Here is a 56487-nt window from a genome sequence, read left to right as displayed (position 1 = left end):
TCCCGCAGGAGGACGGCCTCGGCCAGGGTCTTGGCCCCGTAGGCGTACTCGGTGAGGCCGGGGATGTCGAAGGCCCGGGTGTGGGCGCCGGGCGCGAGCACCAGTCGGTCGTAGCGCACCGGGGTGAACTCACCGGTGGGCCGGCGCACCACCACGACGCGGTCGTCGGTGTCGACGCCGACGGCGTGGCCGGGGATGAGCCGGGTCTCGCGGGTCAGCCGGTGCACGGACATCGCCACCGACTGCGGGGTGAGCAGCCCGGAGGCCACCTGTGGCAGCAGCGGGCTGTAGAGCATGTAGTCGTGGGGGGCGATCAGGGCGAGGTCCGCCGCCCCCGTCGGAATGCGGCGTTCGAGGTGGCGCAGGGTGTGGATGCCGCCGAACCCCGCGCCGACCACCACGATTCGAGGCCGAGCCATGTGTTGCTCCTTCTCCGTGTCGGTCGCCGTCGGAAGCGGGCGTACCCGATGAGCCGAACCTAAGCCCGGACCGGGCGGGACACACGCCCGCGGGGCCGCACCGTTCCCACCTCTTGGCGACCTCTTTGTCGGCTTTCGCCTCTGCGGTCGGGGGAGGGAACGGACCGGAACGCGGTCCATCCCTTACGGGTGCGGCGGATCGGCCGTCGTCGGGCTTCGCGGCGATGCGCTCGCCCGTCCCGGAAGCGCGGTCGCGCCGGTACCCCACGGCGCGCCCGGGTACCACGTCGTCGGTGGCCCCGATGTGCGCCCGGGGTCACCGTCGATCGACACGCGCCGTCCCCTCGGGTGGGCCCCTACCCACGGAACGGTCCGTTCACGACCGACGGCGAACGGCGGATCCGCCCGCGGTACCCGCGGCCGGTCCCCCTACTCCGAGGGCACCACGGCCCGCTCGGGGTGGGCCTCGTTGTGCGCGGAGACCTCCACCGGCCGGTCCGGGAGGAGGGCGGCGGTGCCCATCCGCAGTAGCAGGGCCGCCATCTCCCCCCGGGGCAGCACGTGGCTGTGGGGAGTGGAGTTGAGCAGACCGAACGCGGCCTGCGTCGAGGCGAGCAGGACCTCGCGGGGTTCGTCGGGGCGGAGTTCGGCCAGGACGGTCACCCACTCCTCCACGTAACGGCGCTGGATCCGGCGGACCCGGCGGTTGTCCTCGTCGGTGAGGTGGTGCAGTTCCCGGTCGTGGACGACGATGAGCGACGGCTCGTCCAGGGCGAAGGAGATGTGACCGCGCAGCAGCAGGTCCAAGGCGTCACGGGGCTCGGTGGAGCGGGCCAGCAGCACCGAGCCGCGGCGGGACAGGCGTCGGCTGATGTCCAGGAGCACTTCGCCGAGCAGCGCCCGCTTACCGGGGAAATGCCGGTACAGGGCGGGGCCGGTGGTGCCGATCGCCCGGCCGATGTCGTCGATCGACACGCCGCGATAACCGCGCTCGGCGAACAGGCCCGCCGCGGCGGCGAGGATCTCCCGACGACGCTCGCCGATCGGTCTCTGTTCCACCGGTCTGGGGCGCATCCGGCCTCCGCTCGCCGTCCTCCGGACGGGTCCTTCCCGGCCCGGCTGTGGACACCCATGTTAATGGTCACTAACATCACGAATGTTAGTGACCATTAACACCCCTCCACGAGAGGACAGCATGAGCAGGGCATCCGTACTCGGCTCGGCGGTGGACACCGCCGGGCCCGCGTTCGCCGCCAACGACGCGGCGAACCGCGCCCTCGCCTCGGAGCTGCGCGAGCGGATCGCCACCGCGGCCCTCGGCGGACCCGAGAAGGCCCGCGCGCGCCACGTGGAACGCGGCAAACTCCTGCCGCGCGACCGTGTCGACCACCTCCTCGACCCCGGTTCACCCTTCCTGGAGATCGCACCCCTGGCCGCCCACGGTCTCTACGGGGCCGACGGGCGGGACGCGCCCGGGGCCGGGATGATCGCCGGGGTGGGGCGGGTGGCCGGCCGCCCCACGGTGGTGATCGCCAACGACGCCACGGTCAAGGGCGGCAGCTACTACCCCATGACCGTCAAGAAGCACCTGCGCGCCCAGGAGATCGCCCTCCAGAACCGCCTGCCGTGCGTGTACCTGGCCGACTCCGGCGGTGCCTTCCTGCCCCTCCAGGACGAGGTGTTCCCCGACCGCGAGCACTTCGGACGGATCTTCTACAACCAGGCGACCATGTCACGGCTGGGCGTCCCGCAGATCGCGGCGGTGCTCGGTTCGTGCACCGCCGGCGGCGCCTACGTCCCGGCGATGAGCGACGAGGCCGTCATCGTCCGCGAGCAGGGCACGATCTTCCTGGGCGGTCCGCCACTGGTGAAGGCCGCCACCGGCGAGGTGGTCACCGCCGAGGAACTGGGCGGGGGCGACCTGCACTCCCGGGTGTCGGGGGTGACCGACCACCTGGCCGACGACGACGCCCACGCGCTCGCCATCGTGCGGCGCATCGCCGACACCTTCGGGCCGCTCGATCCGCCCGCCTGGGAGACCCGCGACCCGCGCCCGCCCGCGCTGGACCCGCACGAGCTGTACGGCGTGGTGCCCGCCGACACGCGCACCCCCTACGACGTGCGCGAGGTCATCGGCCGGGTCGTGGACGGCAGCGAGTTCACCGAGTTCAAGGCCGAGTACGGGACGACCCTGGTCACCGGGTTCGCGCACATCCACGGGCACCCGGTGGGGATCATCGCCAACAACGGCATCCTGTTCGCCGAGTCGGCGCTCAAGGGGGCCCACTTCATCGAACTGTGCGACCGGCGGAGCATCCCGCTGGTCTTCCTCCAGAACATCTCCGGGTTCATGGTGGGCCGCGACTACGAGGCCGGGGGCATCGCCAAACACGGCGCGAAGATGGTCACCGCCGTGGCCTGCGCCCGGGTCCCCAAGTTCACCGTGGTCATCGGCGGTTCGTTCGGCGCCGGCAACTACTCCATGTGCGGTCGGGCCTACTCGCCCCGCTTCCTGTGGATGTGGCCCAACGCCCGCATCTCGGTGATGGGCGGAGAGCAGGCCGCTTCTGTGCTGTCCACGGTCCGCCGCGACCAGATGAACGCGCGCGGCGAGGAGTGGTCGGCCGAGGCAGAGGAGGAGTTCAAGGCCCCCATCCGGGACACCTACGAGGCGCAGGGCAGCCCGTACCACTCCACCGCCCGACTGTGGGACGACGGCGTCATCGACCCCGTCGACACCCGCGACGTGCTCGCCATGGCCCTGTCCGCCGCCCGCCACGCCCCGCTGGAGCCCGTGGGCTACGGCGTCTTCCGGATGTGAGGAACCCTTGACCACGACCGTACTCATCGCCAACCGGGGCGAGATCGCCCTTCGGGTGATGCGCACCCTGCGCCGGATGGGCCTGGGGTCGGTGGCCGTCCACACGGACGCCGACGCCGACGCCCCGCACGTGTCGGCCGCCGACCGGGCGGTGCGCGTGCCCGCCTACCTGGACGCCGACGCCATCGTCACGGCCGCCGTGGAGACGGGGGCGACCCTGGTCCACCCCGGCTACGGTTTCCTGTCGGAGAACGCCGCGTTCGCCCGCGCCTGCGCCGAGGCGGGGCTGACGTTCGTCGGACCGCCGCCCGCCGCCATCGACGCGATGGGCGACAAGATCCGGGCCAAGGAGACCGTGGCCGCCGCCGGTGTGCCCGTGTTGGGCGGGTTCACCGAGGAACCCGGGGCGCCGCTGCCCGACGACGTCCTGCTGAAGCGGGCCGCCGCCACCGGTTATCCGCTGCTCATCAAGCCCTCCGCCGGGGGAGGCGGCAAGGGCATGCGCGCCGTGCACTCCCCCGACGACCTGGCCGCGTCGGCCGCCGCCGCCCGACGCGAGGCGCTGGCCGCCTTCGGCGACTCCACCCTGCTGGTGGAGCGGCTGGTGCGCCGGCCCCGGCACATCGAGGTGCAGGTCCTCGCCGACGCCCACGGGAACGTGGTCCACCTGGGCGAACGCGAGTGCAGCCTGCAACGCCGACACCAGAAGGTGGTGGAGGAGGCGCCCTCCCCCCTGCTCAACGACGAGCAGCGCGCCGCCATGGGCGAGGCCGCCGTGGCCGCCGCCCGCTCCTGCGGATACGTGGGTGCCGGCACCGTCGAGTTCATCGCCGAGGCCGGCGCGGACGGCGACCTGGTGTTCTCGTTCCTGGAGATGAACACCCGTCTCCAGGTGGAGCACCCGGTCACCGAGGAGGTCGTCGCGATCCGCGGCGAACGTGGCCTGGACCTGGTGGAACTCCAGGTCCGGGTGGCGTCGGGCGCCCCGTTGCCGTTCGGCCAGGAGGACGTGTCCTGGGTCGGGCACTCCGTGGAGGCCCGGATCTACGCCGAGGACGCCGACCGCGGGTTCCTGCCCAGCGGCGGACCGATCCTGGCCCTGGCGGAGCCCACCGGCGAGGGGGTGCGGGTCGACTCCGGTGTCGCCGCCGGGGGCGAGGTGACCTCCTCGTTCGACCCGATGCTCGCCAAGGTCATCGTGTGGGGCCCGGACCGGGCCGAGGCGCTGCGCCGCGCCGACGCCGCCCTGGCCGGGTACCTGCTCCTGGGGTGCGTCACCAACACCGCGTTCCTGCGCAGGTTGCTGCGCCACCCCAGGGTCGCCTCGGGGGATCTGAGCACCGACCTCATCGAGTCGACACCGCCCGAGGCCGCCCCCGAACACGTCCCGGAGGAGGTGTACGCGGCGGTGGCCCTGGACCACACGCTGGACCTGGAGCCGCCCGCGCCCACCGCCGACCGGTTCGCCGTCCCGGACGGGTGGCGGATCGGGGGAGCCGCCTGGACACCGTGGCGGCTGCGCGCCCCCGGCCATGACTCCGCCGTGGTGCGGGTGCGCCGCTCCGACACCGGATTCTCGGTGAGCGTGGACGGCTCCGAGCCCGTGGCAGCCCGTGCCCGCCGCGACGGCGGTCGGCTCACCGTCACCTACGCCGGACGCACCCGCACCTACCTGCGGGCCGATGACCCCGTCACGGCGCACCGCTGGCTGGGCGCCGACGGCACCGCCTGGACGTTGCACGAGGAGCCCGTCGACGCCGCGCTGCGCAGCGACGAGGCCGCCGCCGACGGCACCGTGCGCAGCCCGATGCCCGGCACGGTGCTCGCCGTGCCGGTGGCGGTCGGCGACACGGTCACCGCGGGGCAGGCGCTGGCCGTCGTGGAGGCCATGAAGATGGAGCACTCCGTCACCTCACCCATCGACGGGACCGTGACCACCGTCGCGGTCCGATCCGGCGCGTCCGTCCCGATGGACGCCGTGCTGGTCGTCGTCGAACCTTCCGGGGCCCCGGACACCGCCGAGGTCCCGTCCACCCCCGCCACCAGCGAGGAGAACCAGCGATGAACAGCCACCGGTTGTCGACCGAGCACGCCGACCTGCGGGCCGCCGTGGAGGAGTTCGCCCGGACCGAGGTCGCCCCGGTCATCGGCGAGCACTACGAGAACGGGACCTTCCCCTACGAGGTCATCGCCAAGATGGGGCGGATGGGCCTGTTCGGGCTGCCCTTCCCCGAGGAGTACGGGGGCATGGGCGGCGACTACTTCGCGCTGTGCCTGGCCCTGGAGGAGCTGGCCCGGATCGACTCGTCGGTGGCGATCACCCTGGAGGCGGGGGTGTCGCTGGGCGCGATGCCGCTGTACCGGTTCGGCACCGAGGACCAGAAGAAGACCTACCTTCCCCGGCTGACCGCCGGCGAGGCGCTCGGCGCCTTCGGGCTGACCGAGCCCGACGGGGGTTCCGACGCGGGGGCCACCCGCACCACCGCCCGGCTGGAGGACGGGGAGTGGGTGATCAACGGGACCAAGTCGTTCATCACCAACTCCGGGACCGACATCACCGCGTTGGTCACCGTCACGGCCGTCACCGGGCGCCGGGAGGACGGCCGGCCGGAGATCTCCTCGATCCTGGTGCCCAAGGGGACGCCGGGCTTCTCGGTCGGGCAGAAGTACTCGAAGGTCGGCTGGAACGCCTCCGACACCAACGAGCTGGTGTTCGAGGACTGCCGAGTGCCCGAGGCCAACCTGGTGGGCGAGCGCGGGCGCGGGTACGCCCAGTTCCTGCGGATCCTCGACGAGGGGCGCATCGCCATCGCGGCGCTGTCGGTGGGTCTGGCCCAGGGCTGTGTGGACGAGAGCGTGCGCTACGCCCACGAGCGGCACGCGTTCGGCCACGCGATCGGTCACTACCAGGCGATCCAGTTCAAGATCGCCGAGATGGAGGCCCGCGCGCACACCGCCCGACTGGCCTACTACGACGCCGCCTCGCGCATGCTCGCCGGCGAGCCGTTCAAGAAGGAGGCGGCGATCGCCAAACTGATCGCCTCCAACGCCGCGATGGACAACGCCCGCGACGCCACCCAGGTGTTCGGCGGGTACGGGTTCATGAACGACTACGCGGTGGGCCGCTTCTACCGGGATGCCAAGATCCTGGAGATCGGTGAGGGCACCAGCGAGGTCCAGAAGATGCTCATCGCCCGCGAGCTGGGCCTTCCCGCCTAGGGCCTGTTCTTCGCGTGCTTCTCAGGGTGCGAGGGCGCCCACGGGGTTCCGGAGACCCGGAGCGCGGGACCGGGGGTCCCGTTCTCCGGGCGCGCCGGGCACGGACCGAAGCCGAGCGCGGGTTCGAAGGAACACGGCCTGGAGATGGATCGGGGCGGTCCCCGGGAGCGGTGTTCTCGGGGGTCCGCCCCGTGGGATCGCCCGGGCGAGAGGGGGCGATCGTCGGCGGCGGGACGGCTCCGGCCCTCGGATCCGTCCGGGAGGCACCCGTACGCGGAGCCGGGGTGGCGCCCCGGGTGTACCCGACCAGAGCGGTCGGTACACCGCTCCCCCGGGGCCGTGTCCGATCGGGCGCGGCCCTTTCCGGACAGCCTCTCAGCGGTTCCAAGGGGTGACAAGTCCCCATAATCGTCACAGAATGGACTCCACGCGGCCAGTGCGGGTCCCTTGTGTTCCGGACCCGGCGACCCGGTCCGCCCACGAAGCGGGCCCCGCCTCGGGTCCACTGCCGACCCTGTCCCCGGCCGGAGGAGTCACCGGATGGAAGGCGCCCTTCCCGTCCTCGCCGTGGTCGTCGTCGTGGTGACGGCCGGCGCGGTCGTGGTCTCCGCGCACTTTCGCAAGGAACGCGTCGTCGAGCTCCGACGTTGGGCGCGCGCGCACGCGTGGACCTACGACGAACACCACCCCGCACCCTTGGGCGACACCGCGCTCCCGCGTCCCCTGGGAGGCAGATCCCCCCGTTTCCACCACGTGCTGACCGGACGGCACCGCGCCCACGAGGTCGTCTTCTTCGAGCACACCCCTCGCCCGACCGCTCCCGTGGCGCGGGGCGAGGCCCAGCACACCTACCGGATCGTGGCCGTGCGCATCCCCGGTGCCGGATCCGACCTGGAGATCCGCCGCCGCGACGACGCGTCGACCGCCGTTCCCACCGAGACCGCCTTCGACCGGGCCTTCCAGGTATCGGGGGCCGACGGATTCGCCCGCGCGGCCCTGGACCGGGAGACGGTGGCATGGCTGCTGTCGGACCCCCGCTCACGTTCCTTCCCCGTCCGTTTCAGCGGGGATCACGTGCTCACCTGGGCCGTCATGCGACTGGACCCGGATCGGGCCCTCACCGCGGCGGACTACCTCATCGACCTGATCGCCCGCATCCCCGCGCGGGCCTGGCGGCACGACGACGCGCTCCGAGCCGGTGGAACGTCACCCCGCTCACCGGGGAGAACGCTACAATCCGGCTTGCCCCAACGCAGCAAGGAGTGACATCCGTCTTGAGCGACCCCAACGCCACGGCGCGCATCTCCCGCGCGGACCTCTTCCGCGACGACGAGACGCCCGACCCCAATTCGACGGCCCGCATCTCCCGCGCGGACCTCTTCCGCGACGACGAGACGCCCGACCCCGACTCGACGGCCCGCATCACGCGCGCGGACCTCTTCCGCGACGACGAGACGCCCGACCCCGACTCGACGGCCCGCATCTCCCGCGCGGACCTCTTCCGCGACGGCGACTGACCCTCCGCCCCACGAACGAGCGCCCGCCCGGCGATGCCGGACGGGCGCTGCGCTTTCTCAGGTGTCAGCGACGCTCGCGGACGGTCGCGATGATCTCGGCGACCGCATCGTCGACCGGCACACCGTTGTTCTGGGAGCCGTCGCGGTAGCGGAAGGAGACCGCGCCCTTGCTGATGTCCTCGTCACCGGCCAGCAGCATGAAGGGCACCTTCTGCTTCTGGGCGTTGCGGATCTTCTTCTGCATGCGGTCGTCGCCGGCGTCGACCTCGACCCGGATGCCCTCGGCGCGCAGCTTCGCCGCCACCTCCTGGAGGTAGGGCACGTGCTCGTCGGCGATCGGGATGCCCACCGCCTGCACCGGGGCGAGCCAGGCCGGGAAGGCGCCCGCGTAGTGCTCCAACAGCACCGCGAAGAACCGCTCGATGGAGCCGAACAGGGCACGGTGGATCATCACCGGCCGTTGGCGGGAACCGTCGGCGGCGGTGTACTCCAGGTCGAAGCGCTCGGGCAGGTTGAAGTCCACCTGGATGGTGGACATCTGCCAGGTGCGACCGATGGCGTCCTTGGCCTGGACGGAGATCTTGGGTCCGTAGAAGGCGGCGCCGCCCGGGTCCATGACCAGTTCCAGCCCCTGCTTCTCGGCGGCCTGGCGGAGGGTGTCGGTGGCCTCCTCCCAGACCTCGTCCGAGCCGATGGACTTCTCCGGGTCCTTGGTGGACAGCTCCAGGTAGAAGTCGTCCAGACCGTAGTCGCGCAGCAGGTCCAGCACGAAGGTGAGCAACGAGTCGAGCTCGTCGGCCATCTGCTCCTTGGTGCAGTAGATGTGCGCGTCGTCCTGGGTGAAGCCGCGGGCGCGGGTGAGGCCGTGGACCACACCGGACTTCTCGTACCGGTACACGGTGCCGAACTCGAACAGGCGCAGCGGCAGCTCACGGTAGGAGCGCCCGCGCGCGTCGAAGATCAGGTTGTGCATCGGGCAGTTCATCGGCTTCAGGTAGTAGTCCTGACCGCCGTCGAGCTGCATGGGGGGGTACATGCCCTCCGCGTACCAGTCCAGGTGCCCCGACTTCTCGAACAGGGCGCCCTTGGTGGCGTGCGGGGTGTAGACGAACTGGTAGCCGCCCTCTTCGTGGCGCTTGCGCGAGTAGTCCTCCATGACCCGGCGCACGATGCCGCCCTTGGGGTGGAAGACGGCCAGACCCGAGCCGATCTCCTCGGGGATCGAGAACAGGTCGAGCTCGGAGCCGAGCTTGCGGTGGTCGCGCTTCTCGGCCTCCTCCAGGAAGGTCAGGTACGCCTTGAGGGCGTCCTTGGTCTCCCAGGCGGTGCCGTAGACGCGCTGCAACTGCGGGTTGGTCTCCTTGCCGCGCCAGTAGGCGGCGGCGGTGCGCATGAGCTTGAACGCCGGGACGACCCTGGTGGTGGGCAGGTGCGGACCCCGGCACAGGTCCTTCCAGCACTGCTCGCCGCTGCGCGGGTCGATGTTGTCGTAGATGGTCAGCTCACCGGCGCCGACTTCGGCGGAGGCGCCCTCGGCGGCCTCGGCCGCGCCGCCCTTGAGGCCGATCAGCTCCAGCTTGTAGGGCTCGGTGGCCAGCTCGGCGCGGGCCTCCTCGTCGGTGACGACCCGGCGGTCGAAGCGCTGCCCCTGCTTGATGATCTGCTGCATCTTCTTCTCGATGCTCTTGAGATCGGCGGGGGTGAAGGGCTCGGCGACGTCGAAGTCGTAGTAGAAGCCGTTCTCGACGGGCGGTCCGATGCCCAGCTTGGCCTCGGGGAACAGCTCCTGGACGGCCTGCGCGAGGACGTGCGCGGTGGAGTGGCGCAGGATCGCCCGCCCGTGCTCGGAGTCGATGGCGATGGGCTCGACGGTGTCGCCGTCGCGCAACTCGCGGAAGAGGTCCCGGGGCTCTCCGTTGATCAAGGCGGCGATGACGGTCCTGCCGTCGGCCTCCAGCGCCTGCCCCGCCGTGGTGGTGGCCGCCACCACACGCGGTGATCCGGCGATGGTGATGTGCAGCTCGGGCGCGGCGGACACGGTGACTCCTCGTAAGACGCGAACAGATCGTGGGACGTCCGGCGGCACACCCGAGGCGGGCGGCGCCATGTCTGGACCGATGCTATCGGCTCCGGGCCGCGACCGCCCCGTCGTCCACAGGCGCGGGGAACGCGGTTCCACCGAGCCCGATGCGGCTTTCCGAGAAGAGCGAAGGGCGAATGAGAAGTGTCGGGAACCGGGCGGGGAACAGGATCGTTCTCTCTCAGATCCCATGATTCGGACTCGACCGTCATCGCGCACCGGGGTTCCGTAACGGACACCGCGCCCGGGGTCGACCGTGCAGGCCAACGGCCGGAGGTCCCATGAATCAAGACGAATCTGTCATGAATTGTCGCGTTTTCAGCGAGTCGTCCACAGCTTCAGCGGGGGCCATTGATCCAGAACCCGGGATCGGTGACAATCAGCAGACGTCCGATCACCGCCCCCAGTCGACCCGAATGCACCGACTCGCTTCGACCGAATACTGTGAGCGCATGTCACCGAGACCACCGAACGGCCCCTCGACTCCGGAGACATCCCCCCGCACCGCCCGTGGTGGCAGCACCCGCATGTGGCGTCGCGCCCGGGCGCGCCTGCGCCTCTTCCGCAGGCGCATGCACGCCCACCCCGTACTGCACCTGCCCTGGCTCATCCTCGTCGGCACGGTGGGCACCCTGATCATCCTCGCCGGGGTGGTGATGCTGGTGGCCCCGGGGCCGGGGGTCGCCGCGATCATCCTCGGACTGGTGGTCCTCAGCACCGAGTTCAGTTGGGCCCGGCGGCTGGTGCGGCCGGCCCGCGTCTGGTTCCGACGCGCGGAGAGGTACGGCATGCGCCTGCGCGCCCGGGCGTTGGAGCGCTACCGCGCCCGACGGGCACTGCGACGCGAGCGCCTGACCTCCGAGTGACCCGAAGGGCCCCGCACGGGCCCTTCGTCATGTCCGACGGTCCTCGCTCCCGGTCGTGGGGACGGGAACAGACCCCACCGGCGACCGGGGCATCCGCCACGACAGCACGCCCGACCCACATCACCGATGGACACGACCCGAGCCAGAGGGGGTCACCTCGGGGGGTCGGGGGTCTCCCCCGGTGAAAACGACGAAACGACCCGGCGAGCAAGCGAAGCTTGCGAGCAGGGTCGCTCCGGAGTGGGGTGGGCGATACAGGACTCGAACCTGTGACCTCATCGGTGTGAACGATGCGCTCTAACCAACTGAGCTAATCGCCCGGGAACCGCGGCTGACCGCCGTTTCCGTGTCCGTCCTGTCGTTCGGACAAGGAAAACTCTAGCGCATGTCCGAGGGTGTTCGCTCCACGCGGCACCCGACACCGGATCCGTATGTGACTGAGGTCACATTACGCTACCGTCGAGTTCATGGCAGAGTCACCCGACGGGCGTGCATTCCCCCAGTTGGAAGGAGTTCCGGCTCTTCCCGCCCCTCGAAGCGGCACCGCGATATGACCATCTCGTGACGCGGGCCACCCGACATTGGGAAATCTTTGGTTTCTCCTGGTCATTACAGTGACGAAGGATCGTGAAGCCGCCCTGCGGCGAGCCGACCCCGCTGGGCGGGCGGCGAGACCTCCGGTCCCATCAAGGAAAGTCTCCGTACTCACGTCATAGTCCGCGAGCGACCGCGTTGGAGCGAGTGAGACGGCAACCGACCCGCACCGCCACAGGCGAGGGCCGGACGAGAAAAGGTTTGGCGAACATGAACAGTAGCGACACCACTGCCACCGCCGAGCTGGGCCTTCGGCTCGTGGTTCCCGAGCGCACCGCGGTTCCCTTGGTCGCTCGGCTCGACTACAGCGCGGACGACCCGTACGCGATACGCGTGGCGTTCCACACCGGCGAGGAGGACCCTGTCGAATGGATCTTCGCCCGTGAACTCCTGACCGTCGGCATCGTGCGACCCGTCGGTGAGGGCGACGTGCGGGTGTGGCCCTCCAAGGACGAGAACGGCGACCGTAACGTCTGCATCGCGCTCTCCTCCCCCTTCGGCCAGGCCGAGTTCGACACCCAGGTGTCGCCGTTGGCCGAATTCCTCCACCGGACCTACGAGATCGTCCCTGCCGGCCAGGAGGCCCAGTTCGTCGATCTCGACAACGAGATCCAGCAGCACCTGGCCTCCTGAGGCCGCGAGGCCCGCACACGGACCACGACGAAGGGGACGGCGCGATCGCGCCGTCCCCTTCTCGCGTGTCGGAGAACCGTCACGGGTCCAGGTCGGACGCGGAGCGCTCGGCGAACACCTTCATCGCCTCCAGGGTGATCGGGCCGGGCTCGGCCGACACCCTCAGGTCGTCGATGTGGAGGATCGGCTGCACGTCGCGACCGGTGGAGGTCAGGAACGCCTCGGTGATCTCCGGCAGGCGCCCCATCGGCACGTCCTCCTCCTCGCCCCCGTACCACTCCAGGACGAGTTCGCGGGTGATGCCCGCCAGCGGACCCGCCGACAGCGGAGGGGTGACCAGGCGGCCGTCCAGCACCACGAAGACGTTGCTGCCGGTGCCCTCGCACAGGTTCCCGGAGATGTTGCGGAAGACCGCCTCGCTCGCCCCCTTCCTCTTCGCGAAGGCCAGGGCGCGCACGTTGTCGGCGTAGGAGGTGGTCTTCAGTCCCGCCAGTGCGCCGAACTCGTTGCGCGGCCACGGGGCGAGGGCGACGTCGGTGTGCGGGGGGATGCCGGGGAAGGGGCCCAGCGCCACGATCGCGGTCTGTTCGCCGACGGCGCGGTCCGAGCCGAGCGGGCCCGCCCCGTCGGTCACGGTGATGCGCACCCGGGCGTCGGTCAAGTCGGGGTTGGCGGCCATCGCCAGTTCCACGCCCTCGGCGATCAGCTCCAGGTCGGGCGTCTCCATGCCCAGCCCCTCCGCCGAGCGGACCAGTCTGCGCAGGTGACGGGTGAGCGCGAACGGGCGACCGTTCCGTGCCCGCACCGTCTCGAAGACGCCGTCGCCGACGGTGATGCCGTGGTCGACCACCGGGATCCTCGCCTCGGCCTCGTCGACGACGGCGCCACGGCCGTAACCGGCCCCGGAGATCCACACCCTCATTTGTCCCAACCCCCCACGATTCTCGGACGCCCGGATCGAGCCGGGCGACGACACGATCCTCCCACCTCAGGGGCGATCTCGCCCTCCGGGCGCCTACCGGCAGCCCGTCGGACTGGCAAGGGTCGTGACCGGCACCGGCCGTGGTCCGGTTCTTCAGGTCCGTTCATCATCGCATCGTGACTGGTCAGAAGCGCTCCACTCACGGGCGGCCCACCCGGGGGCCCGTGGGGCGGCCGCAAAGATAAGTTACGAATGACTATCATCTGGGCAACGCTTATGCGGGACCCGGCGGTGGTCGGCCGTGCTCTCCCCCTCATGACGGCCGCCCCGAAGGCGCACGGGTCCCCAGGTCCACGACCGCCCGATCGACAGAGCAAAGAGAGACATGACTCCACCGAGTACCGCCCGCGGAGAACTCAGCTGGTTGTTGGACGACCTCCTCACCCGGGCCTCCGGAACACAACACGCCATCGTTCTGTCCACCGACGGTCTCCTCATGGCCACCTCCAGCGGCCTGGACCGACCGGCGGCCGAACACCTCTCGGCGATCGCCTCGGGGCTGCACAGTCTCGCCGGAGGCGCCAGCAAGCAGTTCTCCGCCGGGACCATCCGGCAGAGCATCATCGAGATGGACCGCGCCTTCCTCTTCGTCGCCGCCGCCGGCGAAGGGGCCTGCATGGCCCTGATGTCCGACTCCGACAGCGACGTGGGCCTGATCGCCTACGAGATGAACAAGGTGATCGAGAGGGTCGGCCAGTACCTCTCGGCGCCTCCGCGCCCCGACATGCCCTCCACACCGGCGCACGTGGAGACGTGACCCCCGCCGCCGCGGCGGGCCGCCCACCGGCTCTGCCACGGCAGGGGTCGGGCCCGCCCGGACCGCCGATTTCGCGCTCGGCCGGGAATCCGCTAGAGTTCTTAACGCAGCGAACGGGGCGGACCGGGAGACCGGGAAGCCTGCGGAACTCGCCGCGCGGACGTGGCTCAGCTGGTAGAGCATCACCTTGCCAAGGTGAGGGTCGCGGGTTCGAATCCCGTCGTCCGCTCGAAAACGATTCGACTCCGCCGCCGTGAGGTGGCAGAGTCGAGTCGGCTTCGGAACATTCCGAGGCGCATGCGGACGTGGCTCAGCTGGTAGAGCATCACCTTGCCAAGGTGAGGGTCGCGGGTTCGAATCCCGTCGTCCGCTCGGAGAGGCCCGCATGGGTGTCCACAAGGCGATTCCCCCATGCAGTTCCTGGCGGAGTGGCCGAGTGGTTGAGGCAAGGGACTGCAAATCCCTGCACACGGGTTCGATTCCCGTCTCCGCCTCCATGCACCTCATGTCCCATGAGGGCGGTTAGCTCAGTTGGTTAGAGCGCTACCTTGACACGGTAGAGGTCACAGGTTCGAATCCTGTATCGCCCACTTCACTCCGGAGCGGTCCTGCTCGGAGGCCCACGGCCTCCTCGCAGGGCCGCTTCGTCGTTCCCTCCGGGGACGCCCCGGCCACCCGATGCGAGGCTTCGTCCCGCGGGTCATGGTCGGTTCGCCCAGGGCCCACCGGCACCACGAAGAGGCGGGCTCCCGAGGGGACCCGCCTCTTCGTTCTCCCACCACGGCGGCGCACCGAGGGTGTCCGCTCGCACGCTCGGCCGGGGTGTCCCGGCCGAGCGGCCCGCGAACGGCTCCGAGCGGTCGGCCTAGTGTCCGCCGGCCTCGGGGAACGAGGGACCGTCGAGCCCCGTCGGATCCCGGCCGAGCCCGGCCGGCGTCACCCAGTCGAACTCCCCATAGACCGCCGGTCCCAGGCCCATGCCTTCGGCCACCTGCTCACGCAGCCGGTTGGAGGTGAACCCGCCGATGACGTTCATCTCGGCGTCCCGGTACAGACGCTCCACCTCATGGCCCTTGGTCACACCGGCCGCCCCGTGGATCTGCACGGCGCGCGTGACCACCTGGACGGCCATCTCGGTGGCGTAGATCTTGAGCTTGGCTATGAGGTCCCTGGCCGACCGTCCCGCGACACGCTCGCACAGGGCTCGGCGGGCCAGCGACCGGGTGGCGTCGATCTGTGCGCGGGAGTCGGCGAGCTGGGCCTGCACGCCCTCCATATGGGCCAGAGGGCGGCCGAACGAGACCCGGTCCTTGGCGTGCCGTACAGAGGCCGCGAGAGCGGACTCGGCGATGGCGATGGCCGCGAACGAGATCTTCAGCCATCCCCACGCCATGCCCTCGGCCAGCTCGTGGAAGGGCACCGGCACGACGTCCCTCTCGGCGACGTGCGCGTCGGTGAAGACGATGCCGCCCCAGGGCATCCCCCGCAGCCCCATGTGGGGGATCTCGTAACGGCGGACGCCGGGTTGGTGCAGGTCCACGAAGGCGAGGCACCAGTCCGGGCCGTCATCCCCCGGGGACTTCTCCCGCCGGGCGAGGGTCACGGCCAGGTCGGCGCTGGGCGCGTTGGAGATCCGGGCCTTCTCACCGCTGATGTAGAAGCCTCCGCCGGGTGGCCCGGCGGGGCGCACCGAGGTACGGAAGGTGGCGGAGTCGCTGCCCGCCGTCGTCTCGACCACGGCGAAGCCGGCCAGCTTGCGACCGCTGAGCAGAGAACGGAGCAGCCCTTCGTGGTGATCGGGGTCGCCGTAGGTGGAGATCATCTTGGCGCACAACAACGCCGATACGGTCGCCGTCCAGTACGTGCCCGGACACGCTCGGGCCAAAGCCTCCATGGCCTCGGCCTGGGTCGTCCCGTTCGCGCCGACGCCACCGACCTCGGTGGAGTGGAACAGCCGCAGGTATCCGCTCTCGATGACCTCCGTCCAGCTCTGAGGTGGTATCCGCCCCTCCTCGTCGGTCTTGGCGGCCCGGGCGGCGATGCCGGGGAAACTCCATGCCGTGTCGTGTCGTGCGTGGTTCACATCGGTTCCGGTCGTCATGTTCAACCAAGTCCTAGGAGGGACGCCGCGATCACCGGTCGCAGCACTTCGACGCCACCACCGGTCTCGGAGAAGAACAGCACGTCACGATGGGCTCGTGCCATCAGCCGGTCGTCGGTGAGGGCGAGCGGTCCGGAGAGACGCACCGCTCCTTCGACGACCTCTCGGGCGGCGGACGCGACGAACAACCGGGTGGCCGCCGCGTCCTGGCGTGAGGCCCGGTCCCCGGCGTCGAACCGCCCGGCCGCCCGGTACACCGCCTCCGAAGCCAGCTCGCAGCGTATGGCCAGGTCCGCCAGCGTGAACCGAACGGACTGGGCATGGGCCAGGGGCCGGCCGAAGAGCCGGCGCTCTCGGGCGACACCGACGGCTTCACTGGTCAGCGCACGCATGACGCCGAGCCACGGAGCGCTGGTGAAGATCCAGTCCAACGTCGCCAAGAGGGGCTCGACCTCGACGGCCGCGCCGCCGACGGTGCCCAGCACGGCGTCCTCCGGGACCGGGCAGTCGTCCAGGACGACCCTCCCCCAGGAGCAGGTCCGCATGGCCGCCGGACCGGTCTCCTCGATCAGCAGTCCGGTCGTGGCCCGATCGACGATGAACGCCGTTCTGTCACCACTGTCGAGTGTGGCGATGATCAGTAGGTGGTGGGCGATGGGGGCGCACGGGACGAGGTCCAGGGCGCCGGTGAGCACCCAGCCCTCGGCTGCCGGACGGGCGGTGACGGTGGACGCGAGAGCCGCGCCCTGCGTCTGTTGCAGGGACAGGGCGCCCACCCACTCCCCCGCGGCCATGCGGGGCAGGTAGTGCTTCTTCTGAGGACCCGAGCCGAAGGCCCGGAGCGGAACGGTGGCGAGAACGGCGTGCGCCGCCACCGCCAAGGCGAGCCCCGGATCACGGGACCCCTCGCCCAGGCCTTCGAGGAGGGCGCAGGTCTGCGTGGCGGACAGGCCTCCGCCGCCCAGCGCGAGCGGCACGAGAGGGCCGGCCAGGCCGGGGCCCGAGCGGTCGTCGGCCAGGTCGGCGAAGAGCCCGGCGTCCCACCTGCGGTCGTGGTCGCGCGGGGCGACGGTCGGCCGTGCGACACGGTCGGCGAGTCGGCGGGCCCGCTCGGCCAGCATCGGTTCCGCGCCGCCGGTGGCGGGACCGGTGTCGGCGGGACCGGTGTCGACGGGGGCGGTGTCGACGGGGGCGTCCAGAAGCGTCATGGGACCTCCTTTCTCTTTTTCACGGGAATTGACCTGGTGCTTCGAGCATGCGGGGCGAAGCGGGGAAGAATTGTTGTTTCCAGAGACCGGGAAGAACTTCTTGAACACTGATTTCACCCCCTCCTCATAGAGTGGACCCGATCAAAGTATCCAGAAGTCGGCGCCGATTTGAAGGGCTCATTGGAGACTTGTCGGGCCCCTGGCGGAGAATTTGAAAACCTTGCCTTCCATGACTCCGCATGAAGTAATTTTTCACGGATTTGACATGGAAGCCATTGCCCACCCTGACGCCGGCCGACCAATATGTTCCTCAGCACGAACCGCCCCACCCCGCCGTCGACGCAGGACTCCCATCCGCACGCGACGGAGCAAGGCAACAGAAAGGGAAGCGAACAAAATGGAAACATTACAGCACGAAGGCGTTCTTCCCAGTCCGCCGCACCTGTCGGACGCGACCCTGCGGGACTCCGCCCACATGGCGGGTGTCGAGTTCCGTCCCAAGGACGCCGCGGTCATCGCGGACCTGCTCGTCAAGACCGGCGTCGAGCTCGTCGAGGTGGGCATGGTGTCGGGTCCGAACTCCAAGGACGCCGACCTCATCCTCGCCACCCATGACACCGTCGGCCCCGAGCGCAGCATGACACTCGTGGTCGTACGGGACCGCAAGCAGGTCGCCAAGGCCCTGGACGAGGCCGAACGTCTCGGGGTACGGCACATCATGTACTCCATACCCACGTCCGAACAGCACGCCGAGCTGAAGCTCGGTTCCCCCAGCTCCAAGTTCCTCGAAGCCCTTGCCCGTTCGGCGATCTCCCAGGCCAAGGACCGGGGCTTCCATGTCACCTTCAGCGGCGAGGACGGTGCGCGCACCCGCGAGGAACGGCTCGTCTCCTACGTCTCCGCGGGTTTCCACGCCGGAGCGGACCGGTTCCGGATCGCCGAGACCGTCGCTTATCTGTCGCCCTGGAAGATGGAGAAGGTGATCGCCGGCCTCACCGCGATCGACGGTTCCGAGATCGAGATCCACTCGCACAACATGCTGGGCATGGCCGTCGCCAATTCCCTGGCCGCCGTCCGCGCGGGTGCGCGATGGATCTCGGCCACGGTCGGGGGCATCGGCGAGCGCGGCGGCAACGCCCCGCTGGCCGAGGTGCTCACCGCCCTGCGGGTCGTCCACGGTGACACCCGGTTCGATCTCTCCCACCTCACCGAGCTGTCGCGGGTCGCGCTCAAGGGCGCCGGCCTCGGCGACGCTTTCCAGTCGGGTCCGACCACGCCGCACGCCTTCGCCTACGAACTCCCGGGGCAACTCGACAACCCGGAGGCCTACGAGACGCTCCCCGCCGAACTCGTGGGGAACTTCCGCAGGTTGAACGTCCGCACGCGCCTCACCCCCGCGCTCGTCAAGTGGGCGCTCTCCGACTCCGGCATCTCCGTCGACATCGATCCCTTCACGACCTGGTTGACGGATGAGCAGGAACGAAACGGCCGACCCTTGCTCGACCGGGACGCGATCCGCAAGGCCGCCATCGATTTCCAGGCCGTTTGAGAATTGACTTCTCTCGGCAATTGATCATTCCCCCACACCGCCATCTCCAGAGTACGGAGTAATGCAATGCCCACTACTCTCGCCGGTTCCTGCCCTGAGTGCGAAACGGATCTCACCGTTCCTCCGATCGTCCAGGGCGAGACCCTTTCTTGCCCCGAGTGCCTGCTCACGCTCCGCGTCGAGGGAATCGAAGACGGCCAACTGGATCTCCAGATGGTCGAGGTGCAGTTGCGCGACTGGGGTCAGTGAACAATGAAGAACAAAGTCGCCATCGTCGCGGACCGGATCGGCTGGGAGGAACGCCGGCTGGTCCAGATCGCTCCGGACTTCGGGTTGGAGGTCGACTGGATCAACGACGAGTCCCTGGCCCTGGGCCACTCGGACTCCCCCACGGTCAGGGACTACGAGGCGTTGCTGGTCCGCAGCCGTAGCTACACCCGCGGCGGGCTGATCGCCGCCCTCGCCGAGGCCGACGGGGTCAAGGTCCTCAACTCGGCCTCCGCGATCCACATCTGTGAGAACAAGCTGATGCTGCGCGCCGCGCTGCGCGAGGCCCGGATCCCGGTCCCGGATTTCCGGCTGGTCCTCTCCCGTAAGGACTTCGACCGAACGCTCGGCGAGATCGGCACCCCCCTGGTGCTCAAACCGGTCTACGGCGGAATGGGCAAGCGCGTCACGCTCGTGCGCGACCCCGACCTGGCACATTCCGTCTACGACTATGTCGAGGACCTCGGCCACGCCTTCGAGCAGGCCTGCCTGGTGGAGCCCTACCTGGGCGGCGGATCGATCCGCTGCCTCGTCGTCGGCCGGGAGATCGTCGCCGCCGCGGAGTTCGAGAGCGCGGGAGCCGACTGGCGCAGCAACGCCGCGCTCGGCAATCAGAGTCGCGCCCTGGGCCGGGATCCCGAGGTGCACAAGATCGTGGACGGGGTCGTGGACCGGCTCGGCCCCGGCATCTACGGAGTCGACCTCTTCAAGACCTCGTCGGGCTATCTGGTCAACGAGGTCAACCACGCTCCCGCCTGGCGTGGGGTGGCGTCGACGACGGGGACGGACATCGCCTCGGCCATCGCCCGATACGTACAGGAGACGCTCGGATGATACGTGTGGGAATCATCGGCGCCTCCGGGCTCGCCGGCGGTGAACTGATCAGGCTGGTCCACCAGCACCCCGAACTCGAAATCACCTACCTGGGGGGTAGCTCCAGCGTCGGCAGGCGCCCCTCACAACTGCACCCCGGGCTCCGCTTCGATCTGGGGCTGGTCGTCGAGAGCGCCTCCGCCGACGCCATCGCCGAGCGATGCGACGTGGTCTTCCTCGCCACTCCCGCCCCCGCGTCGGCCGAACTCGCCGCGCTTCTCGCCGACCGCGTCGCATGCGTGATCGATCTGAGCGGCGCCTTCCGGATCCGCACCCCCGACCTGCACGACCGCTGGTATCCGAAGGTCGACCGCGGGGCCGAACTGGCCGAGCGCTTCGTCTACGGGGTACCCGAGCTCGTGGGAGACCGGTTGGTCGACGCCCCGCTGATCTCGGTGCCCGGCTGCTACGCCACCGCCATCACCCTGGGGCTCGCTCCGCTGACCCTCGGCCTCGGTCTACGGCTGAGGACCGTGGTGGTGGACGGCAAGAGCGGCTCCAGCGGCGGCGGCCTACAGTTGCGCGTCCCGGACCTGCACCCCTTCCGCAACGGCGCGATCGCGCCCTACGCCCCCACCGGGCATCGGCACGCCGCGGAGGTCGGGGATTTCCTGGAGCGCAACGGACCCGGTTCCATCGGCTCGCTGAGCATGTCGGCGTACGGGGTGTCGCACGTGCGCGGACTGCTCGCCAGCGTCTACGCGTTCACCGACGACGAGGTGAACGGATCCGAGTTGCAGCGGGCTTACCTGCGCTTCTACAAGAAGCACCCCTTCGTCCGAGTGCGCCGCCACACCGAGACGCTCATCCCGGTGCCCGACCCGCAGGTCACGCTCGGCTCCAACTACTGCGATGTCACGGCCCTGCACGACCCGGACGGAGGGCGGGTCGTCGTCCTCGCCGCCCTCGACAACCTGGTCAAGGGGGCGGCCGGACAGGCCGTCCAGGCGCTCAACCTGCGCTACGCGCTACCCGAGGAGACAGGACTGGCCATGCAGCCCGTGATGCCGGTATGACCGCGAACCCCACGCCGACCGTGGTGAAGTTGGGCGGCAGCCGCCTCGACGACCTCGACGGCTCCTGGTGGAAGGACCTCGCCGAATACGGCAAGGAGAACCCGCTGGTCTTGGTGCACGGCTGGTCCAAGCCCCTCAAGCGGCTCCATCCGCGCTACAGCGAGCCGTCGGCGATCCTGCGCGATCGTTACGGCAACCAGAGCCGCTGGACCACCCCCGAGGTCATCGCCGACATCAAGACCGTCAGCGCGGAACTCGGTGAGAGGGTTCTGGACCGGCTCCACCGGCACGGCATCACCGCGGAGCGGCTTCTCGGCAGTGACGGCCTGGTCCGGGCGGGCGAGGGCGAGCGTTGGTGGTGGCGGGAGAAACGGCTCGTCGAGATGGAGAACCTGGTCGGTCCGATCACCGACGTGGACCCGACGCCGTTGAAGAACCCGCGACCGGGCCACGTCCACCTCGTCACGCCCCTGGCCCGTGATGGAGCGGGCCGGGAGGTGAACACCGACGCCGATCGGGCCGCGGCGGCCATCGCCGGCGCGATCGGCGCCACCGACCTGGTCCTGATCACCGATGTCACCCATCTGTTGATCGATGGGGACCCGGTGCGCCGGATCACCGCGAAGGCCGCGGCCGAGTTCCGTGACAAGGGCGCCACCGGTGGCATGCGCAAGAAGCTGCGAGCGGCCGGCGAGGCCCTGGAACAGGGCGTCGCACGGGTCGTCATCGGTAGCGCGCCCGTCACGGACCTGCTCTCCGCCCGCACCGGCACCGTCATCACACGAACCTGAGGAGCTGATCTCGTGGCGCGATCCCGGGTACTGGTCGTCAACAACGGAACGCTTTCCCTGAAACAACTCCGCCATCGCTTCGAACAGCTTGGATCGGACACCGAAACGGTCGACGCGGCCTCCGTGCCGGATCGGCTCAACGGCCGCTACCAGGCGATCGTCCTGAGCGGCACCAAGGTCCGAGCCTACGACCAGGACTACTACAAACCGCTCGTGGACCTGGTCATGAGCGCCGACGTCCCGGTGTTCGGAATCTGCGGTGGCATGCAGACCCTCGCGGTCGCGGCGGGCGGCCACCTGGCCGAAGGGGTGCAACGAGTCGGCGGCCACGACGTGCAGGTCGACAAGGAAGAGCCGATCTTCGCGTACGTGAAGCCGACGGTGACGGTCTTCCAACGCCACACCCTCTACGTCCGGGAGGCACCGAAGGGCTTTCGCTCCATCGGCCGATCCGAACACGCACCCGTGGAATTCCTGCGCTCCGACGACGGGCGGATCTTCGGTGCGCAGGCGCACCTGGAGTTCCGCAGCGACGGCCTGGAGATCCTCCGGGGCTTCGCGCGGCTGTACCAGTGACACCGCTCCCCCGAACCGCGAACGTACCCCCTTCCCCTACGCATTCGAGGACTGGATCATGACCGACCGGAAAACGCGGGAGCCCGCGTTCGTCACCCATCTCAACGGCAGCGGCGGCACCATCGACGGCTGGGTCGTCGTCGACTCGCTGGTCGACGGCCTGGCCATGGGCGGCACCCGTATGACCACGGGGGTCACCGAGGAGGAAGTGCGCGGCCTGGCCCGCGACATGACCCACAAGTTCACGCTCGCCGGGTTGCGCATCGGCGGTGCCAAGGCCGGGATCGTGTCCGACGGCACCGGGCGCGAGGAGACCTTCCGCACCTTCGGCCGCACCGTGAAACCCCTGCTGCACGGTGGCATCCACCTCGGTATCGACATGGGGGTCACACCCGCGGACCGGGCCGTCTTCTTCGCCGAGGCCGACTACGACCCGCGTCACCGGCGAGGCGTCCCGGACATGCCGATCGACTGGCGTACGTACTACGAACCGCTGATCGACTGCACCGGACACGGTGTCGGCGTGGCCGCGGTCACCGCCTGGGAGGCGGGTCACGGCACGGAGTCGGCCCGGGTCGTGGTGCAGGGCTTCGGCGCCGTGGGTCGCGCCGTCGCCCGGTTCCTGGAGGAGCGCGGGCACGTGATCGTGGGCGTCGCCGACGTCCAGGGCACCATCAGCGCGGAACGGCTTCCGGTGGCCGCCTTGCTGGCCATCACCGACGAGTTCGGACGGATCGACCGCTCACGGCTGCCGCAGGGCGTCACCGTGTCCGACGAAGCGGACGCCTGGCTCGGCGTCGACTCCGACCTGGTCGTCCTCGCGGCGCAAAAGCACGCGCTCAACGCCGAGAACGCCCACCGCCTGCGCGCCGGCCTGGTGGTCGAGGGGGGCAACATCAGCTCCAGCGACGAGGCGAGGGAGAAGGTGGCCGCCTCGGGCTCGATCCTGGTGCCGGGTGTGATCGCCAACATCGGTGGGGCGGCGTCCGCCGCCCTGGCCGTCACGCGGGTCGTCCCCTTCGACCTGGCGGCGGACGCCCGCAAGGCGTGGGTGTTCGACTGGGTCGGTGACCGCGTGCGCCGGAACACGCGGGACCTGCTCGACATCGTGGCCTCACGCTCGGGCGACCCCCTTCCGGAACTGCTCGACGCGCGTCGTGAGGAGCTCCGATGACCGCGACGACCACCGCCGACCCCGCCACGCTGCCGACCGCGGAACGCGCGGCCGAGTACCGACGGCGTGGGTGGTGGCGTGATGACACCTTCCTCGACGACCTGCGTCGTCAGGCCCGGAAGCGCCCGCGCAAGCCGGCCATCGTCGGACGTCGCGGCGGTGAGGCCCGCACTGACGTCCTCGACTACGCGGACCTGTCGCGACTGACCGACCGGTTCGCCGGAGCGCTCCTGGAACTGGGGGTGAGCCGAGGAGGCGTCGTGGCCGTCCAGCTGCCCAACCGGTGGGAGATGGTGCCGCTGATGTTCGCCTGCATGGAGGTCGGCGCCGTCATCTGCCCCATCGCACCCGACTGTCAGGGGGACGAGCTGCGCTACCGCCTCGAACTCACCGAGGCCGAACTGTTCGTCACCCTGTCGGAGTGGGAGGGGTACCCACTGGCCGAGAGGGTCGGCGAGTGGCGGTCCGAGCTGCCCCTGGAGCACGTGGTGGTGGTCGACGGTCCCGTCCCCGCGGGGGCGATCGACTTCCACGACCACTTCGTCTCCACCCACTGGGAGGAACGGCGCACGGGCGCGTCGGAGGGCCGTCGACTCACACCCGACGAGCCGTTCGTGGTGCTGTTCACGTCCGGCACGACGGGCTTCCCCAAAGGGGTGGTGCACAGCCAGAACACCGTCCATTCGGGCGTTCGCGGATACGTGGACACCTTCCTGCTCGGCGACGACCTCGTGGCGGCGGTCACCACTCCGCTGGTGCACTATTCCGGCTTCGGCCAGGGTGTCCTCGCCGGTGTCATGCTCGGCGGGACGATCACCTTCCAGGACGGTCGGGACCACGCCGGTCTGCTGGACCTGATCGAGCAGTACGGCGCCACGCTGCTGTACGGACCGCCGCCCACCCTTTCCGGTCTCGCCGCCGTGCAGCGGATCGACCCGCACGATGTGTCCAGTCTGCGCTATACGGTCACCGGTGCCGCTCCCGTGCTCCAGGAGCTGGTGGACGAGCTGCGCGACGCCTTCGGAACCCGTACCCACTCGGTGTGGGGCATGTCCGAGTTCGGTCCCATCACCATCAGCCGGTTGGACTACGACCAGGACCGGTCGGCGAGGAGCCACGGGCGGCCGATCGACTCCATGGAGATCCGCATCGACCTGTGCCACGATCCCCGTAGACGGGCCCCGGTGGGCCGATTGCGGGTACGCGGCGCGTCGCAGGCGCTCGGCTACCACAAGCGGCAGGACGACTTCGACTCCGAACTCACCACGGACGGCTGGTTCGACACCGGCGACGTGGCGCGCGAGGACGGCGGCGGGGGCATCCGTGTCCTGGGGCGGGCGAAGGACGCCATCCTGCGCGACGGCGAAGTCGCCCCGATGGCCGAGCTCGAAGCGCTCCTCTCCCGGCACCCGAAGGTGACCGAGGCCGCGCTCGTCGGTCCCGCCGGCCATTTCGACGATCCGATCGTCGCTTTCGTCGTCCCCCGTGGCGACGCCCTCCCGACACTCGAAGAGATCCATGCCCATCTGCTCGGGGCGGGTCAGGACGCCCGGTTCCTCCCGGAGCGCGTGAAGGCCGTCGAGGCGCTGCCCAAGACGCTCACGGGCAAGGTCCGCAAGGCCGAACTGCGGCAGTGCCTCACCGCGGGCCGGCCCCCTTCCCCCGACCCGTCCCGGCCCTGACCGCAGAACCCCGATCCCTTGGAGGAGACCATGCCGGTATCCGCGCCGGTGACCATGTCGGCCACCCTCGCCGTGGACGAGTCCCTGGCCCGCAGGAGGTCGGCCGGAGAACCGGTCCTCTCCCTCGCCGGGGGTGAGATCGGACTGCCCGTCCTGCCCCTGCTCGAAGAGCGACTCGCCGCCGCCGCGGGCCGGAACGCCTACGGCCCGGTGGCGGGGGACGCCGAACTGCGCACCGCCGTGGCCGGATACTGGCGGCGGCGAGGGCTGGGTACCGACCCCGACCTCGTGGTGTGCGGGCCGGGCAGCAAACCGCTGCTGTTCGGGCTGGTGCTCGCCGTCGGCGGCGATGTGGTGATCCCACGCCCCGGTTGGGTCAGCTACGCGGCCCAGGCCCGGCTCGCCGGTGGGCGGGCGATCTCCGTACCGATCCGGCCGGGGCAGGGCGGGGTGCCCGACCCGGACCGGCTGCGCGAGGCGGTCGTCTCCGCCCGCGCCGCCGGCCGCGATCCCCGCTCCGTGGTGGTCACCCTGCCGGACAACCCGACGGGGACCGTGGCGGCACCCGAGACGGTCAGGGACCTGGCCGTGGCCGCCCGCGACCTCGGCCTCGTCATCATCTCCGACGAGATCTACCGCGAACTGGTCTTCTCTCCTGAGACACCACTGGTCTCCCCCGCCGTGTTCGCACCCGAACGAACGGTGGTCACCACCGGGCCGACCAAGAGCCTGGCGCTCGGGGGTTGGCGGATGGGGGTCGCCCGGATCCCCGACGGCCCGCTCGGGCGGGAGGTGCGCACACGGCTGCTCGGTATCGCCAGCCAGATCTGGTCCACGACCGCGGCCCCCGTACAGGCCGCGGCGGCTTACGCCTTCGAGGAACCTCCGGAGGTGGTGACGCGCATCGCCGAGAGCCGACGACTGCACGAGACGGTGGTCCGCGCGGTGGCCGCGCGATTCGCCGCCTTCGGCGCCGCACTGACACCGATACAGGCGACCTGCTACCTCTACCCCGACTTCGAGCCGTTGCGGGACGGCCTGGCCCGAACGCACGGCGTGCGCCGGGGCGAAGAGCTCACGGCCCTGACCGCCGAGCGGTACGGGGTGGGCCTGCTGCCGGGGACCGCCTTCGACGAGCCCGAGCACTCCCTGCGGATCAGGGTCGCCACCGGCCGACTGTACGGCGAGAGCGACACCGAACGCGTCACCGCCCTGAGCGCGGCGGATCCGCTCCGACTTCCCTGGATCAAGGCCTCTCTGGACCGCATCACCGAGGTCCTGACCGATCTCACCGGACCGTTCGCCCCCGGGCGCGCGGACACCGGGTGAGCGTGACCCTTTCCACCCGCGATGGGACCCCTTCCCGTTCGCGTGTCCCGACCCAACGGCCTCAGGAGGCACGTCAGAGTCATGTCCACCCTCTTCGAATGCGAATACAAGGGCCGGCGCCACGCGGGTCTGCGCGTACCGTCCTCCGACGAGCCGCTCACCCTGTACGCGGTGAGTGACGACCGACTCCGGAACGCCCTTCTCTCCCACGCCGGGACGGAGGCGGTGATCGCCGCCGTCACCGAAGGCACCGAGGCGATCTCGGTGTCCATCGACGATCCCGAGCTGCGGTTCCTCCCGCCGCTGCTGCCCGCGGACGCGAACAACTCCCTGATCAACGGCTTCATGGGAACGCACCGCTCCAAGTTCGACCGGGCCCCGGAGCCGGACGAGGAGTTCACCCCGCCGAACTACTACATCAAGGGCCTCGGCTCGTGGCTTCGCATGCCGGACGAGCCGCTGACCGTCCCGGCCGACCCGATCTGGCTACTGGAGGAGCCGGAGATCGTGCTGGTGTACGTCAACGACGACGAGGGCGAACCGCACTATGCCGGCTACGGCTTCGGCAACGACCTGAACGACATCGGCCTCCACCTGGAGAACCCGTGGGCCTGGACCCCGTACGCCAAGCTGTGCGAGACGTCGATGGCCCCCTGGCTGTTCCTCGGCGATCCGCCCCTTTCGGTGACGGGCCGGATCGTCATCGAGAGGGAAGGGGTCCAGGCCTGGGAGGGCGACTTCTCGTGCGGTGCCGATTCCCTCTACCACCGGATCCCCGACATGACGAGGTACCTGTTCTCCTACCCCGCGTTGCGGCGTCCGGGGCTGGTGAACTACCTGTTCCTGGGGGCGGACAAGGCCAGTTACCACGACGGGTTCCGGATCCAGGACGGTGATCGGCTGGTGCTGGACGTGGCCAGCCACGGTGTCGAGCTGGCCAACTCCGTCCGGTACGCGAAGCCGACGCGCTGATGGTGTCGGGGGGCGGCGGGACCCGACCGCACCGTCCTGGTACGGAGGTGCCCGCCGCCCGCCCCTCACAGGTCCGCGCGAGAGCCCACCGATTCCTCGGGCGAGGTCGCGGCGGGCTCGGAGCCGGGGTCCGTCTCCGGTGCGTCCGGGAGTCGGCCACGGCGCACCGCATCGAGGTAGGCGGATATGGAGTCCCTGTTATGGATCAGGAACCGAATGCGCTCGTTCATCCGGTCGCACTCGCGTTCGAGCACGGCGATCGTCTCGGGCGTGGCATGGGAGACATAGATGGCGCGCGGCTGATCGAGGCACGGAAGGATCCGTTTGATGATCCTGGTCGGCAGACCGGCTTCGAGCAGTCCCTTGATCTGTAGGACACGGTCCACGTAACGCTCGTCGTACTCCCGATAACCGTTGGGAGAGCGTTTGACGACGATCAGCCCTTGTTCTTCGTAGTAGCGGAGCAGTCGGCGGGACGTCCCGGTGCGTTCCGACAACTCGCCGATGCGCATGTGGTCCACCTCACAAAGATGGCGATTGACTCTCACACTTATGGAAGGGTTTGAGGATACAGACTATGTCTACTTCCCGTGTAGAAAAACTGGTCGACCCCTCCCCCGAAGGGGCGAAAGATCAGGGGCTTCCCTGGGTGCCATTGTTGGCCTTGGCCACGGCGGCCTTCGTCGGCATCCTGACCGAGGCGCTTCCGGCGGGAATGCTGCCCGAGATGAGCAGGAGCCTCTCGGTCAGCGAGTCCGCGATGGGCCAGGCCCTGACGGTCTACGCGATCGCCTCCGCGGTCACGGCGATCCCGTTGTTCGCGTTGACGGCGACATGGCGGCGCAAGCCGCTCCTCCTGGGAGCGATAGCCGCGATCGCCGTGTCCAATCTGGTCACGGCGGTCTCACCGGACTACCTGCTGACCATGGTGTTCCGATTCATCGGCGGAGTGGCCGCCGGTCTCATCTGGGCGTTGCTGGTCGAGTACGCCCGCCGCCTGGCGCCTCCCCACCTCCAGGGCAGGGCGATCGCCATCACCATGGGAGGCGTCCCCCTCGCACTGTCGCTGGGCATCCCGGTGGGCACCTTCCTCAGCGGGTTCTTCGGCTGGAGGATGACGTTCCTCCTGGTCGCCTTCCTCGGTGTGATCCTGGTGGGATGGGTCCTCGCGTCGGTTCCGGACCACGTGGGCAAGCGGGGAGAGCAGAGGGAGTCGGTTCTGAGCGCCTTCCTCCGTCCCGGCGTTGTGGCCGTCCTGTTCGTGGTCGCGGCCTACGTACTGGCCCACAACATTCTCTACACGTACATCGCCACGTTCCTCATCGAATACGAGATGGGATCGTCCATCGGCCTCGTACTGCTGATCTTCGGCATCGCGTCCATGGTGAGCATCCTCATCGTCGGCGCCCAGGTGGACCGCCGGCTGCGGGCCCTGACCATCACCAGCACGATCCTGTTCGCACTGGGGACCACGTTGCTGGCGGTGTTCGCCGACAGCAGCGTCCTGGTCTTCGTCGCGGCGGCCCTGTGGGGACTCGGCTGGGGCGGCATCACCACCCTCATGCAGACCGCCGTGACCGATGCGGGAGGCGACTCCGCCCAGGCCCTGCTGGTCACCACATGGAACGGGTTCATGGCCGGGGGTGGGGCCGTCGGCGGCATCCTCCTCGAACTCTTCGGCCCGAGGTCCTTCCCATGGAGCGTTCTCCTGCTCCTGGTGCCGGTCCTGATCGTCGTGCTCCTCGCCCGCAAGCACGCCTTCCCCGCCAAGCGGCCCGGCATGGCCTGACCCCCGCCGAGGCACCGGATGCGGGAATCCGGACCTCGGTGGTCGTCGAAAGGCTCCGGCTCCAGTGAGATCACTGGGACCGGGGCCTTTTCCCGAGCCCGGCGCACCGTCCACCCTCCGGAACGCATCCGGTATCACGATTCTCCGAAACCCATTCGCAGAAGTGGGATTAAGAACCATCTGGAACTCCACCCCACAAACCCTTCCGGCACGATGAATCGCAGGTTCACGACAGGCCGGAGAAACCCTTCTCCCATGGTCACCTCAATGCCCACGAGCCGATCCCATTCGTTGGCGAGTGACGCAGGTCACATAACGCCGTCCGGTAAGCCCCTGGAAGGGTTTGGCCGGATTTGGCCATTCCACAATACGGACAAACCTCTTGAGTGATACGAAGGTGTACATGATATGATATGCGTGCATGTGCATGATTAGGAAAAAATAATACTACTTGTCCATATTAGACCCTTATGCACCACTGTCGAGCCATTCGCGAAAGCGTGGGTCGAGCATACGACGTTGCTGCGGTGACCATCAGATCAGACACGTGAAAAGCCCGATCTGGGGATGGAAATCATGGGATTGTGGTTATATGAGGCATCTTCTGATGCGCCGACGCCGATCAATTTTACGAAGCCATCGGATTCCTACCGCGTGCTCGTGGTCGAGAGCAAGAAGCACGACGCGCGCATGCTCTCCGAGGGCCTGCTGAGACACGGACACACGGTCCGTAGTGCGGAAACGGGACGCGCGGCACTGGGTACCTACAAAGACGTCGACCTGGTGCTCCTCGATCTGGATCTACCCGACCTCGACGGTTTGGAGATCTGCCGGCTGATACGTGCGTCCAGTTGTGTTCCCATCATCATGGTCAGCACACGGGTCACCGAACTGGACCGGGTTCTGGGACTCCGCGCGGGAGCCGATGACTATATGTCGAAGCCGTGCTCGATCCACGAGCTGATCGCGCGAATAGACGCGGTGATGCGTCGAGTGATCGGACGACGGAAGACGAAGGCCGAGGTCATTTTTCACGGGCCGCTGAAGATAGAGACCGCCACCCGCAAAGTCCATCTCTCCGGGAAACCGGTCAAGCTCACCAGAAAGGAATTCGACCTGCTCCACATCCTCGCCTCCCAGCCGGAAAAGGTCGTACCCAGAAAGCACATCATGGACCGGGTCTGGGGAGGGGGCTGGTCACGGCGGACCATCGACACGCATGTGAGCAGCCTGCGCAGAAAGCTAGGCGAAAAGGATTGGATAGTCACCGTTCGCGGCATCGGATTCCAGATCGGCTTGGCACCGGACCAGGAAAGCAGTAATCTCTCCTACGGGTAGAAAACCGTTCGGGTTCCCCTCGATATGTGAAGACCCGACCTCGTTCCTTCCGATGCCCCGCCCGTCCGCCGATCCGCGACCACAGCCACTCGGGCTCCCCTTCGCGTGCACATGCCCGTGCGGAAGAAGTCCCGTCACCCGGTGTCCTCGGCCCGAGCGCCGAGAGAAGGCCACCCGCATGGCCCACCGGGTACCGGGCACCCGTTCCCCGTTCCGCTTCGAGAGCACATCCCACGCCGTGAGGAGGTCCGGCCCCGACCGGGACACCGTCCCGTCCCGGGCGGCCGTGTCCCGGGGTTCGGCGAGGACCCGTACGACGACAGGACGCGGGCGGAGCACGCACGTTCCGGACCGTCCGCCCCCGCAGAGGGGAACCGGAGACGCGGGGCCCTACCCGGTCGGGCTTCGCGCGCTCCATGCTGTGCGCCGGACCCGATCGGAAGGCGGTCATGTCGCACACCCCCATCCCCCCATCCCCCCATCGACGCCTCCCGGCCCCATTCCGCGCGTGTCCACGACTACCGGCTCGGCGGCAAGGACCACTATCCGGCCGACCGGGCGATGGGCGATCAGATCCTGTCGGTGCTGCCGATGATCGGTGAGATGGCGATCCAGAACCGGGCCTTCCTCCGGAGGACGGTGCGCTTCCTCGCCCGGGCGCGGGGCATCCGCCGGTTCCTCGACATCGGCACCGGGCCGCCCACCGCCGAGAACACCCACCAGGTGGCCCAGGCCGTCGCCCCCGACGCGCGCATCGTCCAGGTCGACAACGACCCCCTGGTCCTGACGCACGCGCGGGCCCTCGTGACGAGCACCCGGAGGGGCGGACCGCCCACGTCGACGCCGACCTGCGCGACCCGGTCACCCTCCTGCGCGAGGCCGCCGGGATCCTGGGCGACGACGAGCCGATCGGGCTCGTCCTGCTCGGGATCCTCTTCCCCATTCCCGACGACGAGGTGTACGACGTCGTCCGCGCCCTGGTGGAGGCGCTGCCCTCCGGCAGGCACGTGATCCTCACCCACGCCACGAACGAGGCCACCGGCGAGGCGATGGAGGAGGCGGTGCGGCGGTGGAACGCCTCCTCCCCCGCCCCCATCACCCTGTGGGCCCCGGCGGAGATCGAACGCTTCCCGGAGGGGTTGGAGCCGGTCGACCCCGGGCCGGTGTCGATCCCCCTGTGGCGGCCCGAGCCCTCGGAGGTCGGCGAGCCCCGGTTCATGGACGAGTCCGGTGTGGTCGCCCGCACGTCGTGACCTTCAGCGGCCCGCGGCGTTGAGGTGGCGCAGGACCGCGGCGACACGCCGGTCGGAGCGGTCGTCCGGGGCCAGACCGAGCTTGCCGAAGATGTTGCGGATGTGCTTGTGCACCGCGCCCTCGGTGACCGTGAGCCGTTCCGCGATCGCCGTGTTGCCCAGGCCCTCCGCCATGAGGGCGAGCACGTCGCGCTCACGGCGGCTGAGCCGGTTCAGGGCGTCGTCGGCGTGTTTGCGGGCGAACAGTTGGGCGACCACCTCCGGGTCGATGGCGACCTCCCCGGCCGCGACCCGGTGCAGGGTGTCGAGGAACCGGTCGACCCGGCCGACCCGTTCCTTGAGCAGGTAGCCGATGCCCGAGGTTCCGCTCTCCATCAGCTCCGTCGCGAACGACCGCTCGACGTAGGCCGACAACACCAGGACCGGTAGCCCGGGGCGGGCGTTCCGGATGCGGACCGCCGCCCGGATGCCCTCGTCGGTGTGGGTGGGGGGCATACGGACGTCGATGACGGCGATGTCGGGCTCGTGCCGGATCACCGCCTCCACCAGGGCGTCGGGTTCCCCGACGGCCGCCACGATCTCCAGCCCCTCACCCCGGAGCAGGGCGGCCATCCCCTCTCGGAGCAGGGCGTCGTCCTCGGCGATCACGATCCGCACGGCAGCTCCGCGCGAACGTCGGTCGGCCCGCCCTCGGGGCTGTGGACGGTGAGCGAGCCGTCGTGCGCCTCCACCCGGCGGCGGATACCGGTCAGCCCGCTTCCCGCGTGTTCGGCGGCACCGCCCCGGCCGTCATCGTGGACGTGGACGTACAAGGTGTCTCCTTCTCTGACGACGCGCACCCGTGCGCGTCGGGCACCGCTGTGCCGGGTGACGTTGGTGACCGCCTCGGCGACGGTGAAGTAGACCGTCGCCTCGATGGACGAGGCGAGGGGGGCCACGTCCCCGACCTCCACCGTGCAGGGGACCGAGCAGCCGGCCGCCAGGGCCCCGAGGGCGCCTTCGAGGTCGTGGCTCTCCAGGATCGGCGGCAGGATGCCGCGCACGAGACCGCGCAGTTCGGCCAGGGCGTCCTCGGCGGCGGCCTGGGCACGTTCCAGGGCCGCGTCGACCCGCGCGGGGTCGGTGCGCAGGACCCGGCGTGCGGCGCCCACCTGGATGATGACGGCGACCAGTCGGCTCTGCGCGCCGTCGTGCAGGGAACGCTCGATACGGCGGAGTTCGGTGGTGTGCGACCGGAGCGCGGCGGCCCTGGTCGCGGTCAGCTCGGTGATGCGCTCGTACAGGACGGCGCGGGAGTGCGGTCCCAACAGGCGGTGCCCCGGCCATGCCTGGAGTCGGGCCAGCGCCGGCTCGGCTCCGAAGGCGATCGCGGCCCAGGCCACTCCCAGCAGACCCACCGCCGCGGCCGTGTACCAGTCGTGGACGGGTACCCCGATGGACGCGCCCGCGGTGTCGGGGGGCAACAGGCGCCACCACAGGGGGAAGGTGGCGTCCCGGACGGCGATCACCGGGAGCAGTACTCCCAGGACCCCGGTGAGGAACCCCAGGGTGGAGTGGCAGACCAGCCAGCACAGGTCTCGGCGGACCTGAACGTCTCCGACGAGGGCGCGCAGCGCCCCGGACACGGTGGCGCGGTCGGTGGCCGGGGGAGGCGACGGCGCGGACCACCCCCACCGGCTGAGGCGGTGGCGTTCCCGGTCGGCGACCGCGCGCAGCAGGCGCAGGGCGGCGGGGAGCAGGAGCAGACCGACGCCGGCGAGCGAGGCGAGGAGTACGGCGCCGATCACCGCCAGGGAGAACAGGGCCATCACGGCGGTGATCAGCCCGCCGGCGAGGCGTTCCAGGCTGAGGAACATGTTGTTGAGCCCGGTGCGCACCAGTTCCCGGAACAGACCGGTGTCGTCGTCCGTGGGGCGCATGCTCACTTCCTGGCGGGGGCCGGTTCGGCGCAACCCTACCGGCTCGGAACGCCCGGCGGAGGGGGCGACGGGGAAGAGTACAGCCTGCCGTACCCGAGGTGTTCAGTGCGTGGGATCGCCTCGGGGGAGGTCGGACTCCTAGGCTCGTCATCGTTGGCGGCAGGGACCCGTACGGCCGTGCCGTGTCCCACCCACCCCGGCCTCCGGGCCCTTGGAGTTGAAGCAGATGAGCGACCCCTACCGCTTCTCGCGGAGTTCCGGAGACCCCCGCCCATCGCGACAGAACGGTGCCCCCGCCCCAGGGGGACGACTCGCGGTGCGCGCCTCGCTGTGGCTGCTGATCGTCCTCGGCGCCACGGCCAACGCGGTCACCTCCTTCGGCGGATTCCATCCGCTGATCAGCGTGGCCTTCGGGTCGTCGACCGTGCTGTGCACAGTCCTGCTGGTCATGCACCATCTGCGCCACCGCAGGCGGCGCGCCCCCTCGGGCGGGTGACCGGTCAGGGGACGCGGTGCCCTGCCGCCCGGGTCAGTTCGTACCACTCGGGGCGGGTCAGGGGGAGGTCCGATCCCCGGGCCGCCCCGATGACCCGCTCGGGGGTGGTGGTGCCGAGCACGACCTGCATGCGGGCGGGGTGCCGGGTGATCCACGCGGTGGCGATCGCGATCGAGGGCACACCGTACTTCTCGGCGAGTCGGTCGATGACGGCGTTGAGTTCGACGTACTCGGGAGAACCGAGGAAGACGCCGTCGAAGAACCCGGCCTGGAACGGGGACCACGCCTGGACGGTGATGTCGTGCAGTCGGGCGTGGTCGAGGACCCCTCCGCCGTCGATGGTCGTCGCCTGCGGCTCGCCGACCATGTTCGAGGCGAGTCCCTGGGCGATGATCGGGGCGTGGGTGAGGGACAGCTGAAGCTGGTTCACCACGAGCGGCCGGTCCACGTACCGGCGCAGCAGGTCGATCTGACGAGGGGTGTGGTTGGACACCCCGAACGCGCGCACCTTCCCGGCGGTCGCCAGTTCGTCGAAGGCCCGCGCGACCTCCTCGGGCTCGACGAGCGCGTCGGGCCGGTGCAGCAGCAGGATGTCGACGCGGTCGGTGTCCAGGGCGCGCAACGATCCCTCGACGGACGAGACGATGTGCTCGTGGGAGTGGTCGAAGTAGGGGCCCTCACGGACGATGCCCACCTTGGTCTGGATGGTGACGGCGTCGCGCTCGGCGGGCGTGAGGCGCATCGCCTCGGCGAACCGGCGTTCGCACTCGTGCGTGGTCCGGCCGTAGATGTCGGCGTGGTCGACGAAGTCGATCCCGACGTCGCGCGCGGTGCGCACGAGGGCGCGGATCTCGTCGTCGCCCTTGTCGGCGATGCGCATGAGGCCGAGCACGACGTTCGGGGCCGGGATGTCCGTCCCGGGCAGGGTGAACGTCTTCACTGGTCGGGTTCCTGATTCGTTCGTGAGCGGGTCCTGGGACGACGTCGGGCGTCGGCCCTGGAGTCGGACCGGTCGGGACCGGGCACCGGGAACGTCCCCCGGCTCCCCGTTCACGCTAGCGGGTGCGGCGTGCCCCTTCCACGACCGAGCGTCGGCCGGGGCCGCCACCGCGTCCGGGCGGGTGACAGCGACCCTGGAACGGTGACCCCCCTGCCGTCGGCGGAGGCCGCTTTGGTAGAACACCGTGGTGAACGACCGAACCCTCACACTCCTTCTCGTCGTCGCCGCTGCGGCGTTCCTCTACGCGGGCGCCCGTCGCACCGTCTCGGCGCTCTCCCGACGCCGAAGGGAACGGCGGTTGGCCGCGGGCGGGATACGGGCGCACGGTTCGGTCTCCGCCGTCCACCCGATGGACCGCTCCTCGGGCCGGCACGAGGTGACCGTCCGCGTGTACGACGAGCGTGGAGGTGTCCGGGAGGCGGTCGACGATTCGGGCACCGGCGGTTTCCTGCTTCGCGAGGGCACCCCGGTGACGCTCGTGTACTCCCCCGAGGACCCCGGACACGCGCGGGTGGAGCGTGCGGCCTTCCCCGACCCCTCCATGGGCGATCACCCCCTTCACCCGGGCGACGGGTCCGGTACGCCTTCACCGGTCGCGGCGCTGTTCCCCCTGGGCGCGAGTCTGGCCATCGTGGGGATCATGGCGGCGGTGGCCTTGAACGGGGCCGAGTGGGCGCTGATCCTCGTCCCGGCGCTCTTCGCCCTGGTGGGCTCGGGGCTCCTGGTGCGCTCGGCGTACGCTCTGGTCACCGGGCAAGGCGTCCGGCGTGGGTACGGTGCCTCCACGATCGGCGTGGTCACGGACAGTTGGACCGAGACCAGGGTCCGCCGTAAGGACGGCCGTACGAGGAAGGTGCGCCTCCACCCGTTCACCGTCCGTTTCCGGGCCGACGACGGACGCGAGGTCCACGTGCGCCACGCCGTTGCCGGCAGCACCTTCATCGCGACCCCCGGACAACGCCTGCGCGTCGACTACGACCCGCTCCACCCGCCCCGCTATTCGCTGCCCGACGGCCCGGGGATGGATCGCCTGCCGCATCTGGTCCCGCTCATCATCGGCGTGGTGTTCACGGTCGTCGGATCGGTACTGACGTGGGTGTTCTGGAACGCCGGCCCGTTCTGAGCAGCGGATCCCCCGTCTCCGTCCTCGAAGGCCGCCGCCGGGGGCCGGGCCCTTCGGGTCGCGTCATCGGCGTTTCCCGGGCGGATCGACGCCTTCGTCGCCGCCCCGGGGTCCGTGGGAGACGTTCCTCCCCTGGATCCGAGGAGGGGCGCGCGGGGGGTGACCGCCCCCGAGGCGGGGGAAGGGCGTCGGGCATACTGGTCCCCATGTCGGAACGGACCCCACGCCTGGAGATCGAGTACTGCACGCGCTGCCGATGGCTGCCGCGCGCGACGTGGATGGCGCAGGAGCTGCTCACCACGTTCGAGGCCGAACTCGGGGAGGTCGCGCTGGTCCCGGGCACCGGCGGGGTGTTCGAGGTGCGGATCGACGGGGAGACGGTGTGGTCGCGCGCCAGTGACGCCGCCTTCACCGACGCCGCCGACATCAAGCGGCTGGTCCGTGACCGGATCGCGCCCGACCGCCCGCTCGGGCACTCCGAGCGTCGCGACTGACACGGGCGCCGCGTCCTCTCGGAATCGACGTCCGGCGACTACCGTGGCCCCATGAGCGACTCGGAGAACGCGATCGACACGTCCGTCCCGCCCAGCGGACCCGGATGCCGGGAGTGTCTGGCCGGCGGCGGCTGGTGGGTCCACCTGCGCCGTTGTGCGGCCTGCGGGCACGTCGGCTGCTGTGACAGTTCGCCCGCCCGGCACGCCGGCCACCACTTCGAGGAGACCGGCCACCCGATCATCCAGAGCTTCGAACCGGGCGAGATGTGGTTCTACGACTTCCGCAGCGGCAGGACCGAGAGCGGTCCGGAGCTGACCCCGCCCACCTCACGCCCCGAGGACCAGCCGGTGCCGGCGCCCGCCGACCGGGTGCCCGCCGACTGGAGGGCGCGCATCCACCGGTGATCCTCATCGGGGGTCGCCGTGGCCCCGGGCCCGCAGTCGAGAGGCCACCAGGCGCGCCGCTCCCGCGATGACCGCCACGTTGAAGATCATCTGGGCGATGAGCAGCCCGCGCGCCCACTGCCCTTGAGCGTGGATGTCGCCGTAGCCGACGGTGGCCAGAGTGGTGAGCGCGAAGTAGAGGGCGTCGGTCCGGGTCTCCAGGCCCACGAACTCCCCGGGGCGGGCGAGGGCGACCCCGTGGTCGGCGAGGGCGAACAGCGCGATCCCGCAGACGGCGATGAGGATCGGGGGCCGCAGGGGCAGGGTGGCCGGGTCCTCGCGCCCTTGGCGGCGGGCCGCCCGGAGCATCGACAGGCAAATGAGGCAGACTCCGAGGGCGAAGACGATCCAGCGCGCCCACACCTGCCAGGACGTCGCGGTGTAGTCGAAGGGGACGACGTAGTACAGGGCGAGGATCAGGACGACCTCGCCCGCCAGGACCGCGCGGTCCCACCGGCGAAGGATCGGGACCCTCCCGCTCACAAAGGACATGACCCACAGTCATAGCACGGACACCGCGCGTCCCCGTGGCGTTCAGCGCAGGGCCGCGCGGCGCTCCAGGACCGTCAGCACCCGCTCGTACCAGCGCAGGTTCTCCTCCTCCAGGGCGATGCCGCGCAGCAGGGTGAGGTAGGGGCCGACCCGCTCGGCCTCGGCCAGGTGCTCCTCCTCGCTCCGCCCCTCCCGCAGCAGGTCGCGCAGGCGCAGGTAATGGGCGAGGCGGGCGCGCGACCAGTCCCCGCGTTCGGTGACGGCGGTGCGCACGCCGTCGAGATCGCCCGCGTCGACCGCCTGCACCTGGACCATGAGTTCGTCCCGGATGGCGATGGGCCGGGGCGCGCGGGCGGTGAAGGCGCGCAAGTGCTCGTGACCGTGGTCGGTGAGGGTGAAGACGCGCTTGTCGGGCCTGCGCTCCTGCCGGACGACGGTCGCCTCGATGAGCCCGTCGCCCTCCATCCGTTCCAGTTCCCGATAGATCTGCTGGGGGGTGGCCATCCAGAAGTTGGCCACGGAGGAGTCGAAGATCTTCGTCAGGTCGTATCCGGAGGCCGGCCCCTCCAAAAGGGCGGCCATGACGGCGTTGCGCAGTGCCATCCGGTCACTGTAACGCCCACCTCAGGGACTCGCTTCGTTGATTGATCAAAAAATCGAATAGTGAACCCGTGTACAGCGCGCCGAGGAGCTGCTAGCCTCCAGGCCTATTCAACTAATTGACCAAGGAGCGCGCCGTGGGAAGCTTCCGTGAGGCCGTCGAAGCCCGGGACGCCGACGCGATCGCCGGACTGCTGGCCGACGATGTCGTCTTCACCAGCCCGGTCGCCTTCAAGCCGCACCACGGCAAGGCCGTCACCGCCGCCATCCTGCGCGCGGTCCTGCGGGTCTTCGAGGACTTCCGCTACGTCGGCGAGTACACCTCCGCCGACGACCGCGAACACGTGCTGCGCTTCCGGGCCACGGTGAGCGGCAGGGAGATCGAGGGCTGCGACCTGCTCCGGTTCGACGACGCCGGCCGGATCGAGGCGCTCACCGTGATCGTCCGCCCGCTCTCGGGACTCCAGGCCCTGGCCGACGCCATGAACGCGCGGTTCGACCGCGTCCGCCAGGAGGCCGCCGCCGAATAACGGGTGGGTCGACCGGGAGGGCTGCGCATACCCTCGAAGGCGTGACGAACGCATGTGGGAGGACCGACCTCACCGCCACCGCCGAGCGCATCCGCAAGACCCTGGGCGAAGGCCCCGTCCTGGCCCTGACCGGCGCGGGCATCTCCACGGATTCGGGCATCCCCGATTACCGGGGCCCCGACTCACCGCCCCGCACCCCCATGACCTACCAGCAGTTCGTCGGCGACGCCGCCTTCCGCCGCCACTACTGGGCGCGCAACCACGTCGGGTGGCGACACGTGCACCGGACCCTGCCCAACCAGGGCCATCGCGCGCTGGCCCGCATGGAGGCGGCGGGGGTCGTCTCCGCCGTCATCACCCAGAACGTGGACACCCTGCACGGGGCGGCGGGCAGCCGCGCCGTGATCGACCTGCACGGGCGCTACGACCGGGTGGTGTGCCTGGACTGCTCGCGAGTGATCCCCCGCGAGCGGTTGGCCGAACGGTTGAGCGAGCTCAACCCCGGTTTCTCCGACCGGGTGGGCGACATCGAGATCGCCCCGGACGCCGACGCCGCCCTGGCGACCACCGAGGGTTTCCGGGTCGCCGACTGCTCCGCCTGCGGGGGCGTGCTCAAGCCCGACATCGTCTACTTCGGCGAGAACGTGCCACCCGAACGGGTCCGCCGGGGGTACCGGCTGGTCGAGGAGTCCGCGGCGCTCCTGGTCGTGGGGTCGTCGTTGACGGTCCTGTCGGGGCGGCGGTTCGTCAAGGCCGCCGCCGACCGCCACCTGCCGATCGTCATCCTCAACCGGGGCGAGACCCGCTGCGACGCCCTGGCCGACCTCACCGTGGACGCGGGCTGTTCGGAGGTGCTCACCGCCCTGGCCGACGCCTACACCCGCTGAGGTCGGCCGGGGGTCCCGGTCTCAGTCCAGGCCGGCGAGGAAGTCGAGCAGGGCGGTGTTGACCTCCGCGGGCCGCTCCTGCTGGGTCCAGTGGCCACAGCCGGGCAGGGTGACGTCCCCGCGCAGGTCGGGCACGATCGCGGTGAGCATCGACCGCAGTTCCGGCACTCCGCGCATGGCCAGCACCAGGTCCATGGTGCCCACCATGTACAGGGCGGGCACGTCGATGGTGCGGCCCTGGAACGGGGACATGAGCCCCTGGTTCGCCTCGATGTTGCGGTACCAGTCGAGCGGACCCGTGTAGGCGTGCTCCCCGTGCAGGGCGTGTTCGCGGGCGAAGACCGCGATGTCCTCCTCGGTGATCCAGTCGGGCAACGACTCCGGTTCGGGCAGGCTGTCCACGGACGTGCTCCCCTCGGGGATCGTCCAGATCCGCGGCCCGTCGGGCCTGGGGTCGTCACCCGAGGCCCCCACCAGGACCCGGCGCAGGAAACGCGCGGGGTCGGCGGCCATCTCCGCGTCGGCGCGCCCGCGTTCCTGGAAGTAGACCTGGTAGAAGCCCTCGCCGTAGATGTGCCGGGTGACCGAGGGCGACGGCATCATCGCCGGCACCAACGGCGGCACGCTCAGGCCCACCACGCCGCGCACCAGATCGGGGCGCATGAGCGCGGTGGCCCAGGCCACGGGCGCGCCCCAGTCGTGGCCCACCAGGACGGCGCGCTCCTCCCCCAGCGCGGAGATCAGCGCGACCACGTCGCCGACCAGGCGGGGGAGCGAGTAGTCGGTGACCTCCTCGGGGCGTTCGCTGCGGCCGTAGCCGCGCTGGTCGGGGGCGACGACGCGGTATCCGGCCTCGGCCAGCGGGGCGAACTGGTGCCGCCAGGAGTACCAGCCCTCCGGGAAACCGTGCAGGAGCAGCACCAACGGCCCGCTCCCCTGCTCGGCGACGTGCAATCGGATCCCGTTGACCTCGACGTCCTCGTGCTCCACGTTCATCGTCCGCTCCTCAAGCCTGCCGGGGGGTCACGACCACGACGCTACAACGCCCCCCTTCCCGGGCGATGTCCACCCGGGTGGCTACGAAGGGAACCCTTTCGGCCGAAGACGCGAAAGGAAGAAGAAGCGCGTTCACGGTAATCCGCGCCTCCTCTCCAGGGACTACTTCCCCGAGAGTCCGACGACGGTGAAGGAGACCGATGAGGACCGACAGGGCCGAGGCCCCGCCCACCGACCGGTTGGCGGACCTCTATGACCGCTACCACGCCAGGATCCTGGCGTTCTGTCTCCTGCGTTCGGACGAGTCCGTGGCCGAGGAGGTGGCCAGCGAGACGTTCGTGATCGCCTGGCGCAGGCTGTCGACCGTCCCCGACCCGCCGCTGCCGTGGCTTCTGGGGGTCGCCCGCAACCTGCTGCGCAAACAGTACGGCGCACGGATGCGCCGGGAGACCCTGCTGCGCCGACTGGCCGAGCTCACGAACGACCGGGACCAGCGCGACTGGGACGTCGCGGAACGGTTCGTGCTGCGCGAGAGCGCCGTCCGGGCCCTGAGCGAACTCCCCGAACGGCACGTGGAGGCGCTCACCCTCGTCGCCTGGCACGGCCTCTCCCCCACCGAGGCGGGAAAGGTCGTGGGCTGCTCCGCGACGACGTTCTCGGTCCGTCTGCACCGGGCCCGGCGTGCGCTGGCCCGGCAGCTCGACGTCCTGGAGGGTTCCCGCGGCCGTAAGGCGTCGGACGGGCGTCCCCCCGAACCCCGGTCCGGCCACCCGACCGTCCGCAACGTCCACCAGGAGGCACGATGACACAGGACGACATCCTCGACGCCGTGTCGGCGCTGGAGCCCGGGGCCGTGCGGGAACGCGCGGAGCACCTCAGCCACCTGCACCGCGAGCGGGTCCTCGAACGGGCCCGGGCCGCGGGCGGACGGCGGGCGTTACTGCGGGCGACGGCCGACCGCCGGTGGCGCCTCCCCGTGACGGTGGGGGCACTGGTCACCGCCGCCGCGGTCGGGGCGGGGATCTTCATGTACTCGCCGCAGACGACCGTCGTCCCCGGTGGCCCCGCCGACGTCCAGGGCGGTACCGCGCAGGCGCCCGCCTACGCCGACGCGCGGGAGGTGCTCATCGCGGCGGCCGAGGCGGCCACGGCCGAGGAGACGGCCGTGGGCGACGTCTGGTACGTCCGCACGCACAACCGGCGCCCGGCCGCCCCGGCGAGGGGCGGAGCCGACTACGCCGTCCACCAGACCTTCACCGAAGAGCAGTGGTACGAACTCGGCGGCGACTTCCGGTCGCTGAACAACCTCAACCTGAACGCGGAGAACATCTTCCCGACCGAGGAGGACCGTGCGGCCTGGGAGGAGGCGGGGTCACCCGATTTGATGCACAGCACGCCCACGAGCACCGGGTACCACGGCGAGTTCATCAACGTCATCGGCTCCCAGAGCTCGGAACTCCTCGAACTGCCCGGTGACCCCGAGGAGTTGGAGACCCTGTTGCGCGAACGGTGGTCGGCGTCCCTGACACTCGCCGACCCCCCGGTACCGGAGACCGAGGCGGAGTTCGACTCCTACGTGATCGGCGTCTTCCCGGACCTCGTCACCGGCGCGCTGCGGAGCGAGACCCGGGGCGCGTTCTTCGCCCTGGCCGCCGAGGCGGGGGGGATCGAGCTGGTCGGCCCGGCCCAGGACCGGCTCGGCCGACCGGGGCAGCGGCTCAAGGTGACCGACCCGAGCATTCCCGACGCGGACCTGTCCATCCACTGGATCGTGGACCCCGAGTCGGGGACCCTGCTGAGCACCCAGATGGACGAGCAGGTCTGGGTGACCTACGAGCAGGTGGGTTTCGTGGAGGAGATCGGCGAACCGGCCGTCCCCGTCGAGTACGAGGACCGGTACGGGAACTGACCCGCGGGAACCGACCCGCACGACGGACCGACACCCGGCCCGCGCCCTCTTCCCCAGGGCGCGGGCCGGGGTCACGTGCGCCGGGGGTCGAAGGTCACCGGCAGGTGGAGGGGCCCGCCCGCCCACGGCGAGGGCCTGCGGTCCGACCCGTGCGGGGGCGGGGTCGACCACATGTCGGGCAGACGGTCCAGCAGCACCTCCACCGCCGTCCCGGCGATGGTCGCCGCCATCCGGGGCGCGGGGTGGGGGCAGCCCTGCTCACCGTGGCCGAAGAACAGCCGGGGGCGTTCGCCGGCCGGTCGGTCCATACCGGCCGCCGCCAGCCCGACCACGAGCAGGTCGCCCCGTCGGATCCGACGTCCGCCCAGTTCGCAGTCCTGCACCGCCCACCGGCCGAGGATGTTGCGGGCCGGTGTGTCCCGCCACAGCACCTCGTCGAGCGCCCGCGAGACCGTGATCCGCCCCGCCCCCAGGTCCGCCGCGAACGCGGCGTCCACCAGGATCAGCCGCAGGGTGTCGGCGATCCAGTCGGCGGTGGACGTCTGCCACGCCGTCGAGATCAGCAGCAGGTCCAGGGCCACCTCCTCCGTGGAGGCGGCCCTTCGGTGGGACGCGAGCCGGGACGGCACGTCCGCGCGCGGCAGGCGGCGGCGATCGCGCAGGAGTTCGACGAGGTGCCCGTGGAGCCGTCGACGCGCCGGCCCCGCCCCGGTCGCGGCGACGAGGTCGGCGATCGGCGCGGAGTCCTCGGCGATGCCGTACAGGCGGGCCAGCACCCGGGCCGGCACCTGCCGGGCGTAGTCGACGACCAGGTCGGCCCTTCCCCGGCCGGCGAAGCGGTCCACGAGGTGGCCGGCGACCCGATGGGAGAGGTCGCGCAGGTCGATCAGGTCGACGGCGGCCAGGGCGTCGCCGATCGCGTCGACCCGGGCCCGGTGTTCGGCCCCTTCCGCGAAGGCGAGCGCCGGCGTCCACGTCACGTGGGGACGGAGCGGGTGATCGGCGCCGATCCGGTCCCGGTGGTTCCACCGCCGGCAGTCCCGGGAGAACCATTCCGGGCGGCCCATCACCTGCCGCAGCTCGCGCGGACCGGAGACGAACCAGGCGGGGACGTCGCCCTCCAACAGCACCGGGGCGACCGGACCGAGCGCGCGCAGGCGGGCGAAGAGCGCGACGGGATCCCGTTCGGCCTCGGGCCCGTGGAGGCGGGGCGCTTCGGCGTGGTCGGGCGAGGGGGGCGGAGGACCGCTGCTCGCCGGAGCGACGTCCGGGGCGGGCCCGTCCGCCGCCGGGGGCCGCCGGACGGAGACGTCGTTCTCGGAGATGCTCACAGCGCCCTCCCGGCGACACGGCCGACCCCTTCCTCCGCCACGATGACCGACGGCACCGGACGGACCGCGGTGACCAGGTGGCGCGGGATCAGGACGGCGGCACCGAGCCCGCCGTACGGTGAGGTCCGGAAGGTCACGTCGAACCGGTGTCGGGAGGCGAGGAGACCGACGACGGCCAGGCCCGTGCGATCGCCCTCCAGTCCCTCCAGACCTCGGGGTGAGGTGACGAGGTCTCGGGCGGCGTCCCGTTCCCGACGGTTCATGCCGGGCCCGGCGTCCTCCACCATGACGCTGATCCCGTTCTCCCCCTCCTCCACCCGGACGTGCACGTCGGTGTCGGGTCCGGAGAAGACGGTGGCGTTGTCCAACAGTTCGGTGAGGACACGGATCAGGGCCTCGGCGGCATGGCCGAGTACGGCGACGCCCCCGGTGTGGGGTGCGCGGACCCGCCGGTGGGCGCCGATGCGACGGCCGGCGGAGCGCAGCGCGTCGACCAGGGCGATGGGGCGGGGGTGGCGGCGGCCGGGGCCGCCGCCGGCCAGGGTGACCAGGGTGTCGGCGATCCGACCGGTACGGGCGACGACACGGCCCGCCTCCACGAGGTCCTCCCGGATCTCCGGGCGGTCGCCGTGGGTCTCCCGCAGGACGCGCAGGCGGGCGTCGGTCGTCTCCAGTCCGGCCCGGAGGCGGGCGCCGCAGGCGGCGGTGGCGGCCAAGGCCGTGTCGGTGCGGCGGGCGGCGGCCAGGAGTTCGTCGCGGACGTGGTCGGCCAGGGAGGCGAGCGCGTCGTCGAGGGAGGGATGGCCGGTGGGGACGTGCGGGTGTTCGCGGTCGGTGTGCTCGACGGCGGTGCACCGGTCCTCACGGACGCGGGTGACGAGCAGGGACAGCCAGACCCGGTCCAGGTCGATGATCCGCCGTTCGCAGCGGGCGATCAGGGCGCGGGCGTGGGCCGCGCGGCGGGCCGCGAGATCGAGTTCCGCGCCGGTCGTGCGCAGGAGTCGGTCCAGGACGGCGTTCCGGATCGGGGGGTGCGCGGCGAGGGTCTCCTGGACGGTGCGTCCGGCGCGGACGCCCTCGACCAGGGTGGGCAGGAGGTGGTCGGTCACGCGGGCGGCCTCGCGTTCGAGGCTCTCGGCGATCTCGTCGGCCCGGACCCGTCCGTCCCGCACGGCGCGCAGGGTCGCGGCCCGATGCGCGGCGACGGTGAGCGCGACGCACAGGGCGGCTCCGAAGACCCCGGTGACCGTGGCGACGAGGGCGCGGTCGTGATGGCCGACCACGGCGACCGACCACGACCAGGCGGGGGTGACGAGGGCGGCGGTGACGAGGAGGGCGATCAGAGCCTGATGTGCGGGGTGGGGGAGGGTCCGGCTCCGGTCGCGGGAGTCGATCGGCATGGGTGCAGGTCCTCGCGGGCGGGTCGAACGGCACGGAGTCGCGCCGCGCGTTCGGCCGGACTCGGCGTTCGCCGGGGAACGCGCGGACGGACGATTTTCACCGTAGACCACATTCGACCGCCGCGCGGGCCTTCCGAGGAAAGGGATCCCCGCCTTTTCGGCGGGGATCCTCGCAGCTCACCCCTCATACAAGGAGATCAAATCGACATTTCTCTGCATATCGCATTCTTTCGTCCGCCCTTCTCTCCCACCCATTCTCAGGGGAGCACCAGGAGGAGTCCGGCGACGACCGCGATCGCCAGCGCCGTGTTGCCGATGGCCGAGGCCCGGCGCGTGGGCGCCGCGGGGTCCGCGCCCCGGGTCGGCAGGTCCACCGCCCGCAGGACGACGCCCGCGACGACCGCCGCGGTCAGGACGGTGAGCAGGTACCACAGTGCGACCGGAACGAGCGTCCATGCGACGGCGACCAGGCACAGGGGCATGACGAAGGCCAGCGAGGCCACCCGGGACACCGCGTCCCAGCGGTCGACGAGACGTCCCGGGCGGACGGCCAGACCGGTGGTCACGACGGCCAGCGCCCACCACAGGCACAGGACGGAACCGATGACGATGAGGATCACGGGAGAGATCACGCCCAGTCCCTTCCGGTGAGGAGGCGCACGGCCTCGCCCTCGACGTCCGTGGTGGTGTTGGAGAGCACCACCACCGCGCGGTCGGCCTCACGGTCCAGGGCCAGCATGGAGACGAAGCCGCCGGTGCCGCCGTTGTGCCAGGTCACCTCGGTGCCCTCGACGTCGGTGACGACCCAGGCGTAGCCGATGCGGTCCTCGCCGTCGTCCCACCGAGGTTCCAGCGCGGCCATGCCCGGGGCGGTGCCGTCGAGCAGGGCGCGGGCGAAGCGCTCCATGTCGGCCGGGGTGGAACGGACACCGCCGGCGGGAGCGTAGGCCATGGCCAGCCACGGCGCGGCGGTACGGCCCCGGTCGGTGTGGCCGAGGGTGGCGTCGGCGGGCAGTTCCGTACCGTCGGCGGGCAGGTACGTGTCGTCCATGCCGATCGGGTCGAGGACGCGTTCGCGCAGCAGGGTCGCGTAGTCGGTACCGGCCGCCTCGGCCAGCGCCTGCCCCAGCAGCGCGAACCCGAGGTTGGAGTAGTGGGACTCGCCCCGGTCGGTGAGTCGGGCGGCGCGCGCCTGGTCGAGCAGGGTGGGAACGTCGACGCGGTAGGGGTCACGGCCGAGGTTGGCGGCGGTCACGGTCAGGATCACGTCCTGGGGACGGGACGCGAGTCGGGGCAGCCCGGAGCGGTGGGAGACCAGTTCGACGAGGACCACGTCCTCCGCGGGGGCGTCGCCGAGGTCGAGCAGTTCGCCGAGCGAGGTCTCCTCGGTGACCTCACCGCGTTCGATCGCGTCGGCCAGGAGCAGGGCGGTCATGACCTTGCTGATCGAACCGATCTCGTAGTCGGTGTCCCCGTCGCCGCCGAAGTGGGCGGCGGAGGTGGTCCCGCCGTCGACCTCGACGACTCCGAGCAGGTCGCGGTGGCCGTCGGAGTACAGGTCGCGGGCGCGGTCGAGCAGGTCCGGGTCGCCGGTCTCGGCGGTGGACAGCGTCGGGACGCGCGGGGCGACCGCCACTCCGACGGCGACGACCAGGAGGGCGGCCAGGCAGGCCGCCACGATGGTCCGGGTTCGCACGGGTCCTCTTCCCTCGTCTCAGGTGAGCCCGCCCGCGGCGGTCAGGATGACCAGCAGCGGGACGAGGCGTTCGGGGGGCACGGTGTAACGGCCGCGCCGGACGGTGGTGAGCCAACCGGCGGCGACCAGGAGGTTGACGTGGTGGTAGATCTGGCCGGTCGTGCCGAAGTCGGCGCGCTCGGCCAGGGCGGCGACGGTGTCGGTGCCGTTCCACACCGCGCGCAGGAGATGGAGGCGGACCGGGTGCCCCAGGGCGTCCAGGGCACCGGCGCGGCGGGACCAGTCCTCCTCGGCCAGGCGTGCGGTGGGCAGTGCCTGCTGCCATTCGACGGTGTCGTCCCCGGAGCCGATGACGCCGGCGAAGACCACTGCGCCGTCGCCGTCCACCCGCTCCTTGAGGGCGTTGAGGGCGAAGAACGGATCGCCCCCGGCGACGGACGCGGGATCCCGCCCGTCGGCGGTCGTCGCCGACGCGCGTCCCTCCAGCTCGGCGACCCTGGCCTCCAGCGCGGCCAGGCGTTGTTCTGTCGTGTGCTCTGCCACCCCTGCACCGTACACGAAGATCCGTAATTACGTAAGTTCATAGAAAAACCATCCTGGGTGTCTTTGCCCAACGGGTGCGGACCGTTGGCGTGTGACTGACCGAGACCGGCAGATCATGAAGGGACGGAGCGCGATCCCGCGTTCTCCGTCACGTCCGATGGACCGGAACACGGACGAGCGGGTTCCGGTCGGTGAGGAGACGACATGCGCGCGGATTCGGCCAACGGCTGGCAGTACTTCGTCGCGACCCTGCTGATCGTCATCGGCATGATCAACGTGATCCAGGGCATGGTCGCCCTGTTCACACCGAATTTCTACGTGGTCGGCTCTTCGGAGATGCTCCTGCTGGAATACGGCTCGTGGGGCGTCCTGCTCGGCCTGTGGGGCGCGGTCCTGGTCGTCGCGGGCCTGGCCGTGCTGTCCGGCAGCACCTGGGCGCGGGTCTTCGCCATCGTGCTGGCCTGCCTCAACGCCCTGGCCCAGATGGCGTTCGTCATGGCCATGCCGCTGTGGTCGATGGTGGCCATCGCCATCGACCTGCTGGTGATCTTCGGCCTGACCGCCGGCTGGCCCGACAGGAGCCGGGCCGAGGGCGGCGGGACGTCCCGCCGGACCGCCACCGACGAGTCGGTCTACGAGAGCGGCCACCGGGCGGCGCACGAGGCGCCGCGCCCGGCCGGGTCCCCCGAACGGACCACCCAGCACGGACAGACCACCGGCTGACCGGGGAGGACGCACAGCGGGGGGCGCCGCAGGGCGCCCCCTCGCGTGCTGCTCGGGCCGCGGCGGCGCGCGCCGCCGCGGAGTCCGTCCGGACCGTCTCTTCGAGGCGAAGGCCGCGCCCCGGACGATCCGGACCGGTCGGACGCCCAGCGGCGGACCGGGACCCTCACGGCAGGGGAGTCGACTCCCCGTAGAGGTCGTTCAGCTCCGCCGCGTACCTGTCGCGGATGACGCGCCGCCGGAGTTTCAGCGAGGGGGTGAGCTCTCCCGTGTCCGGGCCCCACTCCCCCACCAGCACCCGGTGGCGCTTGACCTGCTCGGCCCGGTTGAGCCGGGCGTTGGCCTCGGCGACGGCGCGCTCCAGCTCGGCACGCACCTCCGGATGGGCGACGAGTTCGGCCCAGTCCCCGCCGGTGTCGATGCCCCGGGCGGCAGCCCATACCGGGGTGACCTCGCGATCGGGCACCACCAGGGCCACCAGGTAGGGACGCCGGTCGCCGTGCGCGTAGACCTGTCCGACGAGCGGGTGCTCCTTGAGCGTGTTCTCCACCAGGGCGGGCGAGACGTTCTTGCCCCCGCTGGTGATGATGATCTCCTTCTTGCGGTCGGTGATCCACAGGTGGCCGTCCTCGTCCAACCGGCCGATGTCGCCGGTGGCGAACCACCCGTCGGCATCGGCGGCGGACCGTACGGTGCCGTCGGCGTCCACGTATCCGTCGAACACCGTCTCACCGCGCAGCAGCACCTCTCCGTCCTCGGTGACCCGGACCTCCACGGTGTCGAGCGGCCGGCCCACCGACCCCAGGCGGAACCCGGCGGTGGGGGTGTTGACGGTGGCCACGCCGAGGGACTCGGTGAGTCCCCAGGCGTCCATGATCGGAACGCCCAGACCCGCCCAGAAGCGCACCGCGTCCTGGGGCATGGGGGCGGAGGCGCTGGAGGCCCACACGACCCGGTCCAGGCCGACCTTCTCCAGGATCGGGGTCAGGACGGGTTCTCCGACCGCGGCGAACCGTTCGGCGAGGTCCTCGGGGATCGGTTCACCGTTTTCGAGGCGGGCGGTGTGCTCCGCGCCCACCTCCATCGCCGACTCGATCCCGGATCGGTACTCCTCGGGCAGCGCGGCGATGCCCGCCCGCAGGGCCGAGGTCAGCTTCTCCCACACCCGGGGCACACCGAAGAACTGGGCCGGGCGCACGTGCCGGAGCGTCTCGACCAGGCGGGCGGGGTCGTCGCACATCCACACGTGGGAGGCGCGCAGCAGCGGCAGGTACAGTCCCAGATCCCGTTCGGCGATGTGGGCCAGGGGCAGGTAGCAGATGTGGTCGACGTGCTCGGGCAGGTCGACCAGGGAGTTCAGGGCCGCCAGGTTGGCGAGCATCCGTCGATGGGTCACCGCGACGCCCTTGGGATCGCCCGTGGTGCCGGAGGTGTAGACGACGGTGAGCAGGTCGTCGGGTTTCAGGTCGTGGCGGCGTTCGAAGGCGTCCCCCGCCGGGGTGGCGGCCAGCGGGACGTAGTCGAGGTGGCCGCGCGCGGGATCGGCGCCCGAGACCACGACCAGGGATTCCAGTGCCGTTCCGGGGTCGGCGACCAGGGGCTCCCAGGCGGCGGCGACCTCGGCGCTCTCGACGATGGCGACCTTGGCCCGGCTGTGCCGGACGATGTAGGCGACCTGTTCGGGGGCGGCGGTGTCGTAGACGGTGGTGGGGATCGCGCCGATGTGGACGAGGGCCAGGTCGGAGAGCCAGTGCTCGGGTCGGTTGCCCATCATGAGGAGGGCACGGTCGCCCGGGGCGAGCCCGAGGAACGCGTACCCCTGGGCGAGGCGGGCGACGGCCGCGTTCACCTCGGCCCAGGTGAGGGTGGCCCAGTCCGCGCCGTCCCGCCACGACAGCGCCGGGAGGTCGGGGTGGGCGGTGGCGTTGTGTTCGAGGAGATGCGCGAGGGTGTGGTCCGGGGAGACGGCTGGGGGCACGGAGGGCTCCTGACGGTCGTCCTACGCTCACATGTGATCCAGAACACATGCGAGCGTAACACCGGGACGCCTCCCCGGATACGCCCCTGAAAGACGCTCAGCCCTTACGGGGCCGGGGATGCAGGTGGGAACTGACCGCCAGCCGGTTGTAGAGGTTGATCATCGAGATCGCGACCTTCAGCGCCGCCAACCGCTTGTCGTCGAAGTGCTCGGCCGCCGCGTCGTAGACCTCGTCCGAGACGCCGTGATCGCCCAGCCGGGTCATCTCGTCGGTGAGCGCCAGCGCCGCCCGCTCGGCGTCGGTGAAGACCTCGCCCGCCTCGTACCAGGCGGACACCAGGAACAGGCGCTGCTGGGACTCGCCCTCCTTCAGCGCCCTCCGCGTGTGCAGGTCCACACAGAAGGAGCAGCCGTTGAGGATGGACGAACGCAGTTTCACCAGTTCGAGCAGGGTGATGTCGAGGTGCTCGGCGACGAGCCCGTCGACCTCGTCGAGTTTGGAATAGATCTCGGGCACCTGCTTGGACCACAAGACGCGCTTTTCTGACACGGGACGACGCCTCCTCCATCGACGGCGGACCGATCCTTCGGCCCGCACCACGGTCAACGCTATCGGCCCGACCGGGCTTCCCTCCGACCGACCCCGTCGGTGGGCGTCCGGAACCGGACACCGGAAAAGCCTTTCTCGTGACTTTCCTCCATGATATGTGAATTCTTTTGTCAATCCATTTATTTCGTATGTCATGAGAAATGGTGCTACGTTCTCCGGGAGTCGTTGGGAACCACCCCGGGAGACCCCGCCGTGAGCACGGAACCACCCCCCGTCGGAACGAGCGGACCCGTGGCGCCGCTGGCAGAACGCGCCCGGGCCCTGGGGGGCAAGGCCCTCCCCCTCTACTTCTCGATGCTGGCCGGCATGGCCGGGACCATGGTCACCGCCGGGGTCATCGGCAACGTCGCCACCGCCGATCTGGCCGCCTATGCGCTGGTCATCACGGTGTTCGCTCCGATGCTGATGGTGGTGCAGGGGGCGTTGCGCGGCTCGATGCCGTTCATCGCCGAGAACGAGGACGATCCGGCGGCGCTGGCCCCGGTGGTGCGCGACTCCACCTGGCTGGCCCTGGTCCTGGGCGGCGCGGGCGGCGTGGTCCTGGCCCTGACCCCGTTGTGGGCGCGGGCGATCGGGGTGGCCGAACCCACCCTGGTCGCGCTGGGCACCGTGCCGCCGATGCTGGTCGGCCTGGGCATGATCGCCTCCGCGTTCAAGACGTCGGTGACCGTGCTCCTCATCGGGCTGGGACGGAACCGGTCGGTGATGGGCCTGAGCCTGGTCGACACCGCTCTGGCGATCACGGTGACCCCGGTCCTCGTGCTGGGGGCCGGCCCGGTGCCGGGGCTGGGGCTGACCGGGGCGGCGCTGGCGATGGCCGTGAACGGCTGTGTCATGGCCGCCCTGTCCCTGTACGTCTCGCGCCGACGGACCGTGCTGCGCGGGCGGCCGGTGGGACCGGGGGCGCCCGTGTGGGCGGGCGTCGTGAAGATCGCCCGGGTGGGTCTGCCCACCGGGTCCACGCTGCTCATCAAGTTCGGGACGTTGAGCCTGTTGGGGCTGGTGGTGGCCCGGATCGGCACGGAGCAGGCCGCCGCCCACCAACTGTTGGTGGTCATCGCGAACTTCGTGTTCATCCCGGCGGTCGCGGTGGGCCAGTCGAGCATCCCGTTCACGGCGCGGGCCGCCGGGAAGGGGTCGTCGGTGGAGGTGCGCCGCACCGTCACCGCCGGATACGCGGTGGCGGTACCGGTGGTGGCGGTGGCCCTGGCGCTCCTGTGGGCCCTGGCCGGACCGGTGGTCGGGATGTTCACGTCCGATCCGTCGGTGCGGGAGACGGTGATCGGGCTGTTGCCGGTGGTGGCGGCGGTCGTGATCGCCGACGCCGTCCAGGCACTGCCCGGGATGGGGCTGTTGGGACTCAAGCGGGCGCGGTACTCGATGTACACGTTCGCGGTCTGCTACGGGCTGTTGTGCGCGGGGGCGGTTCCGGCCGCCGCCGCGGGCGGGCTCGCCGGGGTGTGGATCGCCTACGCGGTGGCCACCGCCGGTCTCATCGTCGGCCAGGGGGTGGCCTTCCACCGCGAGTCGGCCCGCCTGTGATCGTCACCGCCGGCCCGACCTCCGGCCGGACAGGGTCTTCGATCCGCCGTCCACGGCGGATCGAAGACCAGCGCGCGGACCGATGCCCGTCATCGCCGAGGCGGGACGGGGCCGGGCGCCCGGGTCGGGTTCCGATGGGCCGGGAGGGTGCGCGTCTCCTCGGCGGTGGGGTGTCGGCGGTCCGGGCACGGCCGGGATCAGTCAGTCGGAGTCGCGGGCGTCGTGGGCGAGCAGCGCCAACTGGACCCGGCCGGTCAGGTCGAGTTTGGTGAGCGCGTTGGAGATGTGCGCCTTCACCGTGCCCAGGGACATGTGCAACGCTCGGGTGATCTCGATGTTGGACAGTCCGGCGGTGACCGCCTCGGCCACTTCGCGTTCGCGGTCGGTCAACAGGGCCAGGCGGTCCCGGGCGGTGCGGCGGCGTTCGGTGGTGCCGCGCCGTTCGCCGGGGTCGGTGGCGGCGACCCGGTCCATCAGGGCGCGGGCCACGGCGGGCGAGAGCACCGGTTCGCCGGCGGCGGCCCGGTGCACCGCCTCCACGATGCGTTCGGGTTCGGTGTGCTTGAGCAGGTAGCCGGCAGCGCCGGCGCGCAGTGCCCGCGCGACGGTGGCGTCGGCATCGAAGGTGGTGAGGACGATGACCTGGGGGGCGCCGGGTGCGCCGGCGCGCAATGCCGCGGTGGCGGCGATGCCGTCCAGGCCGGGCATGCGCACGTCCATGAGCACCACGTGGGGCCGGTGCGCGGCCACGGCCGCCTCGACCTCCTCCCCGTCGGCGGCCTCCCCGACCACGGTGAGGTCGGGGGCGGCGGAGAGCATGAGACGCAGACCGGTCCGCACCAGCGGGTCGTCGTCGACGAGGAGAACGCGCACGGATGTGTCCACGCCCCAACTATGGCATCCCGGACGGGTGTCCTCCGGTGGTGTCGGGGGCCGCGCCACGATCGGACCCGGACCGGAGGGCGACCGGGCCCCGCCCCCGGATGGTCGACCGAACCGCATGGCATAGGTCCGAGCCGGTTCGATGCCGGGAACGCCGGGCGCACCCCGAGTGAGCGGTCTTCAGAGGACTGCCGGGCCCCCGACTCCGGATGGTCGACCGGGTGACACCGCCTCGGACCAGGGCAGCTCGGCGGAGAGGTGGAAGGTCCCCTCCTCCGGGCCGTGCACGAAGGTGCCGCCGTCCAGGGCGACCCGCTCGGCCAGGCCGGTGAGCCCGGCGCCCGCACCGGGGATCTCGCCGGCCACCACCCCCAACGGCAGCGGGTTGCGCACCGACACGGTCAACCCCCGCCCCGGCGTCCCCTCGACGCGCACCTCCACCCTGGCACCGGGGGCGTGCTTGCGGGCGTTGGTGAGCCCTTCCTGCACCACGCGGTAGACGGTGCGGGCCACGGGGCCGACGGGGGCGGAGTCGGGGACGTTCAGGCGCGCGGTCACCCGCTGCCCGGAGTCGGTGGCCTCCCGGATCAGTCGGGCCACGTCGGTCAGGGTGGGCTGGGGCGCGGTGGTGTCCGCGTACCCCTCCCCCGGATCGGTATCGGTGGAGCGCAGAACCTCCAGGATACCGCCGAGTTCGTCCAACGCCCGGTGGGCGTTCTCCCGGATGACTCCGAGGGCGTCTCCGAGTTCTCGGCCGGTCGGCGGGGGCGCCTGCCCCTGCTCGGCCCTGCGGACCCGGTAGGCCAAAGCGCCGGCGTGCACCGACAGCAGGGACATCCGGTGGGCGAGGACGTCGTGCATCTCACGGGCGATACGACGGCGTTCGTCGGCCCGGGCCTCGGCCGATCTGCGGTCCCGGTCGGCGCGGGCGCGCAGCACGTCCTCGCGCAGCCGGTCGACCAACCGGCGCCGGGAACCGATGGCCAGTCCCCAGCCCACGCAGCCCAGCAACAGGAGCACGGCGACCACGATCGTCGAGTACCGCTGGGACTCGGGTGGGACGAGGAGGAACCAGGGCAGCCCCGCCGCCAGCGTGCCCGCGGAGACCACGGCCGCCTGCCACCAGGGGCGCAGGGCCGCGAGTCCCACCAGGGAGATGATCAACGCGACCAGTACGGAGCTGGAGACCGCCGAGGCCAGTCCGATGGCCGCGGTCACCCCCAGCGGGTGGCGGGTGCGCCAGAGGAGCGCCCAGGAGAAGGTCAGGCCCAGGGCCACGTCGACCACGGCCAGTGGTCCGGGAACGTAGGAGTACAGGCCGTTCCGGTAGGCGAGGGCGTAGAAGGCCGCGAAGGCCAGCGCCGCCACGAGCGGCAGGACGGTGCGCGTCGACACCCGCCACCACTTCCGGGGGCCCTCTCCCCCGAACCTCTCCTCGACGGGCCTCGACGCACGCGCGCTCACGGCGGGGCTCCGCACCGGCCCCTCACCCTCGGGCGTCCCCCGCGGAGGCGGCTCGGGGGCGACGGCCTCCGCCGACCCCGGAGCGGTGGGTCGGGTCATGGCCTCGGGAGGGGGTGTCCTCCGGTCCGGGGGCGGGGACGTGGAGCCGGAGGGGTGGACGTCGGTGTCGGTCATCCCGCCTCCCCCTGACGTTCCGCGGTGGTTCTCGGCCTGGTCCGGCCGCTTTCAGCCTAGGGCGGCCACCGGGGCGACGCCTCGGCCGAAAGGACGATCTTCCCCCGGGGCGGCGGCCCCGGGGCGTCCGGGGCGGACGGGCCCGGAGTTTCGGGGTCGGGTCCGAAGTCCGGGGGTGCCGGGGGGTGCCAGGGGTCCGAAGTCCGGGGGTGCCGGGGCACGGGATCCCGGGGTCGTCCGATCGGACGACCCTCCTCCGGGCGATCGCGACCGAACGGCCGATGCGCCGGGACGGTCGTGGGCGTGACGATCGGAACATGACGAGCGACGACGTGCCCGCCCTGGAGCTGGACGGGCTGACCAAGACCTTCAACGAGACGAGGGCGGCCGACGGCGTGAGCCTGTCCGTGCCGCGCGGATCCATGCTCGGCCTGGTGGGTCCCAACGGCGCCGGCAAGACCACCTCGTTGTCCATGACCGTCGGTCTGCTGCGCCCCGACTCGGGTACCGCCCGGGTCCTGGGCGTGGACGTGTGGTCGGACCCGGTGGCGGCCAAGCGCCTGCTCGGGGTGCTGCCCGACGGGTTGTCCCTGCCCGAGCGGCTGACCGGCGGCGAACTGCTGACCTACTGGGGCGGGCTGCGCGGCCTCGGCAGGGACCTGGTCCGGGAGCGGGCCCGGGAGCTGTTGCGGGTGCTGGAGTTGGACGAGGCCGACGACAAGGGCGTCCTGGTGGCGGAGTACTCCACCGGCATGCGCAAGAAGATCGGCCTGGCCACGGCCCTGCTGCACGCGCCCCGGGTGCTGGTGCTGGACGAACCCTACGAGGCGGTCGACCCGGTGTCCGCCCGGGTCCTCACCGCGATCCTGCGCCGGTTCACCGACGGCGGCGGCACCGTGATCATCTCCAGCCACGTGATGGCCCTGGTGGAACAGCTCACCGACCGGGTGGCCATCATCGCCCGGGGCCGGGTGCTGGCAGACGGTTCCCTGGAGGAGGTGCGCGGATCCGACGTCACCTTGGAGGACACCTTCGTGCGACTGGTCGGCGCGCGCGAGGTCGGGGACGGGGAGCTGGCATGGCTGTCGTCCTGATCCGGTTGAAGTTCGCGCTGATGCGCCACTCCTTCACCGGGATGCGCGTGCTGGGGTTGGCCCTCATCCTGCTGGGAACCGGCCTGACCTGGTACTTCGCCGTGTCCGCCGTGAACGACGAGGTCCGGTCCGAACTGCTGTGCCTGGCCTTCGCGGTGTGGGCCGCGTCCTGGGCGCTGGGCCCCACCATCGCCAACGGCACCGGTGTGCTGCGTTCGCAGTACTTCGCCCTGTTGCCGTTGGACCGCCGCAGGGTGGGCGCGCTGTTGCTGGCGACCGTGTTCGTCGACATCGGTCCGGCCCTGACCCTGGTCGCGGCGACCGCGCTGGTGTGGCACGGCGCCGTGTTCTCGG

54 protein-coding genes, 5 tRNA genes and 1 pseudogene (2 of these 60 running past the window's edge) are annotated in these 56487 nt (G+C 70.8%); 37 read left to right on the top strand and 23 right to left on the bottom strand.

What is annotated here, in order from left to right; translation table 11 throughout:
* Both RM479_RS09710 and RM479_RS09705 read right to left on the bottom strand, forming a co-directional pair.
* Positions 1–419, bottom strand: partial view of an NAD(P)/FAD-dependent oxidoreductase gene (locus RM479_RS09710; protein ID WP_311511394.1) — the start only. Its footprint begins 955 nt before the window's first position; only the first 419 of its 1374 coding nucleotides appear in the window; it begins with the start codon at positions 417–419; its stop codon lies beyond the left edge, outside the window.
* Positions 420–848: 429 nt separating this feature from the next.
* Positions 849–1493 carry a TetR/AcrR family transcriptional regulator gene (locus RM479_RS09705; RefSeq protein ID WP_311511393.1) on the bottom strand — a complete coding sequence of 215 codons (645 nt, stop codon included), beginning with the start codon at positions 1491–1493 and terminating at the stop codon, positions 849–851.
* Positions 1494–1614: 121 nt separating this feature from the next.
* Here RM479_RS09705 and RM479_RS09700 point away from each other — a divergent pair, with 121 nt between their 5' ends.
* The 5 genes from RM479_RS09700 (at position 1615) to RM479_RS09680 (ending at position 7976) form a co-directional block, all read left to right on the top strand.
* A complete protein-coding gene (locus RM479_RS09700) occupies positions 1615–3240 on the top strand; it encodes a carboxyl transferase domain-containing protein (protein ID WP_311511392.1) in 1626 nt (541 codons plus the stop codon).
* Between the two features lie 58 nt (positions 3241–3298).
* Positions 3299–5305, top strand: a complete 2007-nt coding sequence (locus RM479_RS09695) for an acetyl/propionyl/methylcrotonyl-CoA carboxylase subunit alpha (protein WP_311511557.1) — start codon at positions 3299–3301, stop codon at positions 5303–5305.
* Positions 5302–6459, top strand: coding sequence for an acyl-CoA dehydrogenase family protein (locus RM479_RS09690; RefSeq protein WP_311511391.1), 1158 nt, complete (start codon positions 5302–5304; stop codon positions 6457–6459). Before RM479_RS09695 ends, RM479_RS09690 begins: the two co-directional genes overlap by 4 nt.
* A 540-nt stretch (positions 6460–6999) precedes the next feature.
* Positions 7000–7725, top strand: coding sequence for a hypothetical protein (locus RM479_RS09685; protein ID WP_311511390.1), 726 nt, complete (start codon positions 7000–7002; stop codon positions 7723–7725).
* 8 nt (positions 7726–7733) lie between these two features.
* The gene (locus RM479_RS09680) at positions 7734–7976 is read left to right on the top strand and encodes a hypothetical protein (RefSeq protein WP_311511568.1); all 243 of its coding nucleotides are present in this window, start codon (positions 7734–7736) and stop codon (positions 7974–7976) included.
* Between the two features lie 64 nt (positions 7977–8040).
* On the opposite strand, the gene thrS is transcribed toward RM479_RS09680, so the two are convergent.
* Positions 8041–10014: a threonine--tRNA ligase gene (thrS, locus tag RM479_RS09675; protein WP_311511389.1), complete on the bottom strand. Its 1974-nt coding sequence runs from the start codon at positions 10012–10014 to the stop codon at positions 8041–8043.
* A gap of 614 nt (positions 10015–10628) precedes the next feature.
* On the opposite strand from thrS, the gene RM479_RS09670 reads away from it, so the two are divergent.
* Positions 10629–10922 (top strand): PGPGW domain-containing protein, encoded by a 294-nt coding sequence (locus RM479_RS09670; protein ID WP_311511556.1) that lies wholly within the window; start codon positions 10629–10631, stop codon positions 10920–10922.
* Positions 10923–11168: 246 nt separating this feature from the next.
* Here the strand turns inward: RM479_RS09670 and RM479_RS09665 are convergent.
* Positions 11169–11242: transfer RNA gene (locus RM479_RS09665), tRNA-Val, on the bottom strand.
* A gap of 484 nt (positions 11243–11726) precedes the next feature.
* On the opposite strand from RM479_RS09665, the gene RM479_RS09660 reads away from it, so the two are divergent.
* Entirely contained in the window at positions 11727–12149 is a 423-nt protein-coding gene (locus RM479_RS09660; RefSeq protein WP_274811884.1) for an SsgA family sporulation/cell division regulator, read from the top strand.
* Between the two features lie 79 nt (positions 12150–12228).
* Here RM479_RS09660 and RM479_RS09655 read toward each other — a convergent pair whose 3' ends face one another.
* Positions 12229–13071: an aminotransferase class IV gene (locus RM479_RS09655; protein ID WP_311511388.1), complete on the bottom strand. Its 843-nt coding sequence runs from the start codon at positions 13069–13071 to the stop codon at positions 12229–12231.
* A 385-nt stretch (positions 13072–13456) separates the two neighbouring features.
* Here RM479_RS09655 and RM479_RS09650 point away from each other — a divergent pair, with 385 nt between their 5' ends.
* The 5 genes from RM479_RS09650 (at position 13457) to RM479_RS09630 (ending at position 14478) form a co-directional block, all read left to right on the top strand.
* Positions 13457–13888, top strand: a complete 432-nt coding sequence (locus RM479_RS09650; RefSeq protein WP_274811886.1) for a roadblock/LC7 domain-containing protein — start codon at positions 13457–13459, stop codon at positions 13886–13888.
* A 156-nt stretch (positions 13889–14044) separates the two neighbouring features.
* Positions 14045–14117: transfer RNA gene (locus tag RM479_RS09645), tRNA-Gly, on the top strand.
* A gap of 70 nt (positions 14118–14187) precedes the next feature.
* A tRNA-Gly gene (locus tag RM479_RS09640) sits at positions 14188–14260 on the top strand.
* A gap of 50 nt (positions 14261–14310) precedes the next feature.
* A tRNA-Cys gene (locus RM479_RS09635) sits at positions 14311–14385 on the top strand.
* 19 nt (positions 14386–14404) lie between these two features.
* Positions 14405–14478, top strand: a tRNA-Val gene (locus RM479_RS09630).
* Between the two features lie 275 nt (positions 14479–14753).
* Here RM479_RS09630 and RM479_RS09625 read toward each other — a convergent pair.
* Both RM479_RS09625 and RM479_RS09620 read right to left on the bottom strand, forming a co-directional pair.
* Complete coding sequence (locus RM479_RS09625; RefSeq protein WP_311511387.1) at positions 14754–15989, bottom strand: acyl-CoA dehydrogenase family protein; 1236 nt, start codon at positions 15987–15989, stop codon at positions 14754–14756.
* A gap of 2 nt (positions 15990–15991) precedes the next feature.
* Positions 15992–17197, bottom strand: coding sequence for an acyl-CoA dehydrogenase family protein (locus tag RM479_RS09620; protein WP_311511386.1), 1206 nt, complete (start codon positions 17195–17197; stop codon positions 15992–15994).
* Between the two features lie 229 nt (positions 17198–17426).
* Between RM479_RS09620 and RM479_RS09615 the strand changes: the two genes are divergently transcribed.
* The 10 genes from RM479_RS09615 to RM479_RS09570 all read left to right on the top strand — a co-directional run bounded on the left by RM479_RS09615 (position 17427) and on the right by RM479_RS09570 (position 27426).
* A complete protein-coding gene (locus tag RM479_RS09615; RefSeq protein WP_311511385.1) occupies positions 17427–18746 on the top strand; it encodes a hypothetical protein in 1320 nt (439 codons plus the stop codon).
* Positions 18747–18812: 66 nt separating this feature from the next.
* Positions 18813–18995: a hypothetical protein gene (locus RM479_RS09610; protein ID WP_311511384.1), complete on the top strand. Its 183-nt coding sequence runs from the start codon at positions 18813–18815 to the stop codon at positions 18993–18995.
* A gap of 3 nt (positions 18996–18998) precedes the next feature.
* Positions 18999–19847 carry an ATP-grasp domain-containing protein gene (locus tag RM479_RS09605; protein ID WP_311511383.1) on the top strand — a complete coding sequence of 283 codons (849 nt, stop codon included), beginning with the start codon at positions 18999–19001 and terminating at the stop codon, positions 19845–19847.
* Complete coding sequence (gene argC / locus RM479_RS09600) at positions 19844–20902, top strand: N-acetyl-gamma-glutamyl-phosphate reductase (RefSeq protein WP_311511382.1); 1059 nt, start codon at positions 19844–19846, stop codon at positions 20900–20902. The genes RM479_RS09605 and argC overlap by 4 nt, the downstream gene beginning before the upstream one ends.
* Positions 20899–21693: an amino acid kinase family protein gene (locus tag RM479_RS09595; protein WP_311511381.1), complete on the top strand. Its 795-nt coding sequence runs from the start codon at positions 20899–20901 to the stop codon at positions 21691–21693. Before argC ends, RM479_RS09595 begins: the two co-directional genes overlap by 4 nt.
* Positions 21694–21705: 12 nt before the next feature.
* Entirely contained in the window at positions 21706–22269 is a 564-nt protein-coding gene (locus RM479_RS09590; protein ID WP_311511380.1) for a type 1 glutamine amidotransferase, read from the top strand.
* A gap of 58 nt (positions 22270–22327) precedes the next feature.
* Positions 22328–23443, top strand: coding sequence for a Glu/Leu/Phe/Val dehydrogenase dimerization domain-containing protein (locus RM479_RS09585; RefSeq protein ID WP_311511379.1), 1116 nt, complete (start codon positions 22328–22330; stop codon positions 23441–23443).
* A complete protein-coding gene (locus RM479_RS09580; RefSeq protein WP_311511378.1) occupies positions 23440–25125 on the top strand; it encodes an AMP-binding protein in 1686 nt (561 codons plus the stop codon). The genes RM479_RS09585 and RM479_RS09580 overlap by 4 nt, the downstream gene beginning before the upstream one ends.
* Positions 25126–25155: 30 nt before the next feature.
* Positions 25156–26454, top strand: coding sequence for a pyridoxal phosphate-dependent aminotransferase (locus RM479_RS09575; protein ID WP_311511377.1), 1299 nt, complete (start codon positions 25156–25158; stop codon positions 26452–26454).
* Between the two features lie 81 nt (positions 26455–26535).
* The gene (locus RM479_RS09570; RefSeq protein ID WP_311511376.1) at positions 26536–27426 is read left to right on the top strand and encodes an FAH family protein; all 891 of its coding nucleotides are present in this window, start codon (positions 26536–26538) and stop codon (positions 27424–27426) included.
* Between the two features lie 65 nt (positions 27427–27491).
* On the opposite strand, the gene RM479_RS09565 is transcribed toward RM479_RS09570, so the two are convergent.
* The gene (locus tag RM479_RS09565) at positions 27492–27938 is read right to left on the bottom strand and encodes a MerR family transcriptional regulator (RefSeq protein WP_311511375.1); all 447 of its coding nucleotides are present in this window, start codon (positions 27936–27938) and stop codon (positions 27492–27494) included.
* A 65-nt stretch (positions 27939–28003) separates the two neighbouring features.
* Here RM479_RS09565 and RM479_RS09560 point away from each other — a divergent pair, with 65 nt between their 5' ends.
* From RM479_RS09560 to RM479_RS27595, 3 genes and pseudogenes are all read left to right on the top strand, one after another.
* On the top strand, positions 28004–29215 hold the full coding sequence (locus RM479_RS09560) for an MFS transporter (RefSeq protein ID WP_311511374.1): 1212 nt from the start codon (positions 28004–28006) through the stop codon (positions 29213–29215).
* Between the two features lie 567 nt (positions 29216–29782).
* Positions 29783–30553 carry a response regulator transcription factor gene (locus RM479_RS09555; RefSeq protein WP_311511373.1) on the top strand — a complete coding sequence of 257 codons (771 nt, stop codon included), beginning with the start codon at positions 29783–29785 and terminating at the stop codon, positions 30551–30553.
* Positions 30554–30664: 111 nt separating this feature from the next.
* Positions 30665–31806 (top strand): annotated as a pseudogene (locus RM479_RS27595) (SAM-dependent methyltransferase).
* A 3-nt stretch (positions 31807–31809) separates the two neighbouring features.
* On the opposite strand, the gene RM479_RS09540 reads toward RM479_RS27595, so the two are convergent.
* Positions 31810–32463: a response regulator transcription factor gene (locus RM479_RS09540; protein WP_311511372.1), complete on the bottom strand. Its 654-nt coding sequence runs from the start codon at positions 32461–32463 to the stop codon at positions 31810–31812.
* Complete coding sequence (locus tag RM479_RS09535) at positions 32451–33725, bottom strand: sensor histidine kinase (protein ID WP_311511371.1); 1275 nt, start codon at positions 33723–33725, stop codon at positions 32451–32453. Before RM479_RS09535 ends, RM479_RS09540 begins: the two co-directional genes overlap by 13 nt.
* A gap of 316 nt (positions 33726–34041) precedes the next feature.
* On the opposite strand from RM479_RS09535, the gene RM479_RS09530 reads away from it, so the two are divergent.
* Entirely contained in the window at positions 34042–34221 is a 180-nt protein-coding gene (locus tag RM479_RS09530; RefSeq protein ID WP_311511370.1) for a hypothetical protein, read from the top strand.
* 4 nt (positions 34222–34225) lie between these two features.
* On the opposite strand, the gene RM479_RS09525 is transcribed toward RM479_RS09530, so the two are convergent.
* Positions 34226–35161, bottom strand: coding sequence for an aldo/keto reductase (locus RM479_RS09525; RefSeq protein WP_311511369.1), 936 nt, complete (start codon positions 35159–35161; stop codon positions 34226–34228).
* 247 nt (positions 35162–35408) lie between these two features.
* On the opposite strand from RM479_RS09525, the gene RM479_RS09520 reads away from it, so the two are divergent.
* From RM479_RS09520 to RM479_RS09510, 3 genes are all read left to right on the top strand, one after another.
* Entirely contained in the window at positions 35409–36344 is a 936-nt protein-coding gene (locus RM479_RS09520) for a DUF3592 domain-containing protein (RefSeq protein WP_311511368.1), read from the top strand.
* Positions 36345–36550: 206 nt separating this feature from the next.
* Positions 36551–36838, top strand: a complete 288-nt coding sequence (locus tag RM479_RS09515) for a SelT/SelW/SelH family protein (protein ID WP_274810210.1) — start codon at positions 36551–36553, stop codon at positions 36836–36838.
* Between the two features lie 51 nt (positions 36839–36889).
* Complete coding sequence (locus RM479_RS09510) at positions 36890–37243, top strand: UBP-type zinc finger domain-containing protein (RefSeq protein WP_311511367.1); 354 nt, start codon at positions 36890–36892, stop codon at positions 37241–37243.
* Between the two features lie 3 nt (positions 37244–37246).
* Here RM479_RS09510 and RM479_RS09505 read toward each other — a convergent pair whose 3' ends face one another.
* Together RM479_RS09505 and RM479_RS09500 are read right to left on the bottom strand one after the other, a co-directional pair.
* The gene (locus RM479_RS09505; protein ID WP_311511366.1) at positions 37247–37774 is read right to left on the bottom strand and encodes a potassium channel family protein; all 528 of its coding nucleotides are present in this window, start codon (positions 37772–37774) and stop codon (positions 37247–37249) included.
* Positions 37775–37816: 42 nt separating this feature from the next.
* Positions 37817–38377, bottom strand: a complete 561-nt coding sequence (locus tag RM479_RS09500) for a PadR family transcriptional regulator (RefSeq protein ID WP_274810213.1) — start codon at positions 38375–38377, stop codon at positions 37817–37819.
* A 134-nt stretch (positions 38378–38511) separates the two neighbouring features.
* Between RM479_RS09500 and RM479_RS09495 the strand changes: the two genes are divergently transcribed.
* Together RM479_RS09495 and RM479_RS09490 are read left to right on the top strand one after the other, a co-directional pair.
* A complete protein-coding gene (locus RM479_RS09495; protein WP_311511365.1) occupies positions 38512–38904 on the top strand; it encodes a nuclear transport factor 2 family protein in 393 nt (130 codons plus the stop codon).
* A gap of 41 nt (positions 38905–38945) precedes the next feature.
* Complete coding sequence (locus RM479_RS09490; RefSeq protein ID WP_311511364.1) at positions 38946–39791, top strand: NAD-dependent protein deacetylase; 846 nt, start codon at positions 38946–38948, stop codon at positions 39789–39791.
* A 21-nt stretch (positions 39792–39812) separates the two neighbouring features.
* Here the strand turns inward: RM479_RS09490 and RM479_RS09485 are convergent, their stop codons facing one another.
* The gene (locus RM479_RS09485) at positions 39813–40787 is read right to left on the bottom strand and encodes an alpha/beta fold hydrolase (RefSeq protein WP_311511363.1); all 975 of its coding nucleotides are present in this window, start codon (positions 40785–40787) and stop codon (positions 39813–39815) included.
* Positions 40788–40987: 200 nt separating this feature from the next.
* Here RM479_RS09485 and RM479_RS09480 point away from each other — a divergent pair, with 200 nt between their 5' ends.
* Positions 40988–41593 (top strand): RNA polymerase sigma factor, encoded by a 606-nt coding sequence (locus RM479_RS09480; protein ID WP_311511362.1) that lies wholly within the window; start codon positions 40988–40990, stop codon positions 41591–41593.
* A complete protein-coding gene (locus RM479_RS09475) occupies positions 41590–42696 on the top strand; it encodes a hypothetical protein (RefSeq protein ID WP_311511361.1) in 1107 nt (368 codons plus the stop codon). Before RM479_RS09480 ends, RM479_RS09475 begins: the two co-directional genes overlap by 4 nt.
* A 71-nt stretch (positions 42697–42767) precedes the next feature.
* On the opposite strand, the gene RM479_RS09470 is transcribed toward RM479_RS09475, so the two are convergent.
* From RM479_RS09470 to RM479_RS09450, 5 genes are all read right to left on the bottom strand, one after another.
* Entirely contained in the window at positions 42768–44027 is a 1260-nt protein-coding gene (locus RM479_RS09470) for a cytochrome P450 family protein (protein ID WP_311511360.1), read from the bottom strand.
* Positions 44024–45427: an ATP-binding protein gene (locus RM479_RS09465; protein WP_311511359.1), complete on the bottom strand. Its 1404-nt coding sequence runs from the start codon at positions 45425–45427 to the stop codon at positions 44024–44026. The genes RM479_RS09470 and RM479_RS09465 overlap by 4 nt, the downstream gene beginning before the upstream one ends.
* Before the next feature lie 257 nt (positions 45428–45684).
* Positions 45685–46059: a hypothetical protein gene (locus tag RM479_RS09460; RefSeq protein ID WP_311511358.1), complete on the bottom strand. Its 375-nt coding sequence runs from the start codon at positions 46057–46059 to the stop codon at positions 45685–45687.
* Positions 46056–47123, bottom strand: a complete 1068-nt coding sequence (locus RM479_RS09455; RefSeq protein ID WP_311511357.1) for a serine hydrolase domain-containing protein — start codon at positions 47121–47123, stop codon at positions 46056–46058. Before RM479_RS09455 ends, RM479_RS09460 begins: the two co-directional genes overlap by 4 nt.
* Before the next feature lie 18 nt (positions 47124–47141).
* Positions 47142–47666, bottom strand: coding sequence for a helix-turn-helix domain-containing protein (locus tag RM479_RS09450; protein ID WP_311511356.1), 525 nt, complete (start codon positions 47664–47666; stop codon positions 47142–47144).
* Positions 47667–47870: 204 nt separating this feature from the next.
* Between RM479_RS09450 and RM479_RS09445 the strand changes: the two genes are divergently transcribed.
* Complete coding sequence (locus RM479_RS09445) at positions 47871–48389, top strand: DUF7144 family membrane protein (RefSeq protein WP_311511355.1); 519 nt, start codon at positions 47871–47873, stop codon at positions 48387–48389.
* A 166-nt stretch (positions 48390–48555) separates the two neighbouring features.
* Here the strand turns inward: RM479_RS09445 and RM479_RS09440 are convergent, their stop codons facing one another.
* Positions 48556–50367: an AMP-dependent synthetase/ligase gene (locus tag RM479_RS09440; RefSeq protein WP_311511354.1), complete on the bottom strand. Its 1812-nt coding sequence runs from the start codon at positions 50365–50367 to the stop codon at positions 48556–48558.
* 97 nt (positions 50368–50464) lie between these two features.
* On the bottom strand, positions 50465–50917 hold the full coding sequence (locus tag RM479_RS09435) for a carboxymuconolactone decarboxylase family protein (protein WP_274810226.1): 453 nt from the start codon (positions 50915–50917) through the stop codon (positions 50465–50467).
* A 291-nt stretch (positions 50918–51208) separates the two neighbouring features.
* Here RM479_RS09435 and RM479_RS09430 point away from each other — a divergent pair, with 291 nt between their 5' ends.
* Positions 51209–52519, top strand: a complete 1311-nt coding sequence (locus RM479_RS09430; protein WP_311511353.1) for an MATE family efflux transporter — start codon at positions 51209–51211, stop codon at positions 52517–52519.
* A 201-nt stretch (positions 52520–52720) separates the two neighbouring features.
* Here RM479_RS09430 and RM479_RS09425 read toward each other — a convergent pair whose 3' ends face one another.
* Positions 52721–53404 carry a response regulator transcription factor gene (locus tag RM479_RS09425; RefSeq protein WP_311511352.1) on the bottom strand — a complete coding sequence of 228 codons (684 nt, stop codon included), beginning with the start codon at positions 53402–53404 and terminating at the stop codon, positions 52721–52723.
* A gap of 177 nt (positions 53405–53581) precedes the next feature.
* A complete protein-coding gene (locus tag RM479_RS09420) occupies positions 53582–55039 on the bottom strand; it encodes an ATP-binding protein (RefSeq protein WP_311511351.1) in 1458 nt (485 codons plus the stop codon).
* A gap of 317 nt (positions 55040–55356) precedes the next feature.
* Here RM479_RS09420 and RM479_RS09415 point away from each other — a divergent pair, with 317 nt between their 5' ends.
* Entirely contained in the window at positions 55357–56133 is a 777-nt protein-coding gene (locus tag RM479_RS09415) for an ABC transporter ATP-binding protein (RefSeq protein ID WP_311511350.1), read from the top strand.
* Positions 56118–56487: the beginning of a hypothetical protein gene (locus tag RM479_RS09410; RefSeq protein WP_311511349.1), read on the top strand. Its footprint extends 1295 nt past the window's final position; the window shows 370 of its 1665 coding nt (coding positions 1–370); the start codon lies at positions 56118–56120; its stop codon lies off the right edge, out of view. The genes RM479_RS09415 and RM479_RS09410 overlap by 16 nt, the downstream gene beginning before the upstream one ends.

The sequence above is a fragment of the Nocardiopsis lambiniae genome (genome assembly GCF_031845465.1).
Lineage (GTDB): Bacteria > Actinomycetota > Actinomycetes > Streptosporangiales > Streptosporangiaceae > Nocardiopsis > Nocardiopsis lambiniae.
This window is presented reverse-complemented; position numbering and strand designations above follow the sequence as displayed.

Coding starts and splice junctions, on each gene's coding strand:
- RM479_RS09670 (WP_311511556.1), top strand. CDS start 10,629: ATGCACGCCCACCCCGTACTGCACCTGCCCTGGCTCATCCTCGTCGGC.
- RM479_RS09480 (WP_311511362.1), top strand. CDS start 40,988: ATGAGGACCGACAGGGCCGAGGCCCCGCCCACCGACCGGTTGGCGGAC.
- RM479_RS09690 (WP_311511391.1), top strand. CDS start 5,302: ATGAACAGCCACCGGTTGTCGACCGAGCACGCCGACCTGCGGGCCGCC.
- RM479_RS09505 (WP_311511366.1), bottom strand. CDS start 37,774: ATGTCCTTTGTGAGCGGGAGGGTCCCGATCCTTCGCCGGTGGGACCGC.
- RM479_RS09510 (WP_311511367.1), top strand. CDS start 36,890: ATGAGCGACTCGGAGAACGCGATCGACACGTCCGTCCCGCCCAGCGGA.
- RM479_RS09555 (WP_311511373.1), top strand. CDS start 29,783: ATGGAAATCATGGGATTGTGGTTATATGAGGCATCTTCTGATGCGCCG.
- RM479_RS09565 (WP_311511375.1), bottom strand. CDS start 27,938: ATGCGCATCGGCGAGTTGTCGGAACGCACCGGGACGTCCCGCCGACTG.
- RM479_RS09625 (WP_311511387.1), bottom strand. CDS start 15,989: ATGACGACCGGAACCGATGTGAACCACGCACGACACGACACGGCATGG.
- argC (WP_311511382.1), top strand. CDS start 19,844: ATGATACGTGTGGGAATCATCGGCGCCTCCGGGCTCGCCGGCGGTGAA.
- RM479_RS09535 (WP_311511371.1), bottom strand. CDS start 33,725: ATGCGCCCCACGGACGACGACACCGGTCTGTTCCGGGAACTGGTGCGC.
- RM479_RS09705 (WP_311511393.1), bottom strand. CDS start 1,493: ATGCGCCCCAGACCGGTGGAACAGAGACCGATCGGCGAGCGTCGTCGG.
- RM479_RS09570 (WP_311511376.1), top strand. CDS start 26,536: ATGTCCACCCTCTTCGAATGCGAATACAAGGGCCGGCGCCACGCGGGT.
- RM479_RS09465 (WP_311511359.1), bottom strand. CDS start 45,427: ATGCCGATCGACTCCCGCGACCGGAGCCGGACCCTCCCCCACCCCGCA.
- RM479_RS09620 (WP_311511386.1), bottom strand. CDS start 17,197: ATGACGCTTCTGGACGCCCCCGTCGACACCGCCCCCGTCGACACCGGT.
- RM479_RS09580 (WP_311511378.1), top strand. CDS start 23,440: ATGACCGCGACGACCACCGCCGACCCCGCCACGCTGCCGACCGCGGAA.
- RM479_RS09515 (WP_274810210.1), top strand. CDS start 36,551: ATGTCGGAACGGACCCCACGCCTGGAGATCGAGTACTGCACGCGCTGC.
- RM479_RS09655 (WP_311511388.1), bottom strand. CDS start 13,071: ATGAGGGTGTGGATCTCCGGGGCCGGTTACGGCCGTGGCGCCGTCGTC.
- RM479_RS09610 (WP_311511384.1), top strand. CDS start 18,813: ATGCCCACTACTCTCGCCGGTTCCTGCCCTGAGTGCGAAACGGATCTC.
- RM479_RS09420 (WP_311511351.1), bottom strand. CDS start 55,039: ATGACCGACACCGACGTCCACCCCTCCGGCTCCACGTCCCCGCCCCCG.
- RM479_RS09560 (WP_311511374.1), top strand. CDS start 28,004: ATGTCTACTTCCCGTGTAGAAAAACTGGTCGACCCCTCCCCCGAAGGG.
- RM479_RS09605 (WP_311511383.1), top strand. CDS start 18,999: ATGAAGAACAAAGTCGCCATCGTCGCGGACCGGATCGGCTGGGAGGAA.
- RM479_RS09445 (WP_311511355.1), top strand. CDS start 47,871: ATGCGCGCGGATTCGGCCAACGGCTGGCAGTACTTCGTCGCGACCCTG.
- RM479_RS09485 (WP_311511363.1), bottom strand. CDS start 40,787: ATGAACGTGGAGCACGAGGACGTCGAGGTCAACGGGATCCGATTGCAC.
- RM479_RS09695 (WP_311511557.1), top strand. CDS start 3,299: ATGCGCACCCTGCGCCGGATGGGCCTGGGGTCGGTGGCCGTCCACACG.
- RM479_RS09660 (WP_274811884.1), top strand. CDS start 11,727: ATGAACAGTAGCGACACCACTGCCACCGCCGAGCTGGGCCTTCGGCTC.
- RM479_RS09685 (WP_311511390.1), top strand. CDS start 7,000: ATGGAAGGCGCCCTTCCCGTCCTCGCCGTGGTCGTCGTCGTGGTGACG.
- RM479_RS09700 (WP_311511392.1), top strand. CDS start 1,615: ATGAGCAGGGCATCCGTACTCGGCTCGGCGGTGGACACCGCCGGGCCC.
- RM479_RS09615 (WP_311511385.1), top strand. CDS start 17,427: ATGACTCCGCATGAAGTAATTTTTCACGGATTTGACATGGAAGCCATT.
- RM479_RS09575 (WP_311511377.1), top strand. CDS start 25,156: ATGCCGGTATCCGCGCCGGTGACCATGTCGGCCACCCTCGCCGTGGAC.
- RM479_RS09500 (WP_274810213.1), bottom strand. CDS start 38,377: ATGGCACTGCGCAACGCCGTCATGGCCGCCCTTTTGGAGGGGCCGGCC.
- RM479_RS09650 (WP_274811886.1), top strand. CDS start 13,457: ATGACTCCACCGAGTACCGCCCGCGGAGAACTCAGCTGGTTGTTGGAC.
- RM479_RS09475 (WP_311511361.1), top strand. CDS start 41,590: ATGACACAGGACGACATCCTCGACGCCGTGTCGGCGCTGGAGCCCGGG.
- RM479_RS09585 (WP_311511379.1), top strand. CDS start 22,328: ATGACCGACCGGAAAACGCGGGAGCCCGCGTTCGTCACCCATCTCAAC.
- RM479_RS09415 (WP_311511350.1), top strand. CDS start 55,357: ATGACGAGCGACGACGTGCCCGCCCTGGAGCTGGACGGGCTGACCAAG.
- RM479_RS09595 (WP_311511381.1), top strand. CDS start 20,899: ATGACCGCGAACCCCACGCCGACCGTGGTGAAGTTGGGCGGCAGCCGC.